At 65.7% G+C, this 55,721-nt stretch carries 54 protein-coding genes and 2 tRNA genes (2 of these 56 only partly in view); 38 read left to right on the top strand and 18 right to left on the bottom strand.

All coding sequences use genetic code 11. From position 1 onward, the window contains the following. On the bottom strand, positions 1-915 hold the 5' portion of the coding sequence (locus VAPA_RS14635) for a sensor histidine kinase (protein WP_021007551.1). Its footprint begins 495 nt before the window's first position; only the first 915 of its 1,410 coding nucleotides appear in the window; the start codon lies at positions 913-915; the stop codon falls past the left edge of the window. A 76-nt stretch (positions 916-991) separates the two neighbouring features. Further along, positions 992-1,723 (bottom strand): osmolarity response regulator transcription factor OmpR, encoded by a 732-nt coding sequence (ompR, locus tag VAPA_RS14630; RefSeq protein ID WP_012747691.1) that lies wholly within the window; start codon positions 1,721-1,723, stop codon positions 992-994. A gap of 173 nt (positions 1,724-1,896) precedes the next feature. Between ompR and VAPA_RS14625 the strand changes: the two genes are divergently transcribed. Together VAPA_RS14625 and VAPA_RS14620 are read left to right on the top strand one after the other, a co-directional pair. Further along, complete coding sequence (locus tag VAPA_RS14625) at positions 1,897-2,253, top strand: hypothetical protein (RefSeq protein WP_021007550.1); 357 nt, start codon at positions 1,897-1,899, stop codon at positions 2,251-2,253. Between the two features lie 59 nt (positions 2,254-2,312). Further along, positions 2,313-3,023 carry an SIMPL domain-containing protein gene (locus VAPA_RS14620; protein ID WP_021007549.1) on the top strand — a complete coding sequence of 237 codons (711 nt, stop codon included), beginning with the start codon at positions 2,313-2,315 and terminating at the stop codon, positions 3,021-3,023. 3 nt (positions 3,024-3,026) lie between these two features. Here VAPA_RS14620 and VAPA_RS14615 read toward each other — a convergent pair whose 3' ends face one another. Further along, on the bottom strand, positions 3,027-3,797 hold the full coding sequence (locus VAPA_RS14615) for a 3-hydroxybutyrate dehydrogenase (protein ID WP_021007548.1): 771 nt from the start codon (positions 3,795-3,797) through the stop codon (positions 3,027-3,029). A 68-nt stretch (positions 3,798-3,865) separates the two neighbouring features. On the opposite strand from VAPA_RS14615, the gene VAPA_RS14610 reads away from it, so the two are divergent. The 7 genes from VAPA_RS14610 (at position 3,866) to VAPA_RS14580 (ending at position 10,236) form a co-directional block, all read left to right on the top strand. Then, a complete protein-coding gene (locus VAPA_RS14610; RefSeq protein WP_021007547.1) occupies positions 3,866-4,825 on the top strand; it encodes an alpha/beta fold hydrolase in 960 nt (319 codons plus the stop codon). A gap of 106 nt (positions 4,826-4,931) precedes the next feature. Beyond that, positions 4,932-7,073 carry a RelA/SpoT family protein gene (locus VAPA_RS14605; protein WP_230559025.1) on the top strand — a complete coding sequence of 714 codons (2,142 nt, stop codon included), beginning with the start codon at positions 4,932-4,934 and terminating at the stop codon, positions 7,071-7,073. Positions 7,074-7,121: 48 nt separating this feature from the next. After that, a tRNA-Val gene (locus tag VAPA_RS14600) sits at positions 7,122-7,198 on the top strand. Positions 7,199-7,368: 170 nt separating this feature from the next. Beyond that, complete coding sequence (locus VAPA_RS14595; protein ID WP_021007545.1) at positions 7,369-7,737, top strand: hypothetical protein; 369 nt, start codon at positions 7,369-7,371, stop codon at positions 7,735-7,737. A 72-nt stretch (positions 7,738-7,809) separates the two neighbouring features. After that, positions 7,810-8,370 (top strand): polyhydroxyalkanoate synthesis repressor PhaR, encoded by a 561-nt coding sequence (gene phaR / locus VAPA_RS14590; protein ID WP_041946121.1) that lies wholly within the window; start codon positions 7,810-7,812, stop codon positions 8,368-8,370. Positions 8,371-8,409: 39 nt separating this feature from the next. Further along, entirely contained in the window at positions 8,410-9,816 is a 1,407-nt protein-coding gene (rimO, locus tag VAPA_RS14585) for a 30S ribosomal protein S12 methylthiotransferase RimO (RefSeq protein ID WP_021007543.1), read from the top strand. A 141-nt stretch (positions 9,817-9,957) separates the two neighbouring features. After that, positions 9,958-10,236, top strand: coding sequence for a hypothetical protein (locus VAPA_RS14580; protein ID WP_021007542.1), 279 nt, complete (start codon positions 9,958-9,960; stop codon positions 10,234-10,236). Positions 10,237-10,499: 263 nt separating this feature from the next. On the opposite strand, the gene VAPA_RS14575 is transcribed toward VAPA_RS14580, so the two are convergent. The 3 genes from VAPA_RS14575 to VAPA_RS14565 form a co-directional block, all read right to left on the bottom strand. Continuing rightward, positions 10,500-10,799, bottom strand: a complete 300-nt coding sequence (locus VAPA_RS14575) for a hypothetical protein (protein WP_021007541.1) — start codon at positions 10,797-10,799, stop codon at positions 10,500-10,502. 79 nt (positions 10,800-10,878) lie between these two features. Then, on the bottom strand, positions 10,879-11,271 hold the full coding sequence (locus VAPA_RS14570) for a YkvA family protein (protein ID WP_021007540.1): 393 nt from the start codon (positions 11,269-11,271) through the stop codon (positions 10,879-10,881). Between the two features lie 507 nt (positions 11,272-11,778). Continuing rightward, positions 11,779-11,863: transfer RNA gene (locus VAPA_RS14565), tRNA-Leu, on the bottom strand. Positions 11,864-11,943: 80 nt separating this feature from the next. Here VAPA_RS14565 and rnr point away from each other — a divergent pair. After that, on the top strand, positions 11,944-14,211 hold the full coding sequence (gene rnr / locus VAPA_RS14560; protein ID WP_051255326.1) for a ribonuclease R: 2,268 nt from the start codon (positions 11,944-11,946) through the stop codon (positions 14,209-14,211). 58 nt (positions 14,212-14,269) lie between these two features. Then, positions 14,270-15,034: an SDR family oxidoreductase gene (locus VAPA_RS14555; protein WP_021007538.1), complete on the top strand. Its 765-nt coding sequence runs from the start codon at positions 14,270-14,272 to the stop codon at positions 15,032-15,034. A gap of 7 nt (positions 15,035-15,041) precedes the next feature. On the opposite strand, the gene VAPA_RS14550 is transcribed toward VAPA_RS14555, so the two are convergent. Genes VAPA_RS14550 through VAPA_RS14540 form a run of 3 tightly spaced genes read right to left on the bottom strand, consistent with a single transcriptional unit; the run spans position 15,042 to position 19,191 of the window. After that, complete coding sequence (locus VAPA_RS14550) at positions 15,042-16,502, bottom strand: NAD(P)H-hydrate dehydratase (protein ID WP_021007537.1); 1,461 nt, start codon at positions 16,500-16,502, stop codon at positions 15,042-15,044. A gap of 57 nt (positions 16,503-16,559) precedes the next feature. Then, a complete protein-coding gene (locus VAPA_RS14545) occupies positions 16,560-17,813 on the bottom strand; it encodes a D-amino acid dehydrogenase (RefSeq protein ID WP_021007536.1) in 1,254 nt (417 codons plus the stop codon). A 52-nt stretch (positions 17,814-17,865) separates the two neighbouring features. Next, the gene (locus tag VAPA_RS14540; protein WP_021007535.1) at positions 17,866-19,191 is read right to left on the bottom strand and encodes an amidase; all 1,326 of its coding nucleotides are present in this window, start codon (positions 19,189-19,191) and stop codon (positions 17,866-17,868) included. A 222-nt stretch (positions 19,192-19,413) separates the two neighbouring features. On the opposite strand from VAPA_RS14540, the gene rpsB reads away from it, so the two are divergent. The 22 genes from rpsB to VAPA_RS14430 all read left to right on the top strand — a co-directional run bounded on the left by rpsB (position 19,414) and on the right by VAPA_RS14430 (position 41,764). Continuing rightward, positions 19,414-20,169 carry a 30S ribosomal protein S2 gene (gene rpsB / locus VAPA_RS14535; protein ID WP_021007534.1) on the top strand — a complete coding sequence of 252 codons (756 nt, stop codon included), beginning with the start codon at positions 19,414-19,416 and terminating at the stop codon, positions 20,167-20,169. A gap of 81 nt (positions 20,170-20,250) precedes the next feature. Further along, on the top strand, positions 20,251-21,174 hold the full coding sequence (tsf, locus tag VAPA_RS14530; RefSeq protein ID WP_021007533.1) for a translation elongation factor Ts: 924 nt from the start codon (positions 20,251-20,253) through the stop codon (positions 21,172-21,174). Between the two features lie 102 nt (positions 21,175-21,276). Further along, complete coding sequence (pyrH, locus tag VAPA_RS14525) at positions 21,277-21,999, top strand: UMP kinase (protein ID WP_021007532.1); 723 nt, start codon at positions 21,277-21,279, stop codon at positions 21,997-21,999. Between the two features lie 13 nt (positions 22,000-22,012). After that, positions 22,013-22,582 (top strand): ribosome recycling factor, encoded by a 570-nt coding sequence (gene frr / locus VAPA_RS14520; RefSeq protein WP_021007531.1) that lies wholly within the window; start codon positions 22,013-22,015, stop codon positions 22,580-22,582. A gap of 8 nt (positions 22,583-22,590) precedes the next feature. Further along, the gene (uppS, locus tag VAPA_RS14515; RefSeq protein ID WP_021007530.1) at positions 22,591-23,334 is read left to right on the top strand and encodes a polyprenyl diphosphate synthase; all 744 of its coding nucleotides are present in this window, start codon (positions 22,591-22,593) and stop codon (positions 23,332-23,334) included. Between the two features lie 28 nt (positions 23,335-23,362). Continuing rightward, positions 23,363-24,208 (top strand): phosphatidate cytidylyltransferase, encoded by an 846-nt coding sequence (locus VAPA_RS14510; protein ID WP_021007529.1) that lies wholly within the window; start codon positions 23,363-23,365, stop codon positions 24,206-24,208. Next, positions 24,205-25,392 (top strand): 1-deoxy-D-xylulose-5-phosphate reductoisomerase, encoded by a 1,188-nt coding sequence (gene ispC, locus VAPA_RS14505; RefSeq protein ID WP_021007528.1) that lies wholly within the window; start codon positions 24,205-24,207, stop codon positions 25,390-25,392. The genes VAPA_RS14510 and ispC overlap by 4 nt, the downstream gene beginning before the upstream one ends. Before the next feature lie 24 nt (positions 25,393-25,416). After that, positions 25,417-26,787 carry an RIP metalloprotease RseP gene (rseP, locus tag VAPA_RS14500; RefSeq protein ID WP_021007527.1) on the top strand — a complete coding sequence of 457 codons (1,371 nt, stop codon included), beginning with the start codon at positions 25,417-25,419 and terminating at the stop codon, positions 26,785-26,787. 38 nt (positions 26,788-26,825) lie between these two features. After that, positions 26,826-29,261, top strand: coding sequence for an outer membrane protein assembly factor BamA (gene bamA, locus VAPA_RS14495; RefSeq protein WP_021007526.1), 2,436 nt, complete (start codon positions 26,826-26,828; stop codon positions 29,259-29,261). Continuing rightward, entirely contained in the window at positions 29,262-29,804 is a 543-nt protein-coding gene (locus VAPA_RS14490; protein ID WP_021007525.1) for an OmpH/Skp family outer membrane protein, read from the top strand. A 14-nt stretch (positions 29,805-29,818) separates the two neighbouring features. Beyond that, entirely contained in the window at positions 29,819-30,796 is a 978-nt protein-coding gene (gene lpxD, locus VAPA_RS14485; protein WP_021007524.1) for a UDP-3-O-(3-hydroxymyristoyl)glucosamine N-acyltransferase, read from the top strand. Positions 30,797-30,819: 23 nt separating this feature from the next. After that, a complete protein-coding gene (gene fabZ, locus VAPA_RS14480; protein ID WP_021007523.1) occupies positions 30,820-31,269 on the top strand; it encodes a 3-hydroxyacyl-ACP dehydratase FabZ in 450 nt (149 codons plus the stop codon). 23 nt (positions 31,270-31,292) lie between these two features. Then, positions 31,293-32,081, top strand: coding sequence for an acyl-ACP--UDP-N-acetylglucosamine O-acyltransferase (lpxA, locus tag VAPA_RS14475; RefSeq protein WP_021007522.1), 789 nt, complete (start codon positions 31,293-31,295; stop codon positions 32,079-32,081). A gap of 14 nt (positions 32,082-32,095) precedes the next feature. Beyond that, complete coding sequence (gene lpxB, locus VAPA_RS14470) at positions 32,096-33,244, top strand: lipid-A-disaccharide synthase (protein ID WP_021007521.1); 1,149 nt, start codon at positions 32,096-32,098, stop codon at positions 33,242-33,244. Further along, a complete protein-coding gene (gene rnhB / locus VAPA_RS14465; protein WP_021007520.1) occupies positions 33,216-33,941 on the top strand; it encodes a ribonuclease HII in 726 nt (241 codons plus the stop codon). Before lpxB ends, rnhB begins: the two co-directional genes overlap by 29 nt. 7 nt (positions 33,942-33,948) lie before the next feature. Next, complete coding sequence (locus VAPA_RS14460; protein WP_021007519.1) at positions 33,949-34,743, top strand: TrmH family RNA methyltransferase; 795 nt, start codon at positions 33,949-33,951, stop codon at positions 34,741-34,743. 198 nt (positions 34,744-34,941) lie between these two features. Then, positions 34,942-36,111, top strand: coding sequence for a glutamine-hydrolyzing carbamoyl-phosphate synthase small subunit (gene carA / locus VAPA_RS14455; protein ID WP_041946119.1), 1,170 nt, complete (start codon positions 34,942-34,944; stop codon positions 36,109-36,111). Positions 36,112-36,121: 10 nt separating this feature from the next. Then, positions 36,122-36,661 carry an ORF6N domain-containing protein gene (locus VAPA_RS14450; RefSeq protein WP_230558873.1) on the top strand — a complete coding sequence of 180 codons (540 nt, stop codon included), beginning with the start codon at positions 36,122-36,124 and terminating at the stop codon, positions 36,659-36,661. A gap of 1 nt (position 36,662) precedes the next feature. Beyond that, complete coding sequence (gene carB, locus VAPA_RS14445; protein ID WP_021007516.1) at positions 36,663-39,911, top strand: carbamoyl-phosphate synthase large subunit; 3,249 nt, start codon at positions 36,663-36,665, stop codon at positions 39,909-39,911. An 8-nt stretch (positions 39,912-39,919) separates the two neighbouring features. Next, positions 39,920-40,789, top strand: coding sequence for a Kdo hydroxylase family protein (locus VAPA_RS14440; protein ID WP_021007515.1), 870 nt, complete (start codon positions 39,920-39,922; stop codon positions 40,787-40,789). Positions 40,790-40,853: 64 nt separating this feature from the next. Continuing rightward, positions 40,854-41,330, top strand: coding sequence for a transcription elongation factor GreA (gene greA, locus VAPA_RS14435; protein WP_021007514.1), 477 nt, complete (start codon positions 40,854-40,856; stop codon positions 41,328-41,330). A gap of 8 nt (positions 41,331-41,338) precedes the next feature. Beyond that, positions 41,339-41,764, top strand: coding sequence for a DUF4149 domain-containing protein (locus VAPA_RS14430; protein ID WP_021007513.1), 426 nt, complete (start codon positions 41,339-41,341; stop codon positions 41,762-41,764). Positions 41,765-41,801: 37 nt separating this feature from the next. On the opposite strand, the gene VAPA_RS14425 is transcribed toward VAPA_RS14430, so the two are convergent. Together VAPA_RS14425 and VAPA_RS14420 are read right to left on the bottom strand one after the other, a co-directional pair. Continuing rightward, complete coding sequence (locus VAPA_RS14425; RefSeq protein ID WP_047787268.1) at positions 41,802-42,521, bottom strand: hypothetical protein; 720 nt, start codon at positions 42,519-42,521, stop codon at positions 41,802-41,804. 41 nt (positions 42,522-42,562) lie between these two features. After that, positions 42,563-43,042, bottom strand: a complete 480-nt coding sequence (locus VAPA_RS14420) for a YhbY family RNA-binding protein (RefSeq protein ID WP_021007511.1) — start codon at positions 43,040-43,042, stop codon at positions 42,563-42,565. A 33-nt stretch (positions 43,043-43,075) separates the two neighbouring features. On the opposite strand from VAPA_RS14420, the gene VAPA_RS14415 reads away from it, so the two are divergent. From VAPA_RS14415 to VAPA_RS14395, 5 genes are all read left to right on the top strand, one after another. Continuing rightward, the gene (locus VAPA_RS14415) at positions 43,076-43,744 is read left to right on the top strand and encodes an RlmE family RNA methyltransferase (RefSeq protein WP_021007510.1); all 669 of its coding nucleotides are present in this window, start codon (positions 43,076-43,078) and stop codon (positions 43,742-43,744) included. Between the two features lie 179 nt (positions 43,745-43,923). Beyond that, positions 43,924-45,840 (top strand): ATP-dependent zinc metalloprotease FtsH, encoded by a 1,917-nt coding sequence (gene ftsH, locus VAPA_RS14410; protein WP_021007509.1) that lies wholly within the window; start codon positions 43,924-43,926, stop codon positions 45,838-45,840. A gap of 60 nt (positions 45,841-45,900) precedes the next feature. Further along, positions 45,901-46,791, top strand: a complete 891-nt coding sequence (gene folP / locus VAPA_RS14405; protein ID WP_021007508.1) for a dihydropteroate synthase — start codon at positions 45,901-45,903, stop codon at positions 46,789-46,791. Next, positions 46,788-48,125: a phosphoglucosamine mutase gene (gene glmM, locus VAPA_RS14400; RefSeq protein WP_021007507.1), complete on the top strand. Its 1,338-nt coding sequence runs from the start codon at positions 46,788-46,790 to the stop codon at positions 48,123-48,125. The genes folP and glmM overlap by 4 nt, the downstream gene beginning before the upstream one ends. 2 nt (positions 48,126-48,127) lie before the next feature. Then, positions 48,128-48,607: a GNAT family N-acetyltransferase gene (locus VAPA_RS14395; protein ID WP_021007506.1), complete on the top strand. Its 480-nt coding sequence runs from the start codon at positions 48,128-48,130 to the stop codon at positions 48,605-48,607. Between the two features lie 80 nt (positions 48,608-48,687). On the opposite strand, the gene VAPA_RS14390 is transcribed toward VAPA_RS14395, so the two are convergent. The 7 genes from VAPA_RS14390 to VAPA_RS14360 all read right to left on the bottom strand — a co-directional run. Beyond that, positions 48,688-49,959, bottom strand: coding sequence for an acyl-CoA dehydrogenase family protein (locus tag VAPA_RS14390; protein ID WP_021007505.1), 1,272 nt, complete (start codon positions 49,957-49,959; stop codon positions 48,688-48,690). A 31-nt stretch (positions 49,960-49,990) separates the two neighbouring features. After that, positions 49,991-51,079 (bottom strand): phosphotransferase, encoded by a 1,089-nt coding sequence (locus tag VAPA_RS14385; RefSeq protein ID WP_021007504.1) that lies wholly within the window; start codon positions 51,077-51,079, stop codon positions 49,991-49,993. Position 51,080: 1 nt separating this feature from the next. Further along, on the bottom strand, positions 51,081-51,800 hold the full coding sequence (locus tag VAPA_RS14380; RefSeq protein WP_012747738.1) for a Crp/Fnr family transcriptional regulator: 720 nt from the start codon (positions 51,798-51,800) through the stop codon (positions 51,081-51,083). A gap of 59 nt (positions 51,801-51,859) precedes the next feature. Beyond that, the gene (locus VAPA_RS14375) at positions 51,860-52,639 is read right to left on the bottom strand and encodes an oxepin-CoA hydrolase, alternative type (protein WP_021007503.1); all 780 of its coding nucleotides are present in this window, start codon (positions 52,637-52,639) and stop codon (positions 51,860-51,862) included. Positions 52,640-52,670: 31 nt separating this feature from the next. Then, positions 52,671-54,191 (bottom strand): 3-hydroxyacyl-CoA dehydrogenase, encoded by a 1,521-nt coding sequence (locus tag VAPA_RS14370; RefSeq protein ID WP_021007502.1) that lies wholly within the window; start codon positions 54,189-54,191, stop codon positions 52,671-52,673. A 131-nt stretch (positions 54,192-54,322) separates the two neighbouring features. Further along, complete coding sequence (locus VAPA_RS14365) at positions 54,323-55,480, bottom strand: MFS transporter (protein ID WP_021007501.1); 1,158 nt, start codon at positions 55,478-55,480, stop codon at positions 54,323-54,325. Positions 55,481-55,540: 60 nt separating this feature from the next. Then, on the bottom strand, positions 55,541-55,721 hold the final stretch of the coding sequence (locus tag VAPA_RS14360) for a D-2-hydroxyacid dehydrogenase family protein (RefSeq protein ID WP_012747742.1). It continues 827 nt past the right edge of the window; the window shows 181 of its 1,008 coding nt (coding positions 828-1,008); the start codon falls outside the window, past its right edge — the gene reads right to left on this strand; it ends in the stop codon at positions 55,541-55,543.

The following is a 55,721-nucleotide window of genomic DNA, read 5'->3' as shown; positions in this document are numbered from 1 at the left end:
GGGGTCGACATGGTCGGGGCGCGCGTAGTCGAGGAACTTGTCGATGATGGCGTCGAGCTGGGCGATGTCGGCCGCCATGTGGTCGCGCGCGTCCTCGTCGGCCACGCTCATCTCGGTTTCGAGCCGCAGGCGCGCGAGCGGCGTGCGCAGGTCGTGCGAGATGCCGGCCAGCATGATGGCGCGGTCCTGCTCGATCTTGGCGAGCTGGTCGGCCATGCGGTTGAAGCCGATGTTGACCGCGCGGATCTCGTTGGTGCGGGCGCTCTCGTCGAGCCGGTGCGCCTCGTACTCGCCCTCGCGCACCTGCATGGTGGCGCGCGACAGCTGCTTGAGCGGCAGGTTGATGAGCCGCGTGATCAGCGCCGCGCCGGCCAGGGACAGGGCCATGGCGGTGCTGAGCCAGACCAGCCAGGTGCGTCCGCCCACGCGGCTGAAGCGGGTCGGGTCGAGCAGCAGCCAGTAGGTGTCGCTCTCGATGGTGAAGCCGATCCACAGGCCCGGCTCGTCGTTGACGCGGCTGGCCACCGTGGTGCCTTCGCCGAGCTGGTCGATCAGCTCCTCGGTCACCCGCTGGTCGAGCGCGCCGCTGGTGTAGGGCTGGAAGCGGTCGTTGGGTTCGCGCGGCAGGATGCGCACGCCCTCCTGGTCGGCCAGCGTCTTGATCAGCGACACCCGCGTGATCGCGTCCGAATACACCAGCGCGGCGCGCGTGAGGTTCACGAGCGAGGCGATCTGGTGTGCCGTCTGGATGGCGCGCGGCTCGTATTCGAGCGAGCGAAAGGTCTGCAGCCAGGCGACCGTACAGCCGATCAGCAGCAGCGCGAGCAGGAAGAAGGTGCGCCAGAAAAGGCTGAAGCCGAGCTTGAGGCCCGGTCGCCGATCACGCTGGCCGGCGCCCTCCAGTGGGCTCGGCATGGTGACCTGCGCGCCGTCCTCCTGGGCTGGGCTGGGTCTGGCGGATTGCAGGCCGATGGCCACCTCAGGGCGTCGTTCAGGCCGTGCCGTCCGGCACGAACACGTAGCCCACGCCCCAGACGGTCTGGATGTAGCGGGGCGCCGCGGCATCGGCCTCGACCAGCTTGCGCAGGCGCGAGATCTGCACGTCGAGGCTGCGGTCGAAGGGTTCGAATTCGCGGCCGCGGGCCAGCTGGGCCAGTTTCTCGCGCGAGAGCGGCTGGCGTGGATGGCGCACCAGCGCCTTCAGCATCGCGAATTCGCCGGTGGTCAGGGAGAGTTCCTCGCCGTCCTTCTTGAGCGTGCGCGAACCGAGGTCGAACGCGAAGGGCCCGAAGGTCACGGTCTCGTTCTCGGTGGAAGGGGCGCCGGGCGCCTCGAGCGGCGGACGGCGGCGCAGCACCGCATGCACGCGCGCCAGCAGCTCGCGGGGATTGAACGGTTTGCCGAGGTAGTCGTCCGCGCCGACTTCGAGGCCGACGATGCGGTCGACGTCTTCGCCCTTGGCGGTGAGCATGATGATCGGCGTGCGGTCGTTGGCAGCACGCAGGCGGCGGCAGACCGACAGGCCGTCTTCGCCGGGCATCATCAGGTCGAGCACGATCAGGTCGACCGTGTCGCGCAACAGGATGCGATTGAGCGCCTTGCCGTCCTCGGCCACGATCACTTCGAAACCTTCCTGGGTCAGGTAGCGGCGAAGCAGGTCGCGGATGCGGGCGTCATCGTCGACGATCACGATCTTGTCAGTGCGGGCGGGAACTTGAGTCATTTCTACAACGTTGAATTTGTAACAGCGCCGATTCTGAAGGCGTTGAGCCCCCGTTGAGCCGGTTTTACTTAGTGTTTGACACTAAGTTACAAAACTTGCGGCCGCTAGCTGTCTAGTCATCCGACGTTCGTCCGGCGGTGGCAAAGTCCAGCCTGTCCTAAGACTCTTGTTCAATGAGAACCCTTCTTCCCGTCCTGCCGATCCTCGTTGCCTGCAGCTGCGGCCCTGCCTTGGCGAGTGCTGGCGAGTTTCTCAGGGTCGGCGATTCGCGCCGCAACGAGGTACGCGAAGCCGTCGCGGCCCACCGTGCCGCGCAACGCGACGAAATCCGGCGGGAGGAGGCCGTGGCCGGCAGGCGCCTCACGGCGGCCGAGCTCTTCGAACTGCGCCAGCAGGTGCGAAGGCAGTGGACGCCGCCCGGCACACCCAACGTGCTGAATTCGGCAGAATCGCAACCGGCCGAGCGAATGGTGCCGCAGCCGATCTCGGCCGCGCGCGCCCTGACCTTGCCACGCAGTCAGCGCCGCTGAAGCGGCGAGGGCTGCGTGTTCTTGCGTTATTGAACACAAACCCAGGGAGTAATCTCGTCTTGAAAAAAATCAGATTGATCGCGGCTTGCGTCGCACTGGCTGCGGCAGGTGCCGCGAGCACGGCCATGGCGCAGAACATGGCTGCACCGCCGCAGAACGTGCTGCAGCTCACGGCCACGGGCACGGTGGAAGTGCAGCAGGATCTGCTGAGCATGACCCTCACCACCACGCGCGATGCAGCCGATGCCGCCACGGTCCAGTCGCAGCTCAAGGCCGCGGTGGATGCCGCCCTGGCCGAGGCGAAGAAAAACGCCCAGCCCGGCCAGCTCGACGTGCGTACAGGCAATTTCAGCCTGTCGCCGCGCTACACCCGCGAAGGCAAGATCAACGGATGGCAGGGCACCGCGGAAATGGTGCTCGAAGGCCGTGACTTCCCGCGCATCACGCAGACCGCGGGCCGCATCACCACGCTCAACGTCGGCAACGTGGGCTTCGCGCTGAGCCGCGAGCAGCGCGCCAGGAGCGAAGCCGAGGCCCAGACGATCGCTATCGAGAACTTCAAGCAGAAGGCCACCGAACTGGCCAAGGGCTTTGGCTTCGGCGGCTACACGCTGCGCGAAGTCGCGGTGAACGCGAACGACAGCGGCCCGATCCGGCCGCGCGTCATGGCGGCGGCCGCCAAGTCCTTTGCGGCAGATGCGCCGGTGCCGGTGGAGGCCGGGAAGACCAGCGTGGTCGTGAACGTGTCGGGATCGGTGCAGCTCAAGTAGCTTTTACTGAGCGGTCCAGCCGCCGTCCATTTGCCAGGCGACGCCGCGCACCTGGTCGGCGGCCGGCGAGCACAGGAACACTGCAAGGCCGCCGAGCTGCTCGATCGTGGTGAATTGCAGCGAAGGCTGCTTTTCTCCCAGCAGTTCGTTCTGCGCCTGCGTGGCCGAGATGCCTTCCCGTGCCGCGCGGTCGTCGATCTGCTTTTGCACCAGCTGGGTCAGCACCCAGCCCGGACAGATCGCATTGCTCGTGATGCCGGTGGTTGCGGTTTCGAGCGCCACCGACTTGGTGAAGCCCACGATCCCGTGCTTGGCCGCCACGTAGGCCGACTTCTGCGCCGAGGCCACCAGCCCATGGGCCGATGCGACATTGATGATGCGACCCCAGTTGGCCTCGCGCATGGCGGGAATGGCAAGCCGGGTCGTGTGGAACGCGCTCGTGAGATTGATCGCGATGATGGCGTCCCAGCGTTCGGGCGGAAAGTCCTCGACCTTTGCCACGTGCTGGATGCCGGCGTTGTTGACGAGGATGTCGACGTGCCCGAACCTGGACGCGGCGAACTTCATCATGTCCTCGATCTGGCCGGGCTGGCTCATGTCGGCGCCGTGATATTCGGCGCGCACGCCGAGCGCCTCGATCTGGGCCTTGGGGGTTTCGGCGTCGCCGAAGCCGTTGAGCACGATGTTTGCGCCTTGTTGTGCAAGCGCCTTGGCAATGGCAAGGCCAATGCCGCTGGTGGACCCCGTGACAAGCGCGGTTTTGCCTTTGAGCATGAAGATCAATCTCCGGATGAATTAGGATGCGACGAGACCATTATCCGCACCAGGACGACTTCGTTTTCATGACAGAACCGACGCTTCATTACGTGGCGTGCGATGACCCCCAGGGCGGTCACCGCATGGCCTACTGGCAATGGGGCGACGCGCGCAGCGCGCGCGTGGTGGTGTGCGTGCACGGCCTGACGCGGCAGGGGCGCGATTTCGACGTGCTCGCACGGGCCATCGTGGCACGCGCTGCCGGCGACGTGCGCGTGGTCTGCCCCGACGTGGCGGGGCGCGGCCGAAGCGACTGGCTGCGCGACCCGGCCCTCTACCAGGTGCCGGTCTATGCGGCGGACATGCTGGCGCTGGTTGCGCAGCTGCATCGCGAACAACCGATCGATACGCTCGACTACCTGGGCACCAGCATGGGCGGGCTGATCGGCTTCGTGCTCGCGGGGCACAAGCAATTGCCGCTGGCCCGGCCAATACGCCGCTTCATCGTGAACGACGTGGGCCCGACGATCGAGGCCGCGGCGCTTCAACGCATCGGTGCCTACGTGGGGCAGGGCGGCCGCTACGAAAGCCTGCAGTCGGCGGCCGACGCCATGTGGACGATCTCGACCAGCTTCGGTCCGCATACGCCTGCCCAGTGGCTCTCGCTGTCGCAGCACATGGTGGTGCCTGCCTCGCAGCGCACGGCCGATGGGGCCGCCAAGGTGGAGCCCGGCGAATCCCAAGGCGACGCAGCCGGCCCCTGGCTGCTTCACTACGACCCGGCCATTGCCGTTGCGCTGCGCGCCATCACGCCCGAAGCTGCGGCCCAGGGCGGCGCCGTGATGTGGAGCCTTTATGACGCCATCGATGCGCGCACGCTCGTGACGCGCGGCGCCCAGTCGGACCTGCTCTCGCGCGAAACGGCTCTCGCCATGACGCAGCGCGGCCCCCACGCGGCGCTGATCGAGTTCGAGGGCGTGGGCCATGCGCCCACCTTCGTCGACCCCGGGCAGGTGGGCGCCGTCACAACCTTCCTGTTCGATTGAGGCCAACGTGAAGCGCGAGTCTTCGAGTCTCCAAACGGCGCACGCCTCCGATACGGCGGTGGTGGACTATCCGTTGTCCGCCGCCACGGCCGACCGTACGCCGGTGATGGAGAACATGCTCGCCCGTGCGCGTGCTTTCGCCGAGCCGCTGATCGCCGACGAAAAGCTCGACACTGGCGAGAACACGCTGGCGCATGCCGATGCCGTCGCGGCCATCGTCGCGAAGATGGGTGGCTCCGAGGCCATGCAGGCCGCGAGCTATCTGGTCTACGCCTGCCAGCACCTCAACCGCCCGCAGGAAGTCATTGCCAAGGTGTTCGGCGACAACTTCGCAGCGCTTGCGGTCGAAACCACCAAGTTGGTCCGCGTGCAGGAGCAGGCCCGCTCGGCTTCGCAAGGCCATCACCTGGCGGAAGGCGCGGGTGCGCAGACCGAGAACGTGCGCAAGATGCTGCTCGCGTTCTCGCGCGACCTGCGCGTCGTCATGCTGCGCCTCGCATCGCGGCTGCAGACCTTGCGGCATGCCGCCGCCAGCAAGCAGCCGGCGCCCGAAAGCGTGGCGCGCGAGTCGCTGCAGGTGTTTGCACCGCTCGCCAACCGGCTCGGCATCTGGCAGGTGAAATGGGAAATCGAGGATCTCTCGTTCCGCTTCCTGGAGCCCGAGACCTACAAGCTGATCGCGCGCCTGCTCGACGAGAAACGGGTCGAGCGCGAAGGCCACGTCGAGCAACTGCGTTCGCAGCTCGAAAGCGAGCTGCAGGCCGAGGGCGTGCGCGCCACGGTGCAGGGCCGGCCGAAGAACATCTACAGCATCGTCAAGAAGATGCGCGGCAAGTCGCTCGACTTCGCTCAGGTGTTCGACATCCTCGCCCTGCGTGTGGTGGTACCCGACGTGAAGGACTGCTACGCCGCGCTGGCCTGGGTGCATTCGCACTTCCTGCCGATCGACGAAGAGTTCGACGACTACATCGCGCGGCCCAAGCCCAACGGATACCAGTCGCTGCACACCGTGGTGCGCGAGATGGTCGATGGCAAGCCCGGCAAGCCGATCGAGATCCAGATCCGCACGGAGGAAATGCACGACCATGCCGAGCACGGCGTGGCGGCGCACTGGGCCTACAAGGAAGCCGGACACAAGGGCTATGCAGGCGTGTGGGCGAGCGGCGAATACGACGCGAAGATCGCCGTGCTGCGGCAACTGCTGGCGTGGGAGCGCGACCTTTCGGGCGGTTCGCAAGGCCAGGGGCTCTTCGACGACCGCATCTACGTGCTGACGCCCGACGCGGCCATCGTCGAACTGCCGCAGGGTGCAACGCCGGTCGACTTTGCCTACACCGTGCACACCACGCTGGGCCATCGGTGCCGCGGAGCGCGCGTCGATGGGGCCATGGTGCCGCTCAACACGCCGCTGTCCAACGGGCAGACGGTGGAGATCATTGCGGCCAAGGAGGGCGGGCCTTCGCGCGACTGGCTCAATGCCGAGCTCGGCTATCTTGCAAGCCACCGCGCCCGCGCGAAGGTGCGCGCATGGTTCAACGCGCAGATCACGCACGAAACCGTGGCGCGAGGGCGCGAGGCGGTCGAGAAGCTGCTGCAGCGCGAAGGCAAGACTTCCACGCGGCTCGAGGACCTAGCGTCGCAACTGGGCTTCAAGTCGGCGGATCACTTGTTCGAAGTGGTCGGCAAGGACGAGTTCTCGCTGCGCAACATCGAGATGCTGCTGCGTCCGCCGGAGCCCGCACCGAATCCGGACGACGGCGTGCAGATCAAGAAGCCGCGCGCGAGCGAGAAGTCCGGCAAGGGCGGCGTGCTGGTGGTGGGCGTGTCCTCGTTGATGACCCAGCTTGCCAAGTGCTGCAAGCCTGCGCCGCCCGACGCCATCCGCGGTTTCGTGACGCGCGGCCACGGCGTCAGCGTGCACCGCGTCGACTGCAGCAATTTCCGGATGATGGCCTCGCGCGACGGCGAGCGCGTGATCGATGTCGAATGGGGCGCAGCGAAGGGCGGTGAAGCGCCGGTCTATGCGGTCGACGTGGCCGTGGAGGCGGCCGATCGCCAGGGCCTGCTGCGCGACATCTCCGATGTGTTCGCACGCGAGAAGATGAACGTGATCGGCGTGCAGACCCAATCGGTCAAGGGCACGGCGTGGATGACGTTCACCGTGGAAATCTCCGATGCGGCGCGGCTGACGCAGGTGCTTGGCGTCGTGACGGCGGTTGCCGGTGTGCGATCTGCACGTCGGCGCTAAAAAGCGCGTTTTCTCCTGCTACAATAGCTGCTTCTCGGACACATCCTTAGGCGCGTAGCTCAGCTGGTTAGAGCACCACCTTGACATGGTGGGGGTCGTTGGTTCGAGTCCAATCGCGCCTACCAATTTCTGTTTCAACTTCCGGCCAACCACCGGGTCTGTTGAACAGAGCTTTCACCGGGTTCCCCGGTGTTCCAATCGTCCTTGCGGTGAAGCAGACAAAGACCATGGCCATGTTGTTGTGCTACCTTGGCCGCTCTGCAAACCTTTTCCAAATTTCTTGACAAGCGATCTGATGAACACGCGATCAACGCTGGTTGATCGGGCTCATGCCGAAATGCGCCTGGCCGCATTGCTCAGGCAGGCCCCCATCGAATTTGCGCGCGCGGTCTATGGCATCAACGACCACGCAAGCGGCCGTACCGACACCATGGCGGCACGCGAAATAGCACGCGCCATCCGGCAGGGCACTCCCGTGACGCAGGAGCGTGCCGAGCAGCGCTCGCGCGCCTACTTGCCGACCGCCGGTCAGGAGCACTGTCCGCGCTGCTGGGTGGTTTACGGCCACAAGAGTCCACTGCGTTTCAGGGAAGCCACCGAAGAACGTCCCGAGACGGCGACCTGCAGCGCATGCGGCGCCGAGTACGCGACAGCGCTCGATTGATACGGCGAATGCACGGTCAGGGTAAACCTTGTCGCGATGCAGCAAAACCGCTACCTAGAATCATCGGATGACATGGGCATCCATGTGAAGGAGTCCGCAGTGCAGAGCAAGAAGTCCGGGGTCAAGCCGGTGCAACGTGTAATCAAGAAGTACCCCAACCGAAGGCTCTACGACACCGAGACATCCACGTACATCACGCTCACCGAGGTGAAGCAGCTGGTCATACAGAATGCCCAGTTCGTGGTGCGCGATGCCAAGACCGGGGACGACCTCACGCGCAGCATCCTGTTGCAGATCATCCTCGAGGAAGAAGCCGGCGGTGCGCCCATGTTCACCGAGCAGGTCCTGGCCAACATCATCCGTTTCTACGGACAGGCGATGCAGGGCTACATGGGCCCCTATCTCGAGAAGAACATCCAGGCCATGACCGAGGTGCAGGCCCAGCTGGCCGAAAAGGCCGAGGGCCTCACGCCCGAGATGTGGTCGCGGTTCATGACCATGCAGTCGCCCATGCTCCAGGGGCTCATGGGCAACTACGTCGAGCAGTCCAAGAACGTGTTCCTGCAGATGCAGGAGCAGATGCAGAAGAACACCGAGCAGGTTCTGGGCGCGTTCGGCATCAAGCGCCCCTGAAATCCCGTCCCCGGCCGATAGCTGGGACAATAGAGGCATATGAGCGAAGTTGCCTCCCCCGAACGCATGGCCACGCCGGCTGCCCCCAAGGTCGGCTTTGTGAGCCTGGGCTGTCCCAAGGCCCTGACCGATTCCGAATTGATCCTGACCCAGCTGAGCGCGGAGGGCTACCAGACGGCCAAGACCTTCGAGGGTGCCGACCTGGTGATCGTCAACACCTGCGGCTTCATCGACGATGCCGTGAAGGAAAGCCTCGACACCATCGGCGAAGCGCTGGCGGAAAACGGCCGCGTGATCGTCACGGGCTGCCTGGGCGCCAAGACCGGCGACCAGGGCGGCAACCTGGTGCGGCAGATGCACCCCAGCGTGCTGGCCGTGACCGGTCCGCACGCCACGCAGGAAGTCATGGATGCGGTCCACGCCAACCTGCCCAAGCCGCACGATCCGTTCGTCGACCTGGTCCCCAACACCTTCGGCATCGCAGGCCTCAAGCTCACGCCGCGGCACTATGCCTACCTGAAGATCAGCGAAGGCTGCAATCACCGCTGCACCTTCTGCATCATTCCTTCGATGCGCGGCGACCTGGTGTCGCGCCCGGTCGGCGACGTGCTCGGCGAGGCCAAGGCCCTTTTCGAAGGCGGCGTGAAAGAACTGTTGGTGATCAGCCAGGACACCTCTGCCTATGGCGTGGACGTCAAGTACCGCACCGGCTTCTGGGACGGCAAGCCGGTCAAGACGCGCATGCTCGAACTGGTGCGCACGCTGGGCGAAATTGCCGAGCCCTACGGCGCCTGGGTCCGGCTGCACTATGTGTATCCATATCCGAGCGTGGACGAGATCATTCCCCTGATGGCAAGCGGCCAGGTGCTGCCTTACCTCGACGTGCCGCTGCAGCACAGCCATCCCGATGTGCTCAAGCGAATGAAGAGGCCGGCCAGCGGCGAGAAGAATCTGGAGCGCCTGGCGCGGTGGCGCGAGGTCTGCCCCGAACTGGTGATCCGCAGCACCTTCATCGCAGGCTTCCCTGGCGAAACCGAGCAGGAGTTCGAGCATCTGCTCGACTTCATCCGCGAGGCGCAGATCGACCGGGCCGGTTGCTTTGCCTACAGCCCCGTAGCGGGCGCCACCGCCAACGACATCCCCGGCATGTTGCCGCCAGCGGAACGCGAAGCGCGCCGTGCCCGTTTCATGGAAGTGGCGGAAGCGGTGTCGATCGCGAAGCTGCGCCAGCGTGTCGGTGCGACCATGCAGGTGCTGGTGGATTCGGCGCCCAGCATGGGCCGAAAGGGCGGCGTAGGCCGCACCTATGCCGACGCACCCGAAATCGACGGCACCGTGCGCCTGCTGCCGCCCGAGAAGATCAGCAAGACGCTCAAGGTGGGTGAATTCACTCGGGCCCGCATCGTGGGTGCCGAGGGCCACGACCTGATCGCGCTGCCGATTTGAACCGTTGCCATGCTGGCGAGAGCGGCGGCAATGGCCGACTTGTGAACCACGGGCTGAGCGGACAGGCGGGAAAGTCGTACGCCTACAGACGCATGCAGCCTGAAGTCTGAACGTGGCGGCTTGTGTTCTCCAGGAGGTCCCATGTTCTTCCAGCTCTTTCAACCCGGATCCAGCCTTCATCTCAAAAGGGCTGCGACCTTGCTTCAGGAAGCCCAGATGGCGCGTCTTGAACACCAGGCTGCGGCGGAGCATCACGCGGCCCTGGCCAAGATGTATGCGGAGCGCGTGAAGCGCCTTTCCGGCGAGGTCTATCCGCTTCCTGCTCCCGGCAGCGAGACAGGCGCGAAGGCCGAGCAGGACAAGCCGGCGATCTATTCGATCGAGAGCAACCGCAGGCCCAAGTCGAACCTGCTGACGTAGTTCAAAAGGAAAAGCCCGCTTGATGCGGGCTTTTCGATGGGCACGGACAGGGCTGCAGGGGCCCGGCAGTTGTTCTCAGTCATCCGAGCGAGAAACGACCAGAAGGCTCATGAACAACGCCCCGAGGAACATGCCGACTAACAAGGTAAATGCTGTGATCACAATGGTCTCCGCGAAATTTGATATTTTCAAATCAAACGTAACCTTGTGTACGCTTTCAAGTTACTTTTGGAATCGTTTTTGATGTGAAAGTGTGACTTTTGCTACACCTTGGGAGCGAAAGTCGGAAGCGCATCGCCGCTCTTGGGCGGACGGCCCGGATACAGGTACCTGGAATACTCGCCCGACTTGCCGTACAGCTGCACCGCGAGTTCCACGGGGTCTTCGTTGCGGTGCTTTTCGTAGAGCACCGGGCCCCAGATGATGAATCCGTCGATGCTCAACGAGTGAGGTGCAGGCTCGATGGCCTTCCATGCATGCGCGAACTTTGAAATCCATGCCAGTGCTTCGGCCAGCGCATGGTTGCGAGCAGGGGAGGTGGTGGTTTGTTCGGATGTCGACATGGCGGTTATCCTTTGCGAAAAGACTGTATGAATATACAGTAAAAGTCACGCAGGCAGAGACTACGCCGCTCGACAAGAATTATTTTTGCGCGCCGAACCAGGCCCAGAGGCCGGTACCCAGGCCGATCCAGATCGCCAGGATGAGTACCGCGCCTGCAATGCTTCGCGGCTTCGCACCTTGTTCCTTCATCCACTGGTCGGCGCGCTGACGGCATTCCTCGAGGACATCAGCGGGAATGAGCCGGATGTTCAGCCAGATCAGGCCGGGCAGCAGCAATGCGTCGTCGAGGTAGCCGAGAACGGGAATGAAATCCGGTATGAGGTCGATCGGACTCAGCGCATACGCGACGACGAATGCAGCAAGCAGCTTGGCGAACCAGGGCGTGCCTGGATGGCGGTAGGCAAACCACAAGGTCACGGCATCGCGCTTGATCCGCGACGCCCATTGCCTGATGCGTTGGAAAATGGCCATGCTCACACGCTGTCGAACCGGTGCGTTGCTTCGCGTGGTAAGGTGCACCTCGGCTTCAAAGCCGTCGCAACCCCGCAGATCCGCCTGTGATCCCCAGCAGCGAGTCGAATGCCGCGCTCATCAGGTTGGGTTTTGCGGCTCACCTCTACTGCCAACACGGTGTTATTGATTCGGTTGCTCCGCTTCTCGAGACTCTGCGCGATCATTCGTCGATGTACTGCGTCAGAATGGTGGAAAGCCGCTTCTCCACGAGCGGGTTGCTGCATCATTTCATGAGACGAAGCCCGTTCCATTTGTTCGAATCCGTGCCGCCGAAGAAAAGCGCTTCGCAGAATGTTCCGTCTCAGGATCAAGAAGCTGTGCGCGAACACGGTGGACAACCGTCGGTGCAGCCTGGCTTGGCTGCGACCGGCATCCGTGAGGGAGAACATCCCTCGATCATGTTCCCAGGGAAAAGAAAAAACCCCTGTAAATCGATGATTCACAGGGGTTTCAGCTTGGTAGGGGTGGTGCCCAGAAGAGGACTCGAACCTCCACGATGTTACTCGCTAGTACCTGAAACTAGTGCGTCTACCAATTCCGCCATCTGGGCCCACATAGCTGCCGAAGCAGTTATGTTTTGAATTTCAGGAAAGAGAGAATCATATCAAAAATAATGGCCATTCCAGCGGTCTGCTGGATGAATTTGAAGGAACTGTTCAAGGGCATCGCGACGGACACGGTTTCGTGCAGCGCGACGACGGCGAAGCCGACATCTATCTGCCCCCGAACGAGATGCGTGCGGTGCTGCACAAGGACCGCGTCAAGGCGCGTGTGGTGCGGCAGGATCGGCGCGGGCGTCCCGAGGGGCGGGTGGTCGAAATCGTCGAGCGCCCCGAGCAGCCGATCATCGGCCGCCTCCTGCATGAAGGCGGCGTCTGGCTCGTTGCGCCCGAAGACAAGCGCTATGGACAGGATGTACTGATTCCCAAGGGCGCAACCGGCCCCGCCAAGGTGGGGCAGGTCGTCGTGGTGCAGCTCACCGAGCCGCCAGCGCTGTTCGGCCAGCCGGTCGGGCGCGTGAAGGAGGTGCTGGGCGAGATCGACGATCCCGGCATGGAGATCGAGATCGCCGTGCGCAAGTACGGCGTGCCGCACGAGTTTTCCGAGGCCTGCCTGGCCGAAGCCAAGGCTTTGCCGGAGAAGGTTCGCCCGGCCGACAAGAAAGGGCGCATCGACCTGACCGACGTGCCGCTGGTCACCATCGACGGCGAGGACGCGCGCGATTTCGACGATGCCGTGTACTGCGAGCCCGCCAAGGTCGGCCGCGGCAAGGGCTGGCGCCTGCTGGTTGCCATTGCCGACGTCAGCGCCTATGTGCAGACCGGTTCGGCCATCGACATCGATGCCTACGACCGCGCCACCAGCGTGTACTTTCCGCGCCGCGTGATTCCGATGCTGCCGGAGAAGCTGTCGAACGGCCTGTGTTCGCTGAACCCCGAGGTCGAGCGCCTGTGCATGGTGTGCGACATGCTCGTGGCCGCCGACGGCGAGATCTACGCCTACCAGTTCTACCCGGCCGTGATGTTCAGCCATGCGCGCTTCACGTACACCGAAGTGGCTGCGATCCTTGGCAACACGCGCGGCCCCGAGGCGGCCAAGCGCAAGGACCGCGTCAAGGATCTGCTGAACCTGGCCGACGTCTACAAGGCGCTGCTCAAGCAACGCGGCAAGCGCGGCGCGGTCGACTTCGAAACCACCGAGACGCAGATCATCTGCGACGACGCGGGCCGCATCGAGAAGATCGTGCCCCGCACGCGCAACGAGGCGCACCGCCTCATCGAAGAGGCCATGCTCGCGGCCAACGTGTGCAGCGCCGATTTCATCGCCGAAGGCAAGCACCCGGGCCTGTTCCGCGTGCACGAAGGCCCGACGCCCGAGAAGAAGGAAATCCTGCGCGGCTACCTGAAAGCCATGGGCGTGGGTTTGAGCATCACCGACGACCCGCGGCCCGGTGAGTTCCAGGCGATTGCCGAAGCCACCAAGGAGCGCCCCGACGCGCAGCAGATCCACACCATGCTGCTTCGCTCGATGCAGCAGGCGATCTACACGCCCATCAACAGCGGCCATTTCGGCTTGGCGTACGAGGCCTACACGCACTTCACCAGCCCGATCCGGCGCTACCCCGACCTGCTGGTGCATCGCGTGATCAAGGCCATTCTCGGCAAGACGCGCTATCAGCTGCCGATGTTGCCGACGCCGGGCGAGGCGCACGCCAAGCTGGCCAAGCGGCTGGCCTCGCGCGTCAAGGCGCCGACCACCAAGCCGCAGAAAGCCACTGTCGCGCCAACCAAGGAAGTGCTGGCCTGGGAAGCGGCCGGCCTGCATTGCAGCGCCAACGAGCGCCGTGCCGACGAAGCCAGCCGCGACGTCGAAGCATGGCTCAAGTGCAAGTACATGCGCGAGCACCTGGGCGAGGAGTACGGCGGCGTCGTCACGGCGGCCACGACCTTCGGCATCTTCGTCACGCTCGATGCGATGTACGTCGAGGGCCTGGTGCACATCACCGAACTCGGCGGCGAGTACTTCAAGTTCGACGAAATGCGCCAGGAGCTGCGCGGCGAGCGCACCGGCATCCGCTACGCCATCGGCACCCGCGTGCGGGTGCAGGTGAGCCGCGTCGACCTGGATGGGCGCAAGATCGATTTCCGCCTCGTGCGCGAGGGGGAAGACCTCACGGCGCGAGCCATGAAGGACAAGGGCGCAGCCTCGGCTGGCGTGCCGGTCAAGGCATCGGCCAAGCGCAGTTCGCGTCACAAGGCCGAGGCCGTTCCCGAGCCGCGCGTCGATCGCAGCGCGGCCGTTGCCGCGGCGGGCCCCCAGTCGGCGATGCAGGCTTTCAAGTCGGCGGTCAAGAAGGCCGCCAACAAGATGAAGGGGCGCAAGCCGCGCCGCGCATGATGCGCAACGCAGCATTGCATCCCATCCATACAGACAAACCGAGAAGGAGACACCGAGCATGAGCGTGGAAAACAACAAGGGCCGCATCGCGATCGTCACGGGCGCCGGTAGCGGCATCGGCCGCGCCGCGGCACTGGCGCTGCTGGCCGATGGCTGGAGCGTGACCCTGGCGGGGCGCCGCCTCGAACCGCTGGAGCAGGTGGCGGAAGAGTCCGGCGCCGGCGCGCGCGCCTTCGCAGTGCCCACCGACGTGGCCAATGCGGAATCGGTGCAGGCGCTGTTCGCCGCTGCGGTGGAGCGCTTCGGCCGCGTCGACCTGCTGTTCAACAACGCCGGCGTGGGCAACCCCCCGGGTCCATTCGAAGACTGGACGCCCGAGCAGTGGCGCGGCGTGGTCGACATCAACCTGAGCGGCATGTTCTTCTGCATCCAGCAGGCGTTCCGCACGATGAAGGCGCAGACGCCGCGGGGCGGCCGCATCATCAACAACGGTTCCATCTCGGCCACCGCCCCTCGGCCCAATTCCGCGGCGTACACCGCGACCAAGCACGCAGTCGAGGGCCTGACCAAGACCGCTTCGCTCGATGGGCGCAAGTACGACATCGCGGTCGGCCAGATCGACGTGGGCAACGCCATGACGGAACTGGCCGCACGCATGGCCAAGGGCGTGCCGCAAGCCAACGGCGAACTCGCGATCGAGCCGCTGATGGACGTGAAGATCGTGGGCCAGTCGGTGCTCTACATGGCGAACCTGCCGCTGGAGGCCAACGTGCTGTTCCATACCGTCATGGCGACGAAGATGCCCTTCGTCGGGCGCGGCTAGGATCTCGTCAGCAGGGCACCTGGCGCGCCAGCGCGCCGGCCGTCAGCGGGGGTGCACCGGCCGGCCAGGTGTCGGCGATGTGGCCGTGGCGCCAGACGGCTTCCCGGGCTGCTTCGAATGCCGGCCGCTGCGTCGCCAGTGCGGCGCCGATCATTCCCGCCAGCACATCGCCCGTGCCGGCGGTTGCGAGCCTGGCGTTGCCGGTCAGGTTGAGTACCGGTGGCGTGCTGCCGTCACCGGCGATCACTGTTCCCGAGCCCTTGAGCACGGCGACCACGCCGTAGCGCGACGCGAGCTGGCGGGCTGCTGCCAGCCTGTCGGCCTGAACGTCGGCGGCCGTGCAATTCAGCAGGCGTGCGGCTTCGAGCGGGTGCGGGGTGATCACCGTCGGCCTTCCGCGGCGGGCGCGCGATGCCAGCTGGGCCTGCAGCGCGCCGTCGTTCGCGATGGCGTTCAACGCGTCGGCGTCGAGCACCAGCGCTGCCGCCGTCGCCAGCACACGGGGTAGCACCGCACGGATGTCCGCGCCGCCACCGCATCCGCAGACCGCCGTCATGCCTGAGAGATCGAGCGCCTTGGCGTCTCGCAGCATCAGTTCGGGTTGCGCCAGGTCGACCGCGGCCGCGTCCGGGTCGAGCAGTCCGACGAACACGCGTCCGGCGCCCGCATGCAGCGCGGCAGATCCGGCCAGCAGCGCGGCGCCCGCCATGCCGGGTGCGCCGCCGATCACCGCGACATCGCCATAGTTGCCCTTGTGCGAGGCATGGCTGCGCGGCGCGTCCGCCGGTGCACCCGCCAGGCGCGCGGCCGGCGACTCGGCGGTGCCGCTGCAACCCAGGTCGTCGAACCAGACCGTGCCCGCCGCGTCGCGGCCTTTCGCCGTGAACAGGCCGGGCTTGAGGGTCAGGAAGGTCAGACAGAAGCGGGGCGAAAGAGCACCCGGATGAGGCGTGGCGCTTGAAGCGCCGGTGTCGGCATTCAGCCCCGAAGGCACGTCGACGCTGAGTACTGGCGAGGCCATCGCATGCATCTGCCGCAGCCAATCGGCCATGGCATTCGCGAGTGGCCGGGTGGCCCCGATGCCGAGCAGTGCGTCGATCGCCAGGTCCCAGGTGGCCGGCGGCTCCGGCGCGAAGATCACGCCGGCATCCCGGGCCCGTTGCAGCGACGCCCTGGCATCCGGCGGCAGCCGGTCTTCATCGCCCGCGAACGTGACGATCGGCAGGAAGCCGCGGTGCTGCAACTGCGCGGCAGCCTCGAAGCCATCGCCGCCGTTGTTGCCCGGTCCGCAGGCAATCCATATCGTTCGCGCATGCGGCGCAACCGCCATCGCCAGCCGCGCCACGGCCAGACCTGCCCGCTGCATCAGGGTGTGATGGGGCAGGGCGGCTGCCGCTGCCTGTTCGATGCGACGCGTTGCCGCGATATCGAACAGGTCGGCGACGGTGGCGGACGTGATGCATTGCATGGGTCGATTCTGCCCCGCCTGGCGCGTACGCAGCCGCTGCGGCCGGGTGTGCCTTGCTTATTGAGCGAGCCGCTCGATGCCCAGGCCTTCGAGGTCGACGCCCGCATCGCGGCCGCCGACCAGGTCGGCCACCACGCGTGCGCTGCCGCATGACAGCGCCCATCCGCTCGAACCGTGGCCCAGATTGAGCCAGACGCCCGGCACGCCGCTGGCGCCGAGCACCGGTGGGCCGTCGGGCAGCATCGGACGCGCGCCCTTCCACTGCTGCACGCCCGACTGCAGTGTTGCAGCGCCCGGAAACCAGTCGTGCAGCACTTTGTAGAGCGTTTGCACCGCGGAGGGATTCATGGTGTCCAGAGAGCCGCCGATCTCCGCACTGCCGGCCACGCGCACGCGCTGGCCCAGGCGCGAGATCGCGACCTTGTAGCGCTCGTCCATCACGGCGCTGCGCGGCGCGTTGAGCGATTCGCGGATCGGCGCGCTGATCGAGTGGCCGTACACCGGTGCCAGCGGAATCCGCAGGCCGAGCGGCCGCAGCAGCGAGGCCGAGGCAAGACCGGCGCACACCACCACGGCATCGAAGCGCAGCGGAGGCGAGCCGCTCGCGAGCGAAATGGAGGTGGGCTGCGCGCGGCTCAGCGGCGCAATGTCGCAATTGAAATGGAACTGGGCGCCGAGCGCCTCGGCTTCCCACTTGAGAAGCAGCGCGAACTGGCGGCAGTTGGCTACTTCGTCCTCGGGCAGGTGGATCGCACCCGCGAGCGCCGTGTCGGTGTTGAGCGCGGGCTCGATGCGGCGGGCCTCGTCGGCGTCCACTTCCCTGAAGACGCTGCCCGCCGCGCGCAGCACGTCGAGCCCCGGCTGGACCATTTTCTTCTCGCGCTTGGAGCGCAGCAGCACGAGGTAGCCGTCGCTGCGTTCGTAGCTCAGCTCGCGCGCTTCGGTCACCTCGTGCAACCGGGTGCGGCTGTAGAACGCCAGGCGCTGCATGCGGGCGCGGTTGGCCAGGTAGGTTTCGAGCTTGCAGGCTTTCTGCCAGCGCGCCATCCAGCCGAGGTCGCGCGAACTCAGCGGCCAGCGCAGCTTGATGGCGCCGTGCGGGGACAGCAGCGAGCGCAGCACCTTGGCGCGCATGCCCGGCGCCGCCCACGGCGTGACATAGCCCGGCGCGACCACCCCGGCATTCGCAAAACTGGCTTCCTCGGCCGCAGCGCCGCGGCGCTCGAACACGGAAACTTCATGGCCGTCCGAAACCAGTTCCCAGGCGGTTGTGACGCCGATGATGCCGGCGCCCACGATCGCGATTTTCATTGAATTTTTGAGTAAGAAGAGATGGCCGGCACCCGTCGATCGGTGCGTGAAGCTATTGTTTTTGCAGCGCTCGTTCCGCTTGCAGGGCGACCGCCAGAACGGCGTCGTCGTGCAGCGAGGCATGCCACAGCATCAGGCCCACCGGCAGTTCGCCAACGGCCTGGCAGGGCAGCGAGAGGGCGCAGCCGTCGAGCATGTTGATGATCGAGGGGTTGCGCAGCAGCAATGCATTGATGCGGAAGAATTCGTCGTCGCGCTCGGCGCCCGGCGCGACGCTCGCAATGGCGGGCGCGGTGATCGGTACGGTGGGCGACAGCACCGCGTCGAAGGGCGACAGCGCTGCTTCGACGCGGGCGATCCAGGCCTGCCGGGCATGCATGAGATCGATGTATTCGTGTGCCTTCATGGTGGCGCCCCTGAGGATGCGCTGGGCCACGCGGGGGTCGTAGCCGGCGCCGCTGCGCTCGAGCAGCAGCCGGTGCCAGGCGTAGGACTCGGCCGCCGAAAAACCGCCCGTGGCATTGATGGCCTGCAGCTCCGCGAGCTCCGGCAGCTGGATCTCCTCGATCCGGGCGCCGGCGTCGTGCAGTGTTTGCAGCGCATTGTCGAAAGCCCGCGCCACCGCGGGCTCGATGCCGTCGAAGAACACGTTCTTCACGACGGCAAGCCGGTATGCCCCCAGGGAGGCCGCACCGGCGGTCACACGGCGTGCCGCGAGGATTTCGTGCGCCGTGACGGCGTCGCGGACCGAGCGCGTCATGGCACAGACGGTGTCGAGCGTGGTCGACAGCGGCAGGGCGCCTTCGGTCGGCACCAGCCGGGCAGTGCTCTTGAAACCCACGATGCCGTTCAGCGCGGCGGGAATGCGGATCGAGCCGCCCGTGTCCGAGCCCAGGCCGATGAATGCCGCCCCGGTGGCGACCGAGACGGCGGCGCCGGAGGACGAGCCTCCCGGGATGCGCGGCGTGGCCGCGTCGCTCGCGTTGGCCGGCGTGCCGTGGTGCGGGTTGACTCCCACGCCGGAGAACGCAAACTCCGTCATGTTGGTGCGGCCCGTCAGCACGCCGCCCGCGGCGCGCAGCCGCGCCACGGACACTGCATCGGCCTTGGCGGCCGGCGCGTGCGAGAGCGCCACGGAGCCCGCCGGGGTTGGCTGGCCCTCGATGTCGAACAGGTCCTTGGCGGTGAAGGCGAGTCCGGCGAGCCTGCTTTGCGGCACCGATCGGGCGACCTGCCGGCGGGCTTCGTCGAAGAGTGTGCGGGTGAAGACGTGGCTGCAGGCCGGGGACTGGGCGATGCCGATGGCGCGCTCCATTTCGGTGCATGCATCGGTGCCACCTGCCAGAACATTCAGACGGGTGGCGTGGAGGTCGTTCATGGGTGGGCTGCGAGGGCGCGGACGGCTCGGTTCCGGGGTGGGGCAAGGAGAAAGGACAGAGAGGGCCGTGCTATACTCTTTGGGTTTCGCTGAACATGTGACGGCTTTCGTCGCACCCAGCCAAACACATCCGCAAACCGGCCCAATCAAGGTGTTGTGACTCCATTCGAAGGAGGCACAAAACGGGCTGGATTTTAGACCCAACCTTTGGAGTAATTTTCAATGTCTACCACCATGCGCGAAATGCTGGAAGCCGGTGTCCACTTCGGTCACCAAACCCGCTTCTGGAACCCCAAGATGGCCCCGTACATCTTCGGCCATCGCAACAAGATTCACATCATCAACCTGGAAAAATCGCTCCCGATGTTCCAGGACGCGATGAAGTACGCCAAGCAACTCACGGCTAACCGCGGCACGATCCTGATGGTCGGCACCAAGCGTCAGGCCCGTGAAATCGTGGCTGCCGAAGCTCGCCGCGCCGGCGTGCCTTTCGTCGATACCCGCTGGCTCGGCGGCATGCTGACCAACTTCAAGACCGTCAAGACCTCGATCAAGCGCCTGAAGGACATGAAGGCCCAGCAAGAAGCAGGCCTCGACAGCCTGAGCAAGAAAGAGCAGCTCACGTTCTCGCGCGAGATCGAGAAGCTCGAGAAGGACATCGGCGGCATCCAGGACATGACCGCGCTGCCCGATGCCATCTTCGTGATCGACGTGGGCTTCCACAAGATCGCCGTGGCGGAAGCCAAGAAGCTGGGCATTCCGCTGATCGGCGTGGTCGACTCCAACCATTCGCCCGAAGGCATCGACTATGTGATTCCGGGTAACGACGACTCGTCGAAGGCCGTCACGCTCTACGCTCGCGGCATCGCCGACGCGATCATCGAAGGCCGCAACAGCGCCACCGGTGACGTGGTCAAGGCCATCGCCGAAGGCAGCGGCGACGAATTCGTCGAAGTCGAAGAGGGCGCCTCGGCCTGATCGAGTGCTCTCACGCGCCTGAAGAAGGGGCTTTGGTGCCCCTTTTTTTTAATCTGATTTTTTGGACACGGAGATAGAACAATGGCTGCAATCACCGCAAGCATGGTCGGCGAACTGCGCGCAAAGACCGACGCGCCGATGATGGAATGCAAGAAGGCCCTGACCGAGGCCGACGGCAACATGGAAAAGGCCGAAGAGTTGCTGCGCATCAAGCTCGGCAACAAGGCTGGCAAGGCATCGGGCCGCATCACTGCCGAAGGCGTGGTCACGGCGTTCGTCGAAGGCTCGGCCGGCGGCATGATCGAGATCAACTGCGAAACCGACTTCGTCACCAAGAACGACAGTTTCCTGGCCCTGGCCAACGCTGCCGCGATGCTGGTCGCCAAGCACAACCCCGCGGACATCGCTGCGCTGGGCGCGCTGCCCTATGAGCAGGACGGCTTCGGCCCCACGCTCGAGGACGTGCGCAAGGGCCTGATCGGCAAGATCGGCGAGAACATGAGCTTCCGCCGCTTCAAGCACTTTGGCGGCAACGGCAAGCTGGCTTCGTACCTGCACGGCACGCGCATCGGCGTGATGGTCGAGTTCGAAGGCGACGATACCTCGGCCAAGGACGTCGCGATGCACATCGCCGCCATGAAGCCGGTTGCCATTTCGGCCGCTGACGTGCCTGCCGACTTGATCGAAAAAGAGCGTGCCGTGGCCGCCGGCAAGGCCGAGGAAGATCGCAAGACGGCCGAAGCCGAAGGCAAGAAGCCGCAGCCTGCCGACATCGTTGCCAAGCGCATCGAAGGCGGCGTGCAGAAGTACCTCAAGGAAGTCTCGCTGCACAACCAGCCGTTCGTGAAGAACGACAAGCAGACCGTCGAGCAGATGCTCAAGGCCGCCAACACCAGCATCAAGGGCTTCACCCTGTATGTGGTCGGCGAAGGCATCGAAAAGAAGGTCGACGACTTTGCCGCCGAAGTTGCAGCCCAGGTGGCTGCCGCCAAGGCCGCCGCGTAAAAACTGTTACGCCCCAAAGCGACGGCGCACGCGTGTGTGCCGCCGTTTTTTCACCGCCTCGTTCTACACTCGCCCCCGCCAACCCAAGTAAGGAAATTGCCCATGTCTGATCCCCGCCCAGCCCACAAGCGAATCTTGTTGAAGCTGTCGGGCGAGGCGTTAATGGGGGACGATGCCTTTGGTATTAATCGCGCCACCATCGTTCGCATGGTCGAAGAGGTGGCGGAAGTGGTGAACATGGGTGTCGAGGTCGCCGTCGTGATCGGTGGCGGCAACATCTTCCGCGGCGTCGCGGGAGGCTCGGTCGGCATGGACCGCGCCACGGCCGACTACATGGGCATGCTGGCCACCGTCATGAATTCGCTGGCCCTGGCCGACGCCATGAACAAGCAGGGGCTGGTGGCGCGCGTCATGTCCGCCATCGCGATCGAGCAGGTGGTCGAACCCTACGTGCGCCCCAAGGCGCTGCAGTACCTCGAAGAGGGCAAGGTCGTGGTGTTTGCCGCGGGCACCGGCAATCCGTTCTTCACCACCGACACGGCCGCCGCGCTGCGCGGGGCCGAGATCGGTGCCGAACTGGTGCTCAAGGCCACCAAGGTCGACGGTGTCTATTCCGCCGATCCGAAGACCCATCCCGATGCAACGCGCTATGCGTCGCTCACTTTCGACGAGGCGATCGCGAAGAATCTCGGCATCATGGACGCCACGGCCTTCGCGCTGTGCCGCGACCAGAAGCTGCCGATCAAGGTGTTCTCGATTTTCAAGAACGGTGCGCTCAAGCGCGTCGTCATGGGCGAGGACGAGGGCACGCTGGTGCATGCCTGAGGAGTAATTTGAGATGACGACCCCCACCATTGCAGAAATCCGCAGCGCGACCGACGCCAAGATGAACCAGTCGCTCGCTGCGTTCCAGAACAACCTCACCAAGATCCGTACCGGCCGTGCCAACTCCGCGCTGCTCGACTCGATCCACGTCGAGTACTACGGCTCGCAGGTGCCGCTGAGCCAGGTGGCCAACGTGTCGGTGCTCGACTCGCGCACGATCAGCGTCCAGCCCTGGGAAAAGGGCATGGGCGCCAAGATCGAGAAGGCCATCCGCGAAAGCGACCTGGGCCTGAACCCCGCCTCGATGGGCGACCTGATCCGCGTGCCGCTGCCTGCCATGAGCGAGGAGCGCCGCAAGGAAATGACCAAGCTGGTCCGCAACGAAGGCGAAACCGCCAAGATCGCCACGCGCAACCTGCGCCGCGATGCGAACGAATCGGTCAAGAAGCTGGTCAAGGAAAAGCTCGCCTCCGAGGACGACCAGAAGCGCGCCGAAGCCGAAATCCAGAAGGTCACGGACCGCCACATCGCGGAAATCGACCGCCTGGTCGCGGCCAAGGAAGCGGAGATCATGGCCGTTTGAGGCTGCGCATGGCCTCGTCTTCGCTGCAGATTCCCCACCACATTGCCATCGTCATGGATGGCAACGGACGCTGGGCCACGCGGCGATTCCTGCCTCGCGTGGCAGGACACAAGCAGGGCGTCGAGTCGCTGAGGCGCTGCGTCAAGGCGTGTGTCGATCGCGGCGTGGGCGTTCTCACGGTCTTCGCGTTTTCGTCGGAGAACTGGAACCGTCCGCCCGAAGAAGTTTCGGGGCTGATGGAAATCATGGTGGGTGCACTCGCGCGCGAAGTGCCCAAGCTGAGCCGCGACGGCGTGCAGCTGCATTTCGTCGGCGAGCGCGCAGGCCTCTCCAAGAAAATGGTGCAAGGCCTGGTCGACGCCGAGACCGCCACCGCGCAGAACACCAAGCTGATCCTGAACGTCTGCTTCAACTACGGCGGCCGATGGGACATTGCCCGCGCCGCAGCCAGGCTGGCCGAGCAGGGCGAGGCGCTCACCGAAGCGAATCTCGACCGCGCCATGGCCCTGGCGCACGTGCCCGATCCCGACCTTCTCATTCGCACCGGCGGCGAGCAGCGCCTGTCGAACTTCCTGCTGTGGCAGAGCGCGTACGCGGAACTCTTCTTCAGCGACAAGCTTTGGCCCGAGTTCGACCCGGCCGAGCTGGATGCGGGAATTGCCGCATTTCAGGCGCGCGAGCGGCGTTTCGGCAAGACCTCCGCGCAGATCACGGCCGGCAGCGGCTCCTCACCCGATCGCCAGTTGGCCTGAGGGCCTCACGGTCCGCCCCTCCAGCCGCATGCTCAAACAACGCATCCTCACGGCCATCGTCCTGTTGGCGATCCTGCTGCCGGCACTCTTCTACCCGTCGCACGTTCCTTTCGCCTGCGTGATGCTGGTGTTGATCGGTGCCGGCGCATGGGAGTGGGGCCGGCTCAACGGCTATGGCCAGCGGCTGTCGGTCTTCCTCGGCCTGGAAACGGTGGCGCTGTGTGCGCTTTCGTGGTGGCTCGGCCTGCTTGATCGGTCGCTGTTGCTCATGTGGCTGCTGGCCAGTGCGGCCTGGGTGCTCGGTGGGGCCGCGCTGCTGCGGGTGGCCGTGCCGGGCTGGCCGCGCATTCCCCGTGGGCTGCGGTTGGTCGGGGGGCTGCTGGCGCTCTGGGTGGCGTGGCTGGCAGCGGTGCAGGCACGCATGGTCGGCATCAACTTCCTGCTCTCCATCCTCGTGCTGGTCTGGGTGGCGGACGTTTTCGCCTATTTCACGGGCCGCGCTTTCGGCCTCAAGTTCACGCGCAGCAAGCTCGCGCCCGCCATCAGCCCCGGCAAGAGCTGGGAAGGCGTATGGGGCGGCATGGCGGGCGTCGTGGTGCTGGCCTTTGCCTGGGTCTGGGCCGACAGGGCTGCCGGCGCGACGGTGGCAAGCCTCTACACCCGGCTGTACGAGCGCGGCTGGTGGCTGCTGCTTGTCGGGGTGCTGTTTCTCGCTGCAATCAGCGTTGTTGGCGACCTGGTCGAATCGCTGATCAAGCGCAGTGCCGGCGCCAAGGACAGCAGCAGCCTGCTGCCGGGCCATGGCGGCGTGCTCGACCGCGTGGATGCCCTCTTGCCGGCACTTCCCATTGCATTGATGCTGGCTTTCTTGTGAACACACCCAAACAACGCATCACGGTGTTGGGCTCGACCGGGTCGGTCGGCGTTAGCACGCTCGATGTCATTTCGCGGCACCCCGACCGTTTCGAGGTCTTCGCGCTTTCGGCATCGACCAAGGTCGACGAAATGCTGGCGCAATGCGCACGGTTTTCGCCGCGGTATGCGGTCATGGCGAGCGCGCCGCATGCGGCGCTGCTGGCGGAAAAGATAGAACAAAACAATCTCGGCACAAAGGTGCTGAGTGGTGATGATGCTATCGAAAGGATAGCATCTCATGAGGAGGTCGACGCCGTGATGGCCGCCATCGTGGGGGCTGCGGGCCTCGGGCCTTGCCTGGCCGCGGCGCGCGCCGGCAAGCGGCTCCTGCTGGCCAACAAGGAGGCGCTGGTGGTTGGCGGCGAGCTGTTCATGCGCACCGTGCGCGACGGCGGTGCCACGCTGCTGCCGATCGACAGCGAGCACTCGGCCATCTTCCAGTCGCTGCCCGAGGATCCGTCGACCTGGCCGCGCCGCATCGACAAGATCATTCTTACGGCTTCGGGCGGCCCGTTCCGCACGCGCGCGCCCGATACGCTGGGTACGGTCACGCCCGAGCAGGCCTGCGCGCATCCGAACTGGGTCATGGGCCGCAAGATCTCGGTCGATTCCGCCACCATGATGAACAAGGCGCTCGAGGTGATCGAGGCGCGCCATCTGTTCGGCGTCCTGCCCGAGCAGATCGAGGTGGTCATCCATCCACAGAGCGTGGTGCATTCGATGGTCCAGTTCACCGATGCCTCGGTCATTGCCCAGCTGGGGACGCCCGACATGCGGGTGCCCATCGCTGTCGGCCTGGCCTGGCCCGAGCGCATCGAGAGCGGCGCGGCGCGCCTCGACTTCCGCCAGATGGCGTCGCTGAGCTTCGACGCTCCCGATGCGGCGCTGTTCCCGGGACTGGGCTTGGCCTGGCATGCGCTGCGTGCGGCGCCCGGGACCACGGCGGTCCTCAATGCTGCCAACGAAGTCGCGGTCGAGGCCTTTCTTGATCGGCGACTGCGCTTCGACCGCATTCATGCGGTCAACATGGAAACTTTGGAAGCCGTCAGCCCCTCCAAGCCCGCATCGCTGGCCGATCTGCTGGCGCTCGACGCCAGTGCCCGGGCGGCCGCCAATGCCGCGGCACTGCGCTTCGCGGCCTGACGCTCCCGCCAACAGAGGATCCGGATGCTCACCGTTATTGCTTTCGTGGTTGCACTCGGCGTCCTGATTGCCGTGCACGAATACGGCCACTACCGCGTCGCCGTCGCTTGCGGCGTCAAGGTGTTGCGGTTCTCGGTCGGCTTCGGCAAGACGCTGTACCGCTGGCAGCCCAGGCGCCAGCACCCGGGCCAGGAAACCGAGTTCGTCATCGGCGCTTTTCCCTTCGGCGGCTACGTCAAGATGCTCGACGAGCGCGAGGGGCCGGTTGCGCCGGAGGACCGGCACCGCGCCTTCAATACGCAGCCGCTGCGCTATCGCGCGTCCATCGTTGCCGCCGGGCCGATTGCCAATCTGCTGCTCGCCGTGGTGCTCTACACGGCCGTCAACTGGATCGGGGTCGAGGAGCCCGTTGCCAAGCTGGCGCGTCCGGTGGCGGCATCGCTGGCGGAAGCGGCGGGGCTGCGCGGCGGCGAGCACATCACGCGCGCCGGCTTCGAAGGCGACCTGGAGCCCGTGCAGTCGTTCGAGGACCTGCGCTGGCGCATGACGCGCGGCGCGCTCGACGGCCGCGACCTGACGCTCGAAGTGGCGGGCGAGGGTGGCCGGCCCGGTCGGCAGGTCGTGCTGCCGTTGAGTCTCATGGAGGCCAAGGACGCCGACCCGCAGATGTTCCGCAAGATCGGCGTGCTCGCACCGCTGACGCGGCCCGAGATCGGCCAGGTGATGGCCGGCAGCGCGGCAGAGCGTGCGGGCCTTCGCAGCGGCGACGTGGTCCGCAGCGTCGGCAATGTGCCCGTCGTCGACGGACAGCAGCTGCGCGAGCTGATCCGCACCTCGATCGACGGCGACCAGCCACGCCCGCAGACCTGGCAGGTGCAGCGCGGCAGCCAGTTGATCGAACTCGAAGTCAGGCCCGAACTGCGCGAGGAGGGCGCCGTGAAGGTCGGCCGCATCGGCGCCTATGTCGGCGCGCCGCCCGAAATGGTGACAGTGCGGCAAGGCCCCGTGGACGGTGTCTGGCGCGGCATCGTCCGCACCTGGGAGGTGTCGGCACTGACCGTCCGCATGATGGGCAAGATGGTGATCGGCGAAGCCTCGCTCAAGAATCTGAGCGGGCCGCTCACGATCGCCGACTATGCGGGCAAGTCCGCGAGCCTCGGGCTGACCCAGTACCTGGTGTTCCTTGCGCTGATCAGCGTGAGCCTTGGCGTGCTCAATCTCATGCCGCTGCCGGTCCTCGATGGAGGACACCTGATGTATTATCTTTGGGAGGGCCTGACCGGCAAGAGCGTCTCTGACGCCTGGATGGAACGGCTTCAGCGCGGCGGTGTCGCTTTGCTGCTGGTCATGATGTCGGTTGCACTCTTCAACGACGTCACGCGGCTCTTTGGTTAACTTTCTGCCGGCCCTTTCCGCGCCGGCCCAATTCACAGATGAACACAAACTTCAGTCGCTTTCGCCTGCGTAGCGTTGCCGCGGTAGTGGCCAGCGCGTTGGCGGCCACGGCAGCCTGGGCCGTCGAGCCCTTCACGGTGCGTGACATTCGCGTCGAAGGCTTGCAACGCGTCGAGCCCGGCACGATCTTCGCATCGTTGCCGCTGCGTGTGGGCGATACCTACAGCGACGAGCGCGGATCGGCTGCCATCCGTGCGCTGTTCGACCTGGGGTTGTTCAAGGACGTGCGCATCGACGTCAACGGCAACGTGCTGGTGGTAATCGTCGAAGAGCGGCCCACCATTGCCGATGTCGATTTCGTCGGCACCAAGGAGTTCGACAAGGCCGCGCTCCAGAAGGCGCTGCGCGAAGTGGGCCTGGCCGATGGCCGCCCGTACGACAAGGCGCTGGCCGACCGTGCCGAGCAGGAGCTCAAGCGCCAGTACGTGAGCCGCAGCCTCTACAACGCGCAGGTCGTGACCACGGTCACACCTATCGAGCGCAACCGCGTCAATCTCACGTTCACCGTCACCGAGGGCGATTCCGCGCGCATTCGCGAAGTGCGCGTGGTCGGCAACAAGGCCTTCAGCGAATCGACGCTGCTGAGCCTGTTCGACCAGGACAGCGGCGGTTTCATGAGCTGGTACACCAAGTCCAACCAGTACTCGCGCTCGAAGCTCAACGCCGACCTGGAAACGCTTCGCTCGTACTACATCACGCGCGGCTACCTCGAATTCCGCATCGATTCGACCCAGGTCGCCATCTCGCCGGACCGCCAGGACCTGTCGGTGACCGTCAACATCACCGAAGGCGAGAAGTTCGTGGTGGCCGGCGTCAAGCTCGACGGCAACTATCTCGGCCGCGACGAGGAGTTCAAGTCCCTCGTGACCATCAAGCCCGGCGAGCCCTACAACGGCGAGCAAGTCACCGAAACCACCAAGGCCTTCACCGACTATTTCGGCACCTTCGGCTATGCGTTTGCACGCGTGCAGGCACGCCCGGAAATCGACCGCGTCAACAACCGCGTGACGCTGACCCTGCAAGCCGAACCCTCGCGCCGCGTCTACGTGCGCCGTGTGGCCGTGGGCGGCAACGCGAAGACGCGCGACGAAGTCATCCGGCGCGAATTCCGCCAGTTCGAGGCCTCGTGGTACGACGGCGACAAGATCAAGCTTTCGCGCGACCGCGTGGACCGTCTGGGCTTCTTCACCGAAGTGAACGTCGAGACCCAGGAAATCCCGGGTTCGCCCGACCAGGTCGACCTGGTCATCAACGTGGCGGAGAAGCCCACCGGCAGCCTGCAGCTCGGCGCGGGCTACTCCAGCGCGGAAAAGGTGGCTCTGACCTTCGGCATCTCCCAAGAGAACGTTTTTGGTTCCGGCAACTTCCTGGGCGTGCAGGTCAACACCAGCAAGTACAACCGCACGCTGTCGCTGACCACCACCGATCCGTACTTCACGAAGGACGGCATCTCGCGCACGATCAGCGTCTATCACACCACCACGCGCCCGTATTCGACCACCCTCGATGGCGACTACAAGCTGGTCAACCAGGGCGCTTCGATCCGCTTCGGCGTGCCGTTCAGCGAAGTCGACACGGTCTTCTTCGGCGTCGGGCTCGAGCGCTATGCGTTCGATCCGAACTCGTCGACCTCGTTCTCGGGGCTCTTCACGCCGGCGTCCTACCTCAATTACTTCCAGTGCTCCAAGGATGCGACCGGCTGGTTCGTGACCGAGTGCAACCAGAAGAGCGTATGGGGTGTTCCGCTGACCATCGGCTGGGGCCGCGACAACCGCGACAGCGCGCTGGTCCCGACCACCGGGCGCCTGCAGCGTGCCAACCTGGAGCTGGGCGTCGGCGGCGACATGAAGTACGTCAAGACGAACTACCAGTACCAGCAGTTCTTCCCGATCAACAAGCAATACACGTTTGCGATCAACGCAGACGTCGGCTATGCCAAGGCGCTTGGCGGCAAGGTCTACCCGATCTTCAAGAACTTCTATGCCGGCGGCCTGGGTTCCATCCGCGGCTTCGAGCAGAACTCGCTCGGCCCGCGCGATGTGCCGCTCTTCGGGCAAACCGAAGGCGCCGCACTGGGCGGCACCAAGAAGGCCATCTTCAACGCCGAGCTGAGCACGCCGTTCCCTGGTGCGGGCAATGACCGCACCCTGCGCCTGTACGGCTTCTTCGACGTCGGCAACGTGTTCGGCTCGCGCGCCGCCGGCCTGACCGACGAGCAGTACAAGGCACAGAAGAAGCTGCGCGCTTCCGTGGGCCTCGGGGTCAGCTGGATCTCGCCGCTGGGCCCTCTGCGTCTTGCCTACGCCATCCCCATCAAGTCCCAAAAGGAAGTGCTGGATCCGAATACCGGCTTCGTCCTGATCCCGAAGGATAGAATTCAGCGCTTGCAATTCCAGATCGGAACGTCTTTCTAAATGAAGCATTTGATTCGCGCCGCCGCTGGCGCGTTGTTGATCCCCGTTTTCGCGCTGGCTGCCGCGCCTGCTGCCCAGGCGCAGGAAACCTTTCGCATCGGCTTCGTGAATCCGGATCGCGTGCTGCGCGAGGCGCAGCCGGCCAAGGCTGCGCAAGCCAAGCTCGAGGCTGAATTCCTCAAGCGCGAAAAGGATCTCACGACGCAGGGCGAAGCCCTGAAGACGGCCTCCGAACGGTTCGAGCGCGAAGCTCCCACCTTGTCCGAAAGCCAGCGCACCGCACGCCAGCGCGCACTTGTCGACCAGGACCGCGATTTCCAGCGCCGCCGCCGCGAGTTCCAGGAAGATCTCAATGCGCGCAAGAACGAAGAGCTCCAGCAGGTCTACGAACGTGCCAACCGCGTCGTGAAGCAGGTGGCCGAGGCTGAAAAGTACGATGCCATCCTGCAGGAGGCGATCTACATCAATCCCAAGCACGACATCACCGACAAGGTGATCAAGGCCCTGAACGCCTCGACCGCTGCTCCTTCGGCCGGCAAGTAACGCCGCGAATCGGCGTGGGACTGCAGCTCGGAGCCATTGTCAGCGCCCTTGGGGGCGAGCTCCACGGGGACCCGGCGCTGTCCATCGAACGGCTTGCGCCGCTCCAGAATGCACAGCCTGATGCGCTCAGCTTCCTGAGCCATCCCAAATACCAGCAGGAACTGGCGGCCTCCAAGGCCGCCTGCGTGATCGTCGCGCCGGCCATGCGCGAGGCCGCGGCCGCGCGCGGGGCGTTCATCGTTGCGGCGGACCCCTACCTTTATTTCGCGCGCCTCACGCAGTTGTGGAAGGCGCATCACGCGCGGCCCGAGGCCGACCGCATCCATCCCTCCGCGGTGATCCATCCCGAGGCCCTGGTAGACGCCACGGCGCGCATCGGCGCCCTGTGCGTGGTGGAGCGGGGCGCGCGCGTCGGCGCCGGCACGGTCCTCAAGTCGCGCGTGACGATCGGCGAAGACTGCGTGGTCGGCGAGCGCTGCCTGCTGCATCCGGGTGTGGTGATTGGCGCGGACGGCTTCGGCCTGGCGCCGCACGAGGGCGCCTGGGTCAAGATCGAGCAGCTGGGCGCTGTGCGCATCGGCAACGACGTCGAGATCGGCGCCAACACCTGCATCGACCGCGGCGCGCTCGACGACACCGTCATCGACGACGGCGTCAAGCTCGACAACCTGATCCAGATCGGCCACAACGTGCGTGTAGGCAAGCACACCGCCATGGCCGGCTGCGTTGGCGTGGCGGGCAGCGCCATCATCGGCGCGCACTGCACCTTTGGCGGCGGTGCAATCGTGCTGGGTCATCTCACGGTGGCCGACAGAGTTCACGTTTCGGCGGCGACCGTGGTTACCCGCTCGATCCGCAAGGCCGGCCAGTACACCGGCATGTTCCCCATCGACGACAATGCGAACTGGGAAAAGAACGCGGCAACGCTCAAGCAGTTGCACAGCCTGCGCGAACGGCTCAAGGCGCTGGAAAAAGCCCCTCAGAAAAAGTGAAGACGATGCAGGAACAGAAAATCATGACGACGACGCTCGATATCCATCAAATCCTCAAGCTGCTGCCCCACCGTTACCCGTTCCTGCTGGTGGATCGCGTGCTGGACATGGAGAAGGGCAAGCGCATCACGGCGCTCAAGAACGTGACGATGAACGAGCCGTTCTTCAATGGCCACTTCCCCCACCGTCCGGTGATGCCGGGCGTGCTCATGCTCGAAGCCATGGCGCAGGCGGCCGCACTGCTGTCGTTTCATTCGCTCGACATCGTGCCCGATGACAACACGGTCTATTACTTTGCGGCCATCGACGGCGCGCGCTTCAAGCGCCCCGTGGAGCCCGGCGACCAGCTCACGCTCGAAGTCGAAATCGAGCGCATGAAGGCCGGCATCTCCAAGTTCAAGGGCCGCGCGCTGGTGGGCAGCGAACTGGCCTGCGAGGCCACGCTGATGTGCGCGATGCGCCAGATCAACTGATCTTGCGGCGGTTACGACAAGGCATGACGCAGGTTCATCCCACAGCACTCATCGACCCGAAGGCACAGCTGGACGCCTCCGTTTCGGTCGGGCCCTACACCGTGATCGGTCCGCACGTGCGGGTTGGCGCCGGCACGACCATCGGTGCGCATTGCGTGATCGAAGGGCGCACCACCATCGGCCGCGACAACCGGATCTTTCAGTTTTCCTCGCTCGGCGCGGTGCCGCAGGACAAGAAATACGCCGGCGAACCCACTGAACTGGTCATCGGCGACCGCAACGTCATCCGCGAGTTCTGCACCTTCAACCTCGGTGTGCCGGGCGCGGGCGGCATCACGCGGGTGGGCAACGACAACTGGATCATGGCGTACACGCACATTGCGCACGACTGCCGTGTCGACGACCACACCACGCTGGCCAACAACACCACGTTGGCCGGCCACGTGCATCTGGCCGACTGGGTCACGATCGGCGGCCTGACGGGCATCCACCAGTTCGTCTCGGTCGGCGCCCATGCCATGGTCGGCTTTGCCAGCGCCGTATCGCAGGACGTACCCCCCTTCATGCTGGTCGACGGCAATCCGCTGGCGGTGCGCGGCTTCAATGTCGTGGGCCTGCGCCGCCGCGATTTTTCGGCGCCCCGCCTGGCCGCGGTGAAGCAGATGCATCGCCTGCTGTACCGGCAGGGCAAGACGCTCGAAGAGGCGCGCGCCGGCATCGCCGCACTGGCCGCCGAGACGCCGGAGGCGGCCGAGGACGTGGCGCTCATGGAGCGCTTCCTGGCCAACTCGACGCGCGGCATCGCGCGTTGAAGTAGACAGCCGCCATGGGCACGGACGAACAGCGACGGTTCGCGCTGGTCGCGGGGGAAGCTTCCGGCGACTTGTTGGCGGGCCTTCTTCTCGACGGCCTGCAGGCGCGTTGGCCATCGCTCCAGACCGTGGGCATCGGCGGGCCCCGCATGCTCGCACATGGGCTCCAGAGCTGGTGGCCGCAGGAAAAGCTCGCGGTGCGCGGCTACATCGAGGTGCTGCGCCACTATGCCGAGATCGCCGGCATCCGCCGCCAACTCAAGGCGCGGCTGCTGCGCGAATGGCCCGAACTCTTCATCGGCGTCGATGCTCCCGATTTCAATCTCGACCTCGAAGCCGGACTGCGCAGCCGCGGCATGAAGACCGTGCACTTCGTCTGCCCGTCGATCTGGGCCTGGCGCGCCGACCGCATCGAAAAGATCCGGGCCGCGGCCGACCACGTGCTGTGCATCTTTCCGTTCGAGCCGGCGCTGCTGGCCGGGCATGGCGTGCAGGGCAGCTACGTCGGCCATCCGCTGGCCAATGTGATCCCCATGGCCCCAGACCGCGGCGCGGCCCGCGCAGCATTGGGCCTTGCGCCGGATGCACAGGTCGTGGCCTTGCTGCCCGGCAGCCGCCGTTCGGAAGTGCGCTACCTTGCTGCCCGGTTCTTCGCCGCCGCGGCGCAGATGTTGAAGGTGCGGCCCGCGCTCCGGTTCGTCGCGCCCATCCTGCCGGGGCTGCGCGTCGAGGTCGAGGCCTTGCTGCAGGCCAGCGGCGCAGCGGGGCGGGTGATGCTGCTCGATGGTCAGTCGCATGCCGCGCTGGCGGCCTGCGACGTGACCCTGATCGCCAGCGGCACCGCTACGCTCGAGGCCGCGCTGTTCAAGCGGCCGATGGTCATCGCGTACAACATGAACGCGCTTTCATGGCGCCTGATGCAGCGCAAGCAACTCCAGCCCTGGGTCGGCCTGCCCAACATCCTGTCCCGCGAATTCGTGGTGCCCGAGCTGCTGCAGGAGGCCGCCACGCCCCAGGCGCTGGCCACTGCCACACTGGCCTGGCTCGACGCGCCCGAAAAAACCCGGGCGCTGCAACGAAAATTTTCAGAGCTGCACGTGCAACTGCAGCGCGATACGCCCACACTTTGCGCCGATGCGATCCAGAAAGTTCTTGAAGGCTGAGCAGGCGGCCCTCGTGTGGGATGCGCCAGGCCTCGTTGCGGGCGTCGACGAGGCGGGCCGCGGCCCGCTGGCCGGCCCGGTCGTGGCGGCGGCCGTCATCCTCGACGACCAGCGCCCGATCCGTGGCCTGGCCGATTCCAAGACGCTCACGGCCCTGCAGCGCGAACGCCTGCACGACCAGATTCTTGCCAAGGCCCTGTGCTGCTCGGTGGCGCAGGCCACAGTCGAGGAAATCGACACCCACAACATCCTGCAGGCCACCATGCTCGCCATCCGCCGAGCGGTCGAGGGCCTGCGCCTGAAGCCCGCCAAGGTGCTGGTCGACGGCAATCGCCTGCCGACGCTGGACGTGCTGGCCGAGGCCATCGTCAAGGGCGATGCGCGGGTCAAGGCGATTTCCGCCGCCTCGATCCTGGCCAAGGTCCACCGCGACCGGCTGTGCGAGCAATTGCATAGCGAATTTCCGCACTACGGCTTTGCTGGCCACAAGGGCTACGGCACGCCGGAGCATCTGGAGGCGCTGCAGCGCCATGGCGCGTGCATTCATCACCGCAGGTCATTCAGTCCGGTGGCTGCGGCGCTGGCACGCACCGCGGCTGGTTCGGCGGCGCTCGTGCTCGACGCCGCGATGCCGGCCCCTGCGGAAATCGCAACGGCCGAGACCACCGTGCACCTCGACCTGCGCGCCGCGCCCTGAACCGAACATGACCAGCCCAATCGGCGCGAGCCACATCAGTTCGCGCGACAACCCGCTGCTCAAGGACCTGCGCAAGCTGGCTCAGGATCCGGGCGCCTACCGCAGGCTGGGCCGTGTCTGGCTCGAAGGCGACCATCTCTGCCGGGCAGCGCTCGCGCGCGGCATCCGGCCCGCCATTGCCGTTTTTTCAGAGTCTTTTTGGCCGTCAGCTCCCGCCGAGTGGGCGAATTCTGCTATCAAAACAGTAGTCGTCGACGACGATCTGCTGCGGGCGGTCAGCGGCCTGGAGTCGCCTGCGCCCATGGGATTCGTGCTCGAGCTCCCGCCGCGGCCGGCGCTGTTGCCCGACGCGCCGAGCGTCGTGCTCGACCGCCTGCAGGACGCTGGCAACGCCGGTTCCATCCTGCGCAGTGCGGCGGCCTTCGGATTCAAGCAGGTGATCGCACTCAAGGGCACCGTGGCGCTGTGGGCGCCGAAGGTGCTGCGCGCCGGCATGGGCGCGCATTTCGGCCTTCGATTGATCGAAGGCGTGGAAGCCGATGCGCTCGACGAACTGAAGGTGCCGCTGGTGGCCACCAGTTCCCATCGGGGCGACTGGCTGCACCAGGCAAGGCTGCCGCATCCTTGCGCATGGTTGCTGGGGCACGAAGGGCAGGGCGTTTCGCCCGCGCTGGAAGCCCGCGCCGGCCAGCACATCCGGATCGCGCAGCCAGGCGGCGAGGAGTCGCTGAACGTGGCGGCCGCGGCGGCGATCTGCCTGCACGCGAGCGGCGCGGCCGGGCTTGCACAGACGAGTTCCTGAGTTTCGAATGCCGCAAAGGCATGGGCTGCGAATGTTTTCCGGCCTTGCGAGCCGAGAGGGCGATGCCGCCGAGCTACAATCGGGGGCTTACTCGCAATAGCGTCGCCCGGCCGCCTTTAACGCCAAAATCCCCTTAAGCAGCAGTCCGCAGGCAACGCGCCTGGGGCTCCGGGCGACCGTAACCATCCGGAGAACCCAGTGCTTTTGTCTCTCAAGGGAAGTTTCCCGCCCGCCATCCTGGCGCTCGCAGACGGCACGGTCTTTCAAGGCAATTCGATCGGAGCCACCGGCTCCACGACCGGCGAGGTGGTGTTCAACACCGCCATGACCGGTTACCAGGAAATCCTCACCGACCCGAGTTATTGCCAGCAGATCGTGACGCTCACGTATCCGCACATCGGCAACTACGGGGTCAACGGGGAAGACATCGAAGCCGACAAGATCCATGCCGCGGGCCTGATCATCAAGGACCTGCCGCTGGTCGCGTCCAATTTCCGCAAGACCGCCACGCTGAGCGAATACCTCGTGGCCGGCAAGACGGTGGCGATCGCGAACATCGACACCCGCAAGCTCACCCGCCACCTGCGCACCCATGGCGCGCAGAACGGCTGCATCCTGGGCCTGGCCGCGGGCGAGACCGTGACGCAAGCGCTGATCGACAAGGCCGTTGCCGCAGCCAAGGCTGCGCCCGACATGGCCGGGCTCGACCTGGCCAAGGTGGTGTCGGTCCAGCAGACCTACGAATGGACCGAAACCGAGTGGAAGCTGGGTGCCGGCTACGGCGTGCAGATCACGCCGAAGTTCCACGTGGTGGCTTTCGACTACGGTGTCAAGAAGAACATCCTGCGCATGATCGCCCAGCGTGGCGCCCGCATCACCGTGGTGCCGGCGCAAACAACGGCGGCCGATGTGCTCAAGCTCAAACCCGACGGCATTTTCCTGGCCAACGGCCCGGGCGACCCGGAGCCCTGCGACTACGCCATCAGCGCGGTCAAGGAACTCATCGAGACCGGCATTCCCACCTTCGGCATCTGCCTGGGCCACCAGATCATGGCGCTGGCTTCGGGCGCCAAGACCTTCAAGATGAAGTTCGGCCACCACGGCGCGAACCATCCGGTGAAGGACCTGGACAACGGCCGCGTGAGCATCACCAGCCAGAACCACGGCTTCGCGGTCGACGAGAAGTCGCTGCCCGCCAATCTGCGCCCCACCCACATCAGCCTGTTCGACAACACGCTGCAGGGCCTCGCGCGCACCGACAAGCCGGCGTTCTGCTTCCAGGGCCACCCGGAAGCTTCGCCCGGCCCGCACGACATCGGCTACCTGTTTGACCGCTTCACTGCGCTCATGGAGCAGGCACGTGGCTGATGCACCCGCGGTGCTCGACGTCTCGGTGCTCGCCGCATTGCGCGATGCCGAGGGCAAGATCTATGTGCTGCGCGGCCTCAGGGTCATGCTGGCGCAGGACCTTGCTGCGCTCTACGGCGTCGAGACCCGGGTGTTGTTGCAGGCCATGCGCCGCAACCTCGATCGTTTTCCGGCGGATTTCGCCTTCACCCTCGAGAACCACGACCTCGATGCTTTGAGATCACAACTTGTGATCTCAAAGCCCGAGAAGCCAGGCTCGGGCGGCGCGCGCTACCGGAGCGTGGCCTTCACCGAGCAGGGCGTGGCCATGTTGTCGAGCGTGCTGCGCAGCGAACGCGCCGTGGCCGTCAACATCGAGATCATGCGTACCTTCGTCAAGCTGCGCAGCATGCTGTCGGAGCACGCCGATCTCAAGCGCAAGCTGAATGCGCTGGAACAGCGATACGACCAGAACTTTCGCGATGTATTCAACGCGATCCATCAACTGATGGATGAGCCGAAGCCGGGCGCCTACAGCGGCCGCGGCATCGGTTTCACCAAGGACAAATAAGATGCCCAAGCGCTCAGACCTCCAATCCATTCTCATCATCGGCGCCGGCCCGATCATCATCGGCCAGGCCTGCGAGTTCGATTACTCCGGCGTGCAGGCCTGCAAGGCGTTGCGCGAGGAGGGCTACAAGGTCATCCTGATCAACAGCAACCCTGCGACGATCATGACCGACCCGGCCACGGCCGACGTGACCTACATCGAGCCGATCACCTGGCAGACGGTCGAGAAGATCATCGCCAAGGAGCGCCCCGACGCGATCCTGCCGACCATGGGCGGCCAGACCGCACTCAACTGCGCGCTCGACCTCTGGCGCCACGGCGTGCTCGACAAGTACACCGGCGCGGCCACCAACAAGCCGGTCGAGCTGATTGGCGCCACGCCCGAAGCCATCGACAAGGCCGAGGACCGCCTGAAGTTCAAGGACGCGATGACCAAGATCGGCCTCGGCTCGGCACGCTCCGGCATCGCCCATTCGATGGATGAGGCCTGGGCCGTGCAGAAGTCGGTCGGCTTTCCGACGGTGATCCGTCCCAGCTTCACGCTCGGCGGCACCGGCGGCGGCATTGCCTACAACCCGGAAGAGTTCGAGACCATCTGCAAGCGCGGCATCGAAGCCTCGCCGACCAACGAGCTGCTGATCGAAGAGTCGCTGCTCGGCTGGAAAGAGTACGAGATGGAAGTCGTGCGCGACAAGGCCGACAACTGCATCATCGTCTGTTCGATCGAAAACCTGGACCCGATGGGCGTGCACACTGGCGACTCGATCACCGTGGCCCCCGCGCAGACGCTGTCCGACAAGGAATACCAGATCCTGCGCAACGCCTCGCTGGCCGTGCTGCGCGAGATCGGCGTCGATACCGGCGGCTCGAACGTGCAGTTCTCGATCAACCCGAAGGACGGCCGCATGGTCGTCATCGAGATGAATCCGCGCGTCTCGCGTTCGTCGGCGCTGGCCTCCAAGGCCACGGGCTTTCCGATCGCCAAGGTCGCGGCCAAGCTGGCCGTGGGCTACACGCTCGACGAGCTGCGCAACGAGATCACGGGCGGTGCCACGCCCGCGTCGTTCGAACCGTCGATTGACTACGTGGTCACCAAGATCCCTCGTTTCGCTTTCGAGAAATTCCCGCAGGCCGACTCGCGCCTCACCACGCAGATGAAGTCGGTGGGCGAAGTGATGGCCATGGGCCGCACCTTCCAGGAGTCGTTCCAGAAGGCGCTGCGCGGCCTCGAAGTGGGCGTGGACGGCCTCAACGAGAAGACGCAGGACCGCGAAGTGCTCGAGAAGGAGCTGGGCGAGCCCGGCCCCGAGCGCATCTGGTACGTGGGCGATGCCTTCGCCATGGGCCTGAGCGTGGATGAAGTGTTCGCGCTGACCAAGATCGACCCGTGGTTCCTGGTGCAGATCGAAGAGATCGTGAAGATCGAACTCGAGCTCGAAACCAAGTCGCTGGACGACATCGACAAGGACACGCTGCTCGCTCTGAAGAAGAAGGGCTTCTCCGACCGCCGCCTGGCGCGCCAGCTGAAGACCACCGACACCGCGATCCGCGAGAAGCGCCGCGCCCTGGGCGTGCGCCCGGTCTACAAGCGCGTGGACACCTGCGCGGCCGAGTTCGCGACCAACACGGCCTACATGTACTCGACCTACGAGGACGAGTGCGAAGCCGACCCGACGGACAAGAAGAAGATCATGGTGCTCGGCGGCGGCCCCAACCGCATCGGCCAGGGCATCGAGTTCGACTACTGCTGCGTGCATGCCGCGCTCGCCATGCGCGAGGACGGCTACGAGACCATCATGGTCAACTGCAACCCCGAAACCGTGTCGACCGACTACGACACCTCGGACCGCCTGTACTTCGAGCCGCTGACGCTCGAAGACGTGCTCGAGATCGTCGACAAGGAAAAGCCGCTCGGCGTGATCGTGCAATACGGCGGCCAGACGCCGCTCAAACTCGCGCTCGACCTCGAGGCCAACGGCGTGCCGATCATCGGCACCTCGCCCGACATGATCGACGCGGCCGAAGACCGCGAGCGCTTCCAGAAGCTGTTGCATGAGCTGGGCTTGCGCCAGCCGCCGAACGCCACGGCGCGCACCGAGCCCGAGGCGCTCGAAAAGGCCGCGGCGCTGGGCTACCCGCTGGTGGTGCGCCCGAGCTACGTGCTCGGCGGCCGTGCGATGGAAATCGTGCACGAGCAGCGCGACCTCGAGCGCTACATGCGCGAGGCCGTGAAGGTCAGCAACGACTCGCCGGTGCTGCTCGACCGCTTCCTCAACGACGCCGTCGAATGCGACGTCGACTGCATTCGCGACGCCGAAGGCGCCACCCTGATCGGCGGCGTGATGGAACACATCGAACAGGCCGGCGTGCACTCGGGCGATTCCGCCTGTTCGCTGCCGCCCTACAGCCTGCAGGCCGAGACCATTGCCGAGCTGAAGCGCCAGAGCGCCGCGATGGCCAAGGCCCTGAACGTGGTCGGCCTCATGAACGTGCAGTTCGCGATCCAGCAGAAGGACGGCAAGGACGTCATCTATGTGCTCGAAGTGAACCCGCGGGCTTCCCGCACCGTGCCCTACGTGAGCAAGGCCACCGGCATCCAGCTCGCCAAGGTGGCGGCACGCTGCATGGCCGGCCAGTCGCTCGCGTCGCAGGGCGTGACGAAGGAAGTCACGCCGCCGTACTTCAGCGTCAAGGAAGCGGTGTTCCCGTTCGTCAAGTTCCCGGGCGTGGACACCATCCTCGGCCCCGAGATGAAGTCGACCGGCGAAGTGATGGGCGTGGGCAAGACCTTCGGCGAAGCCTTCGTGAAATCGCAACTCGGCGCGGGCACGCACCTGCCGAAGTCGGGCAAGGTCTTCATCTCGGTGAAGAACAACGACAAGGCGCGCGCCGTGGAAGTGGCGCGCGGCCTGGTCAAGCTGGGCTTCGAGATCATCGCCACCAAGGGCACGGCCGCCGCCATCGGCGCCGCCGGCATCGAATGCGCGACGGTGAACAAGGTGACCGAGGGCCGCCCGCACATCGTCGACATGATCAAGAACAACGAGATTGCGCTGGTCATCAACACGGTGGAAGAGCGCCGCAACGCGATCACCGATTCGCGGCAGATCCGCACCTCGGCGCTGCTGGCGCGCGTGACCACGTTCACCACGATCTTCGGCGCCGAAGCCGCGGTCGAGGGCATGGGCTTCATGGACGAGCTCGGCGTGATCTCGGTGCAGGAGATGCACGCGCAGCTGGCGGCAGCCTGAGCGTCGTCATGGAAACCCAGCTCGTCGAACTGGACCTTGCCGACTGGCGCGCAGCCACACCCAACGAGGCGTGGATCGCTGCGCTGGAAGCCGGCAAGGTGCTGTATTTCCCGCGCCTGGGCTTCGAGCTGCTGCCCGAAGAGCGCAGCCTGCTGACGCCCAGCCTGCTGTCGCCCGACGTGCGCAATATCAGCCTCGACGCCAACGGCAAGCTCAAGGGCGTGGCCGGCGACGAGGCGGTGCAGCGCGCGGCGACCGCGATGGTCGGGCGGTTCCGGGCGCAAGCCCAGCAGCTGATCCAGGGCCTGCTGCCGCACTACACGCCGGCCTTGCGCCTGGCGCCGACCAGCTACCGGCCGGCAAAGGTCGAGACGCGCGTGCAGTCGTGGCGTGCCGATGACCGTCGGCTGCACGTCGACGCATTCCCGTCGCGACCCAATTACGGCGAGCGCATCCTGCGCGTGTTCACCAACGTCAACCCCGAGGGTGCACCGCGCGTGTGGCGCGTGGGCGAGCCCTTCGAGGACATTGCCAGGCGCTTCCTGCCGCGTGCCAAGCCCTATGTGCGCTGGCAGGCCAAGGTGTTGCGCGCGCTGCGCGTCACCAAGGCGTTCCGCAGCGAGTACGACCACCTGATGTTGCAACTGCACGACGGCATGAAGTCGGACCTGGCCTACCAGGAAAACTCGCCGCAGGAAACTGCGAAGTTCCCGCCTGGGTCGGTGTGGGTGTGCTTTTCCGACCAGACGTCCCATGCTGTCATGGCGGGCCAGTACATGCTCGAGCAGACTCTTCATCTGCCCGCCTCGAAGCAATACAATCCGGATTCGAGCCCGCTCGCCATCCTGAGCCGGCTGACCGGACGCCCCCTCGTCTGATCCTGTCCCCCAATCGACCGCCGAACGGCAGCGTTCGGCGGTTTCGCTTTATGGAGAACCAAACATGGCCACCATTCCAATTACCAAGCGCGGTGCCGAGAAGCTGCGCGCCGAGCTGCATCAGCTCAAGACCGTGGACCGCCCCTGGGTCATCAATGCGATCTCCGAAGCCCGCGCGCAGGGCGACCTGAGCGAGAACGCCGAATACGAAGTCGCCAAGGACCGCCAGGGCTTCATCGAGGGCCGCATCCAGGAAGTCGAAGGCAAGCTTTCAGCTGCCCAGGTCATTGATCCGGCCGAGCTTGACGCCGGCGGCAAGGTGGTGTTTGGCTCGACCGTGGAACTCGAGGAAGAAGACTCGGGCGAGCCCGTCAAGTACCAGATCGTCGGCGAGGACGAAGCCGACCTGAAGCTGGGCCTGATCAACATCTCCAGCCCGATCGCGCGTGCGCTCATCGGCAAGGAGGAGGGCGACACCGCCGAGGTGCAGGCGCCCGGCGGCCTCAAGCGCTACGAGATCGTGGCCGTCCGCTACATCTGATCCGCCGGATGAAAGACCGTCTTGCGCTGCTGCTGGCCGCCTTCTGGTGGGGCAGCCTCACGACGATCGGTTTCCTGGTCGTGCCGATGCTCTTCGCCAGGCTCGGCAATCCCGCGGTGGCGGGCAATTTCGCGGGCCAGCTGTTCGAGGCGCAGAGCTGGATTGCCATTGGCTGCGGTCTGCTGCTCCTGGTTCATTTCAGGACGAAGATGGACGACCGCATCGACAGCGCCTCGATGACGGCCATCTTCCTGATACTGGGTGCGTTGCTGCTGGCGCTGCTCCAGCAATATGCCGTGGCGCCCCGCATTCTCGCGCGCGACAACCTCAAGCTGTGGCATGCCGTGGGAAGCGGGATGTACCTGGTTCAGTGGCTCTGTGCCGGCGCGCTGCTGTGGCGCATGGGCGGCGCCCGGGCGCCTGCCGCGGGCTGAATACCGGCGGCGGCATCATCCATACCGCCATTCCCGTTCATTCTTTCCAGAACTTCGCGACCCAGTTCGCCGGCCGGATGTAGCGAAAAGCCCGGTTGCGCCGGCCCGCCAGTGCATCGGGCGGATTGCATTCGCCATGGAACACCATGATGCGCGCGCCCTCCGGCACGAAGGGCTCTTCCCAGTAGTTGGTAGGCCACGTGGGAATGCCGTGGTACTTGAAGCTCGGGCACCAGGCCGCGGGCCAGTAGGAGAGCTTGCCCTGCTTGTGCAGCACGTCGGACAGGTAGGCCTGCTCGTTGCGGTACTCGGCCTGGACCTTGTCCATGTTGGCACGGAAATACGCCAGCACGTCGGCATGGGCGCCCAGTTCGAAGCGATAGACCGACGAATTTCCGGTGATTCGCTCGCGCCGCCAGGGGCGTGCGTAGTCGTGAATGATCAGGAACTCGCCGGGCTGCTCGAAGAAGGCGTCGAGGCTGCCGACGACGACCACGTCCACGTCAAGGAACAGGGCGGTGCCGCGCAGGCCGTGCAGATCCTTTTCGAAGGTGGTGAGCTTCTTCCACGCGCCGTCGCGCTGGCCGGGAGCCAGCTGCAGGTTGAGCGGTGGGATCGGCAGGCAGGTCACTTCGGGGCGGATGCCGGTGCCGTCGTCCGTCAGGCACACGAACTTGAAGTCGCCGCTGAGATTGCGGCGCACCATCGCGTAGAGGCGGTTGACGTATTCGGGGCCGTATTTGGTGCCCCACTTCATGCAGAGAATGTGGCGCTGAGCGCCTTGCGCTGGCGCCAAGTTCAGTCTGCCTGGTTGCGTTTCTTGGCCGAGAGCGGCCGCTTCGCCTTGGCGCGCTTGATGGTGCCGCCGGGGGTGAGCCGCTGGTTGCCGAGCACGCGCAGGGTCTTGATTTCGGGGCGCTGGCCGCCGCGCTTGCTGTACTTCAGCACCTTGATGTCGCGTGGGCCGGGCATGCGGTCTTCATCGACCACGCGCTCTTTCTCGGGCTTGGGGCGCCACAGCACCAGCAGCTTGCCGATGTGCTGGATGGGGGCGGCGTCGAGCTCGTCGGCGAGTTCGCGCAGCATGGCATCGCGAGCCAGGCGGTCGTCGGAGAAGACGCGAACCTTGATCAGGCCGTGGGCCTTGAGCGCCGCGTCGGCTTCCTTTTTCACGGCAGGGGTGAGCCCGTCTCCACCGACCATGACGATCGGATCCAGGTGATGAGCTTCGGCGCGGTGCACCTTGCGCTCGGCAGGGGTAAGTTGAATGGCGGGCATCCCCGTATTATCGACGCGTATACAAAGACCTCCATGAGCACCAAAGCCAAAAGCAAAAAAGTCAACAAAGCCTGGCTGCACGACCACATCAACGATCCGTACGTGAAACTGGCCACGCGAGAGGGTTATCGCGCACGCGCCGCTTACAAGCTCAAGGAAATCGACGAGTCGCTCGGGCTGGTCAAGCCGGGCCAGCTGGTGGTCGACCTGGGCTCCACCCCAGGGGCCTGGAGCCAGTACCTGCGGCGGCGCATGTCGCCCGAGGGGGCGGCGGCCGGCGAGCTGAACGGCACCATCATCGCGCTGGACATCCTGCCGATGGAGCCCATCGAGGGTGTGACCTTCCTGCAGGGCGATTTCCGCGAGGCGCAGCTGCTGGAGCAGGTGCTGGGCGTGCTGGCCGGCCGGAAGGCCGATCTGGTGGTTTCGGACATGGCACCCAACCTGTCGGGCATCCATTCGGCCGATGCCGCCCGCGTGGCGCACCTGATCGAGCTTGCAATCGACTTCGCCCAGCACCATCTGAAGCCCGAGGGAGCCTTGGTGGCCAAGCTTTTTCACGGCAGCGGCTATGACGAGCTGGTGAAGCTGTTCAAGGCGAATTTCCGCACCGTGAAACCTTTCAAACCCAAGGCTTCGCGGGACAAATCGTCCGAAACCTTTCTCATCGGCATGGGTCTGAAGGCCCAGGAAACGCTTTGATACCTTGACGCAAAGGGCCATGGAAGGGCGCCGTTGGGGCGCTAACCCTTGTCAGGCTATGGCTGCTTTAGGGAAATGCCCGCTTTTCGCAGCTTGAAAAGCCTAAAATGGGGCGCAATTGCGTATCCATAGCGCGTTCTTTTCACAATCTTGTCACGCGCTTTCGACTGGAGCTTCGTTTGAACAATCAGTGGTTTTCCAAAGTTGCCGTATGGCTCGTCATTGCCATGGTGTTGTTCACTGTGTTCAAGCAGTTCGACACCCGAGGCGGCGTTGGCTCAGGGATGGTGAGTTATTCGGAGTTCCTGGATCAGGTCCGAAACAACCAGATCAAGAGCGCCGTCATTCCTGAGGGCGCCGGCGGCGGAGAAATCGTGGCCGTCACCAACGAAGATCGCAAGATCCGCACAACCGCCACCGTGCTCGACCGCGGCCTGGTGGGCGACCTGATCGATCACAACGTCAAGTTCGACGTCAAGCCGCGCGAAGAGGGCTCGCTCCTCATGACGCTCCTGGTGAGCTGGGGCCCGATGCTGCTGTTGATCGGCGTCTGGATCTACTTCATGCGACAGATGCAGGGCGGCGGCAAGGGCGGAGCGTTCAGCTTCGGCAAGAGCAAGGCCCGCATGATGGACGAGAACAACAACACGGTCACTTTCGCCGACGTCGCGGGCTGCGACGAAGCCAAGGAAGAAGTCCGTGAAGTGGTCGACTTCCTGAAAGACCCGCAGCGCTTCCAGAAGCTCGGTGGCCGCATTCCGCGCGGGTTGCTGCTGGTCGGCCCTCCGGGTACCGGCAAGACCTTGCTGGCCAAGTCGATTGCCGGCGAAGCCAAGGTTCCGTTCTTCTCGATCTCGGGTTCCGACTTCGTCGAAATGTTCGTCGGCGTGGGCGCGGCCCGCGTGCGCGACATGTTCGAGAACGCCAAGAAGAACGCGCCCTGCATCATCTTCATCGACGAAATCGATGCGGTGGGCCGCCAGCGCGGCGCCGGGCTGGGTGGCGGCAACGACGAGCGCGAACAGACCCTGAACCAGATGCTGGTCGAGATGGACGGCTTCGAAACCAACCTCGGCGTGATCGTGGTGGCTGCCACCAACCGCCCCGACATCCTGGACGCCGCACTGCTGCGCCCCGGCCGCTTCGACCGCCAGGTGTACGTCACGCTGCCCGACATCCGCGGCCGCGAGCAGATCCTTGCCGTTCACATGCGCAAGGTGCCGCTGGGCCAGGACGTGAACCCGAGCGTGATCGCCCGCGGCACGCCCGGCATGTCCGGCGCCGACCTGGCCAACCTCTGCAATGAAGCCGCCCTGATGGCCGCACGCCGCAATGCGCGCGTGGTCGAGATGCAGGACTTCGAGAAGGCCAAGGACAAGATCTTCATGGGCCCCGAGCGCAAGAGTATGGTCATGCCCGAGGAAGAGCGCCGCAACACGGCCTACCACGAGTCCGGCCATGCGCTCATCGGCAAGCTGCTGCCCAAGTGCGACCCGGTCCACAAGGTCACCATCATTCCGCGCGGCCGCGCCCTTGGCGTGACCATGAGCCTGCCGGCGCAGGACCGCTACAGCTATGACCGCGAATACATGCTGAACCAGATCAGCATGCTGTTCGGTGGCCGTATCGCCGAAGAAGTGTTCATGCACCAGATGACCACCGGCGCCAGCAACGACTTCGAGCGTGCGACCTCCATCGCCCGCGACATGGTCACGCGCTACGGCATGACCGACGCGCTGGGCCCGATGGTCTACGCCGAGAACGAAGGCGAAGTGTTCCTCGGCCGCTCGGTCACCAAGACCACCAACATGAGCGAGCAGACCATGGAAAAGGTCGACGCCGAAGTGCGCCGCATCATCGACGAGCAGTACGCCCTGGCGCGCCGCCTGATCGAGGAAAACAGCGACAAGATGCACGCCATGGCCAAGGCCCTGCTCGAATGGGAAACCATCGACACCGAGCAGCTCGACGACATCATGGCCGGCCGCGCACCGCGTCCGCCCAAGGACTGGACGCCGCGCATTCCGCCTTCGGGCAGTGGCGGCAGCGGCGGCACGCCGGCAGTCAATCCGGATCCGGCACCCACTGTTGCCTGAAGTGCATCCGGTGTTCAACACCAACGGGGCCATGGGCCCCGTTTTCGATGAAGGTGCCGCATGACGATGGCCCCCGCAGCGGTCTGGCAGACCACCCGGTTTGCAATCGATCTCGCGCAGCCGCGCGTGATGGGCATCGTCAATGTCACCCCCGATTCCTTCTCCGACGGCGGGGCGCATGCCTCGACCGAGGCCGCGCTGCGGCATTGCGAGCAGTTGCTGAAGGAGGGCGCCGACATTCTCGACATCGGCGGCGAATCGACCCGCCCCGGCAGCCCGGCCGTGCCGCTCGATGCCGAACTGGCGCGCGTGCTGCCGGTAGTCCGGGAGGCCGTGAAGCTCAACGTGCCGCTGTCCGTCGATACCTACAAGCCGGAAGTCATGCGTGCGGTGCTCGAGCTCGGCGCCGACATCGTCAATGACGTCTGGGCGCTGCGGCAGCCCGGTGCGCGCGAAGCGGTGGCTGCGCATCCCTCGTGCGGCGTCTGCCTGATGCACATGCACAGGGACCCGCAAACCATGCAGACCGCGCCCATGCAGGGCGACGTGGTGCCCGAGGTGCTGGCGTTCTGGACCGAGCAGGTGGCACAGCTTCGCGCGCTGAAGGTCGATCCCTCGCGGATCACGCTGGACCCGGGCATCGGGTTCGGCAAGACCGTGGCACAGAACTTTGCGCTGCTGGCACGCCAGCGCGAACTGCTCGCAGCCGGCTATCCGCTGCTGCTGGGCTGGTCCCGCAAGTCTTCCATCGGCACGGTCAGCGGCATTCCGGCGGCCGCCGAACGCCTGGTGCCCAGCGTGATGGCCGCGGTGCTCGCCGTGGACCGGGGTGCGGCCGTCGTGCGGGTGCACGATGTGCGCGACACCGTGGCGGCCATCGCCGTGTGGCGCGCCATGAAGGCCGAAGAGACATATTCACAACAAACTCGACAACAAGAACAAATCCCATGACCCGCAAATACTTTGGCACCGACGGCATCCGCGGCACGGTCGGCCAGTCGCCCATCACACCCGATTTCGTGCTGCGCCTCGCGCATGCCGTGGGCCGCGTGCTCAAGAAGAGCCAGTCGCGTCCCACGGTGCTGATCGGCAAGGACACCCGCATCTCGGGCTACATGCTCGAGTCCGCGCTGGAGTCCGGTTTCAACTCTGCCGGGGTCGACGTGGTGCTCTTGGGGCCGCTGCCGACACCCGGCGTGGCGTACCTGACGCGCGCCCAGCGCGCAAGCCTGGGCGTGGTGATCAGCGCCAGCCACAACGCCTACCCGGACAACGGCATCAAGTTTTTCAGCGCACAGGGAACCAAGCTCGACGATGAATGGGAGCTTGCGGTGGAGGCCGCGCTCGAGGAAGCCCCTGTGTGGGTCGACTCCGCGAACCTCGGCAAGGCACGCCGCCTCAACGACGCGCCTGGCCGCTACATCGAGTTCTGCAAGAGCACCTTCGCCAACGACCTGACGCTGCGCGGCATGAAGCTCGTGGTCGATGCGGCCCACGGCGCGGCCTACCAGGTGGCGCCGAACGTGTTCCACGAACTGGGCGCAGAGGTCACCAGCATCGGCTGCGCACCCGACGGCCTCAACATCAACAAGGGCTTCGGCGCGACCCATCCGGCCGCGCTGGTCGCGGCCGTGACGACGCAGAAGGCCGACTACGGCATTGCGCTCGACGGCGACGCCGACCGCCTGCAACTCGTCGATGCCAGCGGACGGCTGTTCAACGGCGACGAACTGCTCTACCTCATGGTGGCCGAGCGCATCGCGCGCGGCGACAAGCCCGCGGGCGTGGTCGGCACGCTCATGACCAACAAGGCCATCGAGGTGGCGCTGCGCGGGCAGGGCATCGAGCTCGTGCGCGCCAAGGTGGGCGACCGCTATGTGCTCGAGGAACTCGAAAAGCGTGGCTGGCTCCTGGGCGGCGAGGGTTCGGGCCATCTGCTGGCGCTCGACCGCCACACCACCGGGGACGGCATCGTGAGCGCGCTGCAGGTGCTGCAGGCCTGCGTGCGCAGCGGCAAGACGGTGGCGCAGCTGCTCGCGGAGATCACGCTGTTTCCGCAGGTCCTGATCAACGTCCGCCTGACGCCGGGGCAGGACTGGAAGAACAACGATGCGCTGGCCAGCGAAACGCAGCGCATCGAAGCCGAGCTCGGCGACGGCGGCCGCGTGCTGATCCGCGCGAGCGGCACCGAGCCGCTGGTGCGCGTGATGGTCGAGGCGCGCGACGCGAAGCAGGCCGAGTCTTGCGCGAAGCGGCTTGCTGCAACCCTCGAGCCCGCGCGGTGACGATGATCGAGGTCGTCCTGGCGGACTACCGCAACCCAGCGCACGCAGCCGCATTGGTCGACCTGCTCGACGCGTACGCACGCGACCCCGCTGGCGGCGGCACGCCGCTCGAAGCAGGCGTGCGAGCTGGCCTGCCCGCGGCGCTGGCCGCGCGGCCGCAAGTCTTCAGCGTGCTGGCGTATGACGGGAAAGCGCCCGTGGGCCTGGTCAACTGCATCGAAGGGTTTTCGACCTTTGCCTGCAAGCCGCTGGTCAATGTGCACGACGTGGTCGTGCTGCCCAGCCATCGCGGCCAGCGCGTCGCGCAGCGCATGTTTGCGCGGGTGGAGCAGGAGGCCCGCGCGCGGGGCGCCTGCAAGCTCACGCTCGAAGTGCTTTCGGGCAATGCGCCGGCGCTGCGCAGCTACGAGCGCGAGGGGTTCATCGGCTATCAGCTCGATCCGGCGTTCGGCCACGCCGTGTTTCTGCAGAAGAAGCTCTGAAGCAAAAAGGGCCGAGGCGCATTGATCGCCGTCGGCCCTCACCCCGACCCTCTCCCCGAGGGGAGAGGGGGCAAGACAGATCAGAAGCGCGTGACGGGCATATCCGCATCGACCTTGTTCGGCGAGTACTTGCCCAGCTCCCACTTGGCGATCGCGTTGCGGTGCACTTCGTCCGGGCCGTCCGCAAAGCGCAGCGTGCGGGCACCGGCATAGGCGTAGGCCAGCGGGAAGTCGTCGCACATGCCGCCGCCGCCATGCACCTGCATGGCCCAGTCGATCACCTGGCAGGCCATGCTCGGCGCCACCACCTTGATCATCGCGATCTCGTTCTTCGCGACCTTGTTGCCGGCCACGTCCATCAGCCAGGCGGCCTTGAGCGTGAGCAGGCGCGCCATGTCGATCTTGCAGCGCGCTTCGGCGATGCGCTCCTGCGTGACGGTCTGCGAGGCGACCGTCTTGCCGAAGGCCACGCGCGAGGAGGCGCGCTTGCACATCAGCTCGAGCGCGCGCTCGGCCAGCCCGATCAGGCGCATGCAGTGGTGGATGCGTCCGGGCCCAAGTCGGCCTTGTGCGATTTCGAAGCCGCGGCCTTCGCCGAGCAGCATGTTGTCGGCCGGCACGCGCACGTTCTCGAAGTACATCTCGACGTGGCCGTGCGGCGCGTCGTCGTAGCCCATCACGTTGAGCGGGCGCACGATGCGGATGCCCTTGGCGTCGGCCGGCACGATGATCATGCTCTGCTGCGAATGCCGTGGCGCATCGGGGTCGCTCTTGCCCATGGTGATGAAGACGGCGCAGCGCGGATCGGCGGCGCCCGAGATCCACCACTTGTGGCCGTTGATCACGTACTCGTCGCCCTGGCGCTCGATGCGGGTCGAGATGTTGGTGGCGTCGCTGGAGGCGACATCGGGCTCGGTCATTGCGAAGGCCGAGCGGATCTGGCCTTCGAGCAGCGGCTTGAGCCAGCGCGCCTTGATGGCTTCGGAGCCGTAGCGGGCAATGGTCTCCATGTTGCCGGTATCCGGCGCCGAGCAGTTGAAGGCTTCCGAAGCCCACGGCACGCGCCCCATGATCTCGGCCAGCGGCGCGTATTCCTGGTTGGTGAGGCCGGCGCCTTCGTAGCCCGAGGCTGCGGCGCTGTCGACCGGCAGGAACAGGTTCCACAGGCCCTGGGCCTTGGCCTTTTCCTTGACCTTCTCGACGGTCTTGAGCGCCGTCCAGCGCTTGCCTGCGGCCGTGTTGGCGGCCAGCTCGGCCGAATACTCGGCTTCGGCCGGATAGATGTGCGCATCCATGAATGCGCTCACGCGCTTCTGGAGTTCCTTGGTTTTTGCCGAGTATTCGAAGTCCATCTTCTGTCTCCTGGTGGGGGTGTGGGAGCGGTTATGCCTTTTGGGCAAACTGCCAGGCCATTTCGGCCATGGGGCGTGCACCGCGGCCCGAGGCCACGGCTTGCTCGCTCGAAGCAGTACCTGCCTCGACCCGCTTGGCGATGCCCTGCAGGATCGCGGCCATGCGGAACAGGTTGTAGGCCTGGTAGAAGTTCCAGTCGGGCGCCAGCGCCTCGGGCGTGGTGAGCCCGGTGCGCTCGCAGTACCTGCGGATGTATTCGCTCTCGGTCGGGATGCCCAGGCTCCTGTGGTCCAGCCCGCCGATGCCGCGGAACGTTGCGCCCGAGATGTGCCACGACATGCAGTGGTAGCTGAAATCAGCCAGCGGGTGGCCGAGCGTGGACAGTTCCCAGTCGAGCACGGCAATCGCGCGCGGCTCGGTGGCGTGGAACATCAGGTTGTCGAGCCGGAAGTCGCCATGCACGATGGACACCATCTTCTCGTCGCGCGCGCTTTGCGGCATGTGCGCCGGCAGCCATTCCATCAGCTTGTCCATCTCGGGAATGGGCTGTGTGATGGAGGCCACGTATTGCTTGCTCCAGCGGCCGATCTGGCGCTCGAAGTAGTTGCCGGGCTTGCCGTAGTCGGCCAGCCCGCGCTCGGCGAACTTCACGGTGTGCAGCGCCGCGATGACGCGGTTCATCTCGTCATAGATGGCCGTGCGCTCGGCGTTGCTCATGCCGGGCAGCGCCTGGTCCCACAGCACGCGGCCCTGCATGAACTCCATCACATAGAAGGCGCGGCCGATGACGGCTTCGTCTTCGCACAGGCAGTGCATGCGCGGCACGGGCACGTCGGTGCCGGCCAGGCCGCTCATGACCTTGAATTCGCGCTCCACCGCATGGGCCGAGGGCAGCAGCTTGGCAACGGGGCCCGGCTTGGCACGCATCACGTAGCTCTGCGTGGGCGTGACGAGCTTGTAGGTCGGGTTCGATTGCCCGCCCTTGAACATCTCGACCGTCAGCGGGCCCTGGAAGCCGTCGAGGTTCTTCGCCAGCCAGGCTGCGAGCGCTTCGACGTCGAAGGCATGCTGCTGCGAGACCGTACGGGTGCCGATGAAGTTGGAGAAGTCCTGGCTCATGTCAATGATCTGCTTCCGAGACACGCATCAACGCTGCGCGATCCAATACGACCAGGCCGCCCGGCTCGATGCGGATGGTGCCCTCGCGTTCCATGGTCTTGAGTTCCTGGTTGACGCGCTGGCGCGAGGCGCCGAGCAGCTGCGCCAGCTCTTCCTGCGCCAGCTGCAGGCCGATGCGCATCTGGCTGCCGTCTTCCAGGTTGGGCACGCCGTAGCTGCGCACCAGGTGAATGAGCTGCTTGGCCAGGCGCGCACGCAAGGGCAGGGTGTTGAGATCTTCCACCAGCCCGAACAGCGTGCGGATGCGGCGCGCCTGCAGCCGCATCAGCGCCTCGTACAGCTCCACGTGCGCGGCCAGTATCTTTTGAAAGTCGGCCCGCGCCACGCAGAGGATGGTGGTGTCTCCATGCGCATAGGCATCGTGCGTGCGCCGGTCCCCGTCGAACATCGCCACGTCGCCGAACCAGATGCCCGGCTCCACGTAGGTCAGCGTCACCTGCTTGCCCGAGACGGCCGTCGAGCTGACGCGCACCGCGCCCTTGGCGCAGGCGATCCAGTGATCGGGAGGATCGCCGCGGGCAGCGATCAGGTCGCCGTCCTTGAAGCGTTTGACAAAGGCGCATCGGAGAATGTCGTGCCGTAGCGATGGAGAAAGAGAAGAAAACCAGCGACCACTGTTGATCGCTTCACGTTCTTCGATGGTAAGAATGGGGTCGTCCATTGGTCTGTCCTGTCGGCGACTGAAAAGCTGGAGGGTGTCGCAGGAGCGACGGCGTGCCGCTACTCGTATTGCGGTGGTTTTTTCTCGACGAACGCGGCAATGCCGATGCCGGCATTCGGGTGGTGGAGGTTGCGCACGAAGTGATCGCGCTCCTGCGAGAGCTGCGACGCGAACGTGGCGCCGGGCGCTTCGCTCAGCAGTTCCTTGATGCTGGCCAGCGAATTGGGCGCGCGCGCATTGAGCCGGGTCGCCAGCGCCAGGGCGCTCGCAAGCGCCTGGCCGTTCTCGCTCAGTTCGTTGACCAGTCCGAGCGCATGCAGCCTCGGCGCGCCGATGCGCTCGCCGCACATCAGCCACTCGCTGGCCAGCTGGCGTGGCAATGCCCGCCCCAGTTGCCAACTCAGGCCGCCATCGGGCGATAGCGCCACGTTGCTGTACGACGCTGCAAAGATCGCGTCGCGCGCGGCCACCACGAAATCGCAGGCCAGTGCCAGCGAGAAACCGGCGCCTGCGGCCGCGCCTTCCACCGCAGCGATGATGGGCTTGGGAAAAGCGCGGATCGAGTCGATCCAGTTGTGCAGGCCCTCGATGCTTTCGGCTTGCACCGAAGGATCGCGCTGCCGGTTGTCGGACAGCCGCTGCAACGAGCCGCCGGCGCAGAACCATGCGCCTTCGCCCACGATGACGACGCTGCGGATTTCATCGCTGCTCTCGGCGCCGTTGAGCGCCTCGATGCCCGCGGCGTAGATCTCGGGGCCCAGTGCATTGCGCTGGGTCGGGTTGGCGATCGTCAGCACCATGGTGCGTCCCTCGCTGGTGCTCTTCAGTTCGGCGGTCATCGCTGTGATGCTTTCCTTAGTGTTCGTCGGCTTATTCTTCTTCGTGCAACAGGCTCAGGCCGATCGCGCCGCGGCGGCGCAGCCACGGGCTGGGGCGATAGCGTGGATCGCCGTAGACGGTCTGCAGGTTGAATAGCACCTCGAGCATGTTGGTCGGGCCGTACAGGTTGCCCATGGCCAGCGGGCCGCGCGGATAGCCCAGGCCCAGTTGCACCGCGGTTTCGAGGTCGGCCGGCGAGCAGACGCGCTGCTGGCACATGTCGGCGGCAATGTTCACGATGGTGCCGATCACGCGCTGCGTCACGAAGCCGCCGCTGTCGCGGATCACGCTCACGGCCTTTCCATCGCGCGCGAAGAGCGCATGCGCCGCATCGCGGATGTCGCGCCGCGTGGCGGGGTTGGTGGCGAGCACGCGGCGCTTGGTGGCGGCATCGTCGATCAGCATGTCGATGCCCACGGTGCGCGTGGCGTCCAGGCGCTCGACCGCGGCCACCGTGGTCACGTCGAAGCCCAGCGGTGCGACCAGGATCAGCGACGTGGGCGCCGCAGTGGCGCCGCTGTCGATCTGGGCGCCCAGCGTGTTCACCAGCCGCAGCAGGTCGGCCCGCCGCGCGGCGCGGGGCGAGACCCAGACCGAGGGCATCGCCGCCACCGCCGGCGGCACCGGCTCCGCGGGCTGCTGCATCACGCCGTCGTTGTAGCGGTAGAAGCCTTCATTGGTCTTGCGGCCCAGTACACCGGCCGCAAGCCGCTGGGCAGTGATCACGCTGGGCCGGAAACGCGGCTCCTCGTAGTACTGGTGATAGATCGATTCCATCACCGGGTGCGACACATCGAGCGCGGTCAGATCCATCAGCTCGAAGGGGCCCAGGCGAAAGCCGGCCTGCTCCTTCAGGATGCGGTCGATGGTCGCGAAATCGGCCACGCCTTCGCCGACGATGCGCAGTGCCTCCGTGCCATAGCCGCGGCCCGCGTGATTGACGATGAAGCCCGGCGTGTCCTGCGCCTGCACGGCGCTGTGGCCCATCTGCACCGCATAGCCTGCGAGCTGCTTGCAGACGTCGGCCGAAGTCTTGAAGCCGGCCACCACTTCGACCACCTTCATCAGCGGCACCGGGTTGAAGAAGTGAAAGCCCGCCACGCGCTGCGGATGCGCGAGCCCGGCCGCAATGGCCGTGACCGACAGCGACGAGGTGTTGGTGGCGAGCGTGGCGGTGGGCGCAACGACCGTTTCGAGCTCGCGGAACAGCTTGCGCTTGACCTCGAGATCTTCGACCACCGCTTCGATCACCAGGTCGCACTGGGCCAGTGCCCCGACCGAGTCGACCGCCTTCACGCGGGCGATTTGCGCATCGCGTGCCGCGGCGTCGATTTTGCCTTTCTCGTGCAGCTTGTTCCATTGGGCCATGAGGGCTTCGCGCCCGCGCTCGGCGGCACCTGCAAAACTGTCGAGCAGCAGCACTTCGCTGCCTGCCTGGGCCGCGATCTGTGCGATGCCTCGGCCCATGGCGCCGGCGCCGACGACGCCGATCCGGGTGTAGTTGACTGTCATTGGAAAAAAATCTTCGCTGGTTGGTGGGTGTCCGGGTCCGCTTGCAGGCACCGGGCCCGGAGTTTGCGCAGCCTTCGATTTTGCAGCCATCGGCCGCAGGGCCATGCCGGGTTTTACGCGGGGCCGCGCTGTCAGGCCGGCCGGCGGCTGCGGTCAATGGCCACGCTCAGGCCGATGGCCGCAAGCAGCAGGGCAAAACCGGCCCAGTTCATCCACGCCACCGCATCGTTGGCAAGCAGCCATCCACCCAGCCCGGCGCCCACCGCCTGGCCGACATAGATGCCGGAACTGTTCAGTGCCACCGAGCCCGGCGCGAGCGCAGGGGCCAGGCCGACCAGCCGCGCCTGCTGCGCCGAATTGGTCGCAAAACAGCCCAGGCCCCAGGGCACGAGCACCACCGCCAGCCACGGCAGCGTGCCGGCCCAGGGCCACAGGAAGAGGCTCAGCGCGATCAGCGAACTCGTCAGGAGCACCATGCGGCCCGCGCCAACGCGGTCGATGAACCGGCTCACGAGCATGTTGCCGACGAGGCCGAACACCCCGAACAAGGCCCACATCAGGCTCAGCGTGGTGGGATCCGCGCCGAAGTCCTGCTTCAGGATCGGCCCGAAATAGCTGAACAGGATGAACTGGCCGGCACCTTGCAGCGCCGTGACCGAGACAATGCCCATCAGCACCGGGCTGCGCAGCACGCGCGACCAGGCTGCCGCCGTCAGCGCCGCGGGACGGATCCCTTGCGGCAGGGTCAGCCAGATCGACGCCGCGCTCGCGACGCTGAGCAGCGCAATCGCCCCAAAAGCCATGCGCCAGCCGAGATGGCCGCCCACCAGCGCGCCGATGGGCAGGCCCAGCACCGAGGCCAACGACCAGCCCAGAAAGACGAAAGTCACGGCACGCCCGCGTTGCTCCGGCGGCACCAGCATGCCGGCACAGGCGGCGGCCTGCGGCGTGAAGATGGCAGGCGCCACCACCGTGAGCATGCGCACCGGCAGCAGGGCGCCGAAGCTCGGCATCAGGGCCGCAACGGCATGCCCGGCGGCGTACCAGAGGAGGGTCAGGGCGAGCAGCTGGCGGCGATCCCAACCTGCGACCGCTGCCGCCAGCAGCGGCGCGCCCAGGCACATCACGACCGCGGCGGCCGTGATCAACTGGCCCGCTGTCGCAACGGAGACAGAAAGTGATGCGCTGATTTCATTGAGCGTGCCGGGCACCACCATCACGCCCGTGCCGATCACGAAATTGCCGGCCAGCAGGGCCCATAGCGCGCCCCGGGGCGCGGGTCGGCTCACTGAAGAACCTTCGCCTTCGGCTGCGGTATTCGCCTTGGGGCGGCCCGGCGGCTCATGGAATCACCGACGAACCTGCAGCGCGCCGGGGTTCACGATGTTGGTGGGGTTGCCCTTGATGAAACTCACGACGTTGTCGAAAGCTTGGCCGAAATAGCTTTCGTAGCTGTCCTGCTCGACATAGCCGATGTGCGGTGTGCAGATGCAGTTTTCCAGCCGCAGCAGCGCATGGCCCTGCAGCGGC

It is taken from the genome of Variovorax paradoxus B4, assembly GCF_000463015.1.
In the GTDB taxonomy this organism is placed as follows: domain Bacteria; phylum Pseudomonadota; class Gammaproteobacteria; order Burkholderiales; family Burkholderiaceae_C; genus Variovorax; species Variovorax paradoxus_E.
Note: the sequence above shows the minus strand (reverse complement) of the source record. Positions and strands in the feature narration are given on the sequence as shown.

What these genes read in the sequence shown, in the direction of transcription:
- VAPA_RS14570 (WP_021007540.1), bottom strand. Translation starts at nt 11,271, where the DNA reads ATGGCCATTTTCCAACGCATCAGGCAATGGGCGTCGCGGATCAAGCGC.
- VAPA_RS14440 (WP_021007515.1), top strand. Translation starts at nt 39,920, where the DNA reads ATGGAAACCCAGCTCGTCGAACTGGACCTTGCCGACTGGCGCGCAGCC.
- VAPA_RS14625 (WP_021007550.1), top strand. Translation starts at nt 1,897, where the DNA reads ATGAGAACCCTTCTTCCCGTCCTGCCGATCCTCGTTGCCTGCAGCTGC.
- VAPA_RS14390 (WP_021007505.1), bottom strand. Translation starts at nt 49,959, where the DNA reads ATGGACTTCGAATACTCGGCAAAAACCAAGGAACTCCAGAAGCGCGTG.
- uppS (WP_021007530.1), top strand. Translation starts at nt 22,591, where the DNA reads ATGGCCTCGTCTTCGCTGCAGATTCCCCACCACATTGCCATCGTCATG.
- VAPA_RS14420 (WP_021007511.1), bottom strand. Translation starts at nt 43,042, where the DNA reads ATGCCCGCCATTCAACTTACCCCTGCCGAGCGCAAGGTGCACCGCGCC.
- VAPA_RS14545 (WP_021007536.1), bottom strand. Translation starts at nt 17,813, where the DNA reads ATGAAAATCGCGATCGTGGGCGCCGGCATCATCGGCGTCACAACCGCC.
- VAPA_RS14430 (WP_021007513.1), top strand. Translation starts at nt 41,339, where the DNA reads ATGAAAGACCGTCTTGCGCTGCTGCTGGCCGCCTTCTGGTGGGGCAGC.
- VAPA_RS14555 (WP_021007538.1), top strand. Translation starts at nt 14,270, where the DNA reads ATGAGCGTGGAAAACAACAAGGGCCGCATCGCGATCGTCACGGGCGCC.
- VAPA_RS14575 (WP_021007541.1), bottom strand. Translation starts at nt 10,799, where the DNA reads ATGTCGACATCCGAACAAACCACCACCTCCCCTGCTCGCAACCATGCG.
- VAPA_RS14460 (WP_021007519.1), top strand. Translation starts at nt 33,949, where the DNA reads ATGACCAGCCCAATCGGCGCGAGCCACATCAGTTCGCGCGACAACCCG.
- glmM (WP_021007507.1), top strand. Translation starts at nt 46,788, where the DNA reads ATGACCCGCAAATACTTTGGCACCGACGGCATCCGCGGCACGGTCGGC.
- phaR (WP_041946121.1), top strand. Translation starts at nt 7,810, where the DNA reads ATGGGCATCCATGTGAAGGAGTCCGCAGTGCAGAGCAAGAAGTCCGGG.
- rnhB (WP_021007520.1), top strand. Translation starts at nt 33,216, where the DNA reads ATGCGATCCAGAAAGTTCTTGAAGGCTGAGCAGGCGGCCCTCGTGTGG.
- VAPA_RS14540 (WP_021007535.1), bottom strand. Translation starts at nt 19,191, where the DNA reads ATGAACGACCTCCACGCCACCCGTCTGAATGTTCTGGCAGGTGGCACC.
- VAPA_RS14510 (WP_021007529.1), top strand. Translation starts at nt 23,363, where the DNA reads ATGCTCAAACAACGCATCCTCACGGCCATCGTCCTGTTGGCGATCCTG.
- rimO (WP_021007543.1), top strand. Translation starts at nt 8,410, where the DNA reads ATGAGCGAAGTTGCCTCCCCCGAACGCATGGCCACGCCGGCTGCCCCC.
- VAPA_RS14610 (WP_021007547.1), top strand. Translation starts at nt 3,866, where the DNA reads ATGACAGAACCGACGCTTCATTACGTGGCGTGCGATGACCCCCAGGGC.
- VAPA_RS14425 (WP_047787268.1), bottom strand. Translation starts at nt 42,521, where the DNA reads ATGAAGTGGGGCACCAAATACGGCCCCGAATACGTCAACCGCCTCTAC.
- greA (WP_021007514.1), top strand. Translation starts at nt 40,854, where the DNA reads ATGGCCACCATTCCAATTACCAAGCGCGGTGCCGAGAAGCTGCGCGCC.
- VAPA_RS14490 (WP_021007525.1), top strand. Translation starts at nt 29,262, where the DNA reads ATGAAGCATTTGATTCGCGCCGCCGCTGGCGCGTTGTTGATCCCCGTT.
- VAPA_RS14385 (WP_021007504.1), bottom strand. Translation starts at nt 51,079, where the DNA reads ATGAGCCAGGACTTCTCCAACTTCATCGGCACCCGTACGGTCTCGCAG.
- frr (WP_021007531.1), top strand. Translation starts at nt 22,013, where the DNA reads ATGACGACCCCCACCATTGCAGAAATCCGCAGCGCGACCGACGCCAAG.
- lpxB (WP_021007521.1), top strand. Translation starts at nt 32,096, where the DNA reads ATGGGCACGGACGAACAGCGACGGTTCGCGCTGGTCGCGGGGGAAGCT.
- lpxA (WP_021007522.1), top strand. Translation starts at nt 31,293, where the DNA reads ATGACGCAGGTTCATCCCACAGCACTCATCGACCCGAAGGCACAGCTG.
- VAPA_RS14380 (WP_012747738.1), bottom strand. Translation starts at nt 51,800, where the DNA reads ATGGACGACCCCATTCTTACCATCGAAGAACGTGAAGCGATCAACAGT.
- fabZ (WP_021007523.1), top strand. Translation starts at nt 30,820, where the DNA reads ATGACGACGACGCTCGATATCCATCAAATCCTCAAGCTGCTGCCCCAC.
- carB (WP_021007516.1), top strand. Translation starts at nt 36,663, where the DNA reads ATGCCCAAGCGCTCAGACCTCCAATCCATTCTCATCATCGGCGCCGGC.
- VAPA_RS14370 (WP_021007502.1), bottom strand. Translation starts at nt 54,191, where the DNA reads ATGACAGTCAACTACACCCGGATCGGCGTCGTCGGCGCCGGCGCCATG.
- rpsB (WP_021007534.1), top strand. Translation starts at nt 19,414, where the DNA reads ATGTCTACCACCATGCGCGAAATGCTGGAAGCCGGTGTCCACTTCGGT.
- VAPA_RS14615 (WP_021007548.1), bottom strand. Translation starts at nt 3,797, where the DNA reads ATGCTCAAAGGCAAAACCGCGCTTGTCACGGGGTCCACCAGCGGCATT.
- folP (WP_021007508.1), top strand. Translation starts at nt 45,901, where the DNA reads ATGACGATGGCCCCCGCAGCGGTCTGGCAGACCACCCGGTTTGCAATC.
- ompR (WP_012747691.1), bottom strand. Translation starts at nt 1,723, where the DNA reads ATGACTCAAGTTCCCGCCCGCACTGACAAGATCGTGATCGTCGACGAT.
- VAPA_RS14375 (WP_021007503.1), bottom strand. Translation starts at nt 52,639, where the DNA reads ATGACCGCCGAACTGAAGAGCACCAGCGAGGGACGCACCATGGTGCTG.
- pyrH (WP_021007532.1), top strand. Translation starts at nt 21,277, where the DNA reads ATGTCTGATCCCCGCCCAGCCCACAAGCGAATCTTGTTGAAGCTGTCG.
- rseP (WP_021007527.1), top strand. Translation starts at nt 25,417, where the DNA reads ATGCTCACCGTTATTGCTTTCGTGGTTGCACTCGGCGTCCTGATTGCC.
- bamA (WP_021007526.1), top strand. Translation starts at nt 26,826, where the DNA reads ATGAACACAAACTTCAGTCGCTTTCGCCTGCGTAGCGTTGCCGCGGTA.
- VAPA_RS14580 (WP_021007542.1), top strand. Translation starts at nt 9,958, where the DNA reads ATGTTCTTCCAGCTCTTTCAACCCGGATCCAGCCTTCATCTCAAAAGG.
- tsf (WP_021007533.1), top strand. Translation starts at nt 20,251, where the DNA reads ATGGCTGCAATCACCGCAAGCATGGTCGGCGAACTGCGCGCAAAGACC.
- VAPA_RS14595 (WP_021007545.1), top strand. Translation starts at nt 7,369, where the DNA reads ATGAACACGCGATCAACGCTGGTTGATCGGGCTCATGCCGAAATGCGC.
- VAPA_RS14605 (WP_230559025.1), top strand. Translation starts at nt 4,932, where the DNA reads ATGGAGAACATGCTCGCCCGTGCGCGTGCTTTCGCCGAGCCGCTGATC.
- VAPA_RS14395 (WP_021007506.1), top strand. Translation starts at nt 48,128, where the DNA reads ATGATCGAGGTCGTCCTGGCGGACTACCGCAACCCAGCGCACGCAGCC.
- VAPA_RS14415 (WP_021007510.1), top strand. Translation starts at nt 43,076, where the DNA reads ATGAGCACCAAAGCCAAAAGCAAAAAAGTCAACAAAGCCTGGCTGCAC.
- VAPA_RS14550 (WP_021007537.1), bottom strand. Translation starts at nt 16,502, where the DNA reads ATGCAATGCATCACGTCCGCCACCGTCGCCGACCTGTTCGATATCGCG.